Raw genomic sequence first — 56,338 nt, forward strand, 5'->3', positions numbered from 1 at the left:
GGCCGAGGACGGCTACGGCATGCCCGGTAGCGACATGTTCCAGTCGTGGTCCCAGTGGCACGGCACGGTTGCAGCTGCCGGCTACGATCCCGAAGCCGCGAAGAAATACCTCGCTGAGGCCAAAGCCGACGGCTTCGACGGCAAGCTCACTTACGTCGGATCGAACAGTGCCGAGACCCAGCGAAATGCCCTCGCCTACCAGTCCATGTTGCAGGCCGTCGGGTTCACCGTCGAAATCTCTTACAGCCCAAGCATTACCGACCTGGTCAAGAGACTGTATGCCGACCACGACTTCGATGTCGCTCACGGGGGATTCAGTGTTCTCGAGGAGTCGCCGTTCGTGAGAATGTACGGCAATTTCCACAGCGAGTCCCCGTCGAACGTACTCGGCTACAAGAACGCGGAGATGGACCAGCTGCTCGCCCAACTGCAGACTGCGCCCAACGACGCCGACCGACTCGCCGTTCTCGAGAAGGTCCAAACCCTCGTCAACGACACGGCGCCCTTGGCCACTATCGGTGCCGGTAAGGTCCTCGTCACGTGGAGAAAGAACGTGCACGAGATCACGCCGAGCGCGGACGGAATCATGCTCTTCGGGAACGCCTGGCTCGCTGCCGATTCCGGGTCGTGAGCATGCCGCCACTTCACCCTTTACCCGCAGTCCGTCGGTTGCCCCCGGACAGGGAACGCCTGAAAGACACACCGCAAGAAATGAACTGGTTCCTGATTGGGATTATCCGAATAGGAACCTGAGCGGCAAGAGCTTGGACCCGGTGTTGCATCGGGTCCAAGCCTCTGGGGCGGTGCCTGAACCTGCTGGTGGCACATCGTCGACATGATTCTTCATGCCGTGTTCACAACGTGCGATATTCCGCAGCAGCAATTCTCGGGTCCGCCGAAGTCGACGGTGTGAGGGCGTCGTGTTTCGGGCGTGATCGGTTGTCGAGATACCGGAACGCCGCGCCGCCGATCGTGACGGCGAAAGTCGCGAGAGCTGCGCCGGCAACAACATCGGTGAGCCAGTGCACGCCCAGGTACAACCGAGTGAGCGCCACGACAAGAGTGACAACGACAGCCACGAGCATCAACAGCCGTTTGACTGAAGGTGTGTGCTGCATCGCAACAAGTAGAACAACGATGCCGATCAATGCCCCAGTGCCCGTTACATGTCCGGAGGGAAAGGAATGATCGGTCTCGAGGAGAACCTGAGAAGCTGTCGGGGGTCGCTCGCGAGCGACTACGGCCTTCATCACGGTGCTCGCCACCGCGGCCGAACCGACGGTGCCGACTACGACGATCCCGGGAATCACCGAGCGGGCCTGCCACGAAAGAACGGCGCCGGCTCCGATCCCGAGAATTGCTGTCGCAACTGGACTTCCGAGATCGGTCACGGCCACTGCAATCTGGTTGAGTCCGTGGCTTCGATGCGCGATCATCCATTCCGTCACAGGGCCGTCGAATCGGGACAACCACCCGTTGTGCATCACGGCAACGGAGAGGGTTACCAGAGCGACGATCAATCCGGTTGCGCGAATGACGCTCGATCGCAGCGTCGACGCCTGGTAGATCGAACCGAAAGCGAACAGAGCGGAAGCCAAGACGACAGCAGTCACAGCAATTTCTGCGCTGGAGCTTTCGGTCAGCACTTCGGTGACCGCGGTTCGCACGGCCGAGACAGTTGCAGGCATAGCCCGAAGTCTGCCGAGACGATGCTGAAGAAACGCTGAATGCACATTCGGTAACAGTGCGGGATCTGGTCTACTGGTTTCGGTATCGACGGAAATGGAGCCTGTGGTGCGAGTGCTGGTGGTCGAGGACGAGGTGCGCCTGGCTGAGACGATTCGGCGGGGGCTAGTGGCCGAAGGCTTTGTGACCACTGTCGAACACAATGGTGACGACGGGTTTGTCACTGCGTGTAGCAACGAGTTCGACGTGATAGTTCTCGACATCATGCTCCCCGGGAAACACGGTTACGACATTGTGCGTGACCTGCGCGCGCGTGCGGTCTGGACTCCGATCCTCATGTTGTCGGCGAAAGACGGGGAATACGACCTGGCCGACGCATTCGACCTCGGTGCCGACGACTACCTGGTCAAACCTTTTTCCTTTGTCGTGCTTCTCGCGCGCCTGCGCGCTCTGGTACGGCGCGGTGCTCCACAACGCCCGACGGTACTGACCGTTGGCGACCTTGCGCTCGATCCAGCTCGCCACCAAGTGAGCCGGGGTGCAACCGAATTGACGCTCACACCACGCGAGTACAGCGTTCTCGAATTCCTGATGCGGAACAGCGGAGTTGTCGTGACGAAGCGCGAGATCGTCAGATCCGTCTGGGATATCAATTACGAAGGCGACGAAAACATCGTCGAGGTCTACATCGGATACTTGCGTAAGAAGGTTGACGTACCGTTCGGGAAACACAGTATCGAGACGGTGCGAGGTGTCGGGTACCGATTTGTGAGCGAATCGGACTGAAGGTCAGTCTTCGGTCTTCGGGATCACAATCTCGAATCTACTTCCACCACCGAACCTTTCACTCATTGTGATAGTTCCACCATGCGCGGCGGTGATATCCGACGCGATGGCCAATCCCAGGCCGGTGCCGCCACCCTGCCGCGAGCGCGGGGAATCGAGCCTGACGAACCGGTCGAATATTCGCAGACGTTCGGCCTCGGGTATGCCCGGTCCGTCGTCCTCGATCACGATGTGTGCGCCGTCCTTGCTGTGGAAGCAGTGCAGCCACACCTGCGACCCAGCATGTCTGATGGCATTGTCGACGAGGTTGCGCACCAACCGGGTCAGCGAACGTGGGTCACCGCTGACTCGAACCGGCGCAATCTCCACTGTCACTGTGAGGCTCGAGATCCCGGCGATTCGGGTCTTTTCGGTGAGAAGGATGTCATCCAAATCGACATCGACTACGGCCCATGGGTGTTCGGCGTTGCTCTCGTCGGAACGGGCAAGTGTCAGAAGGTCGTCGATGAGTTGGCGCATTCGACGGGCCTCGGGCAGCAATGCATCTTCGATCAAGGCATCGTCGAGTAGTTCGGGGCGTCGATGTGCAAGTTCGAGAGCAGTTGTGATGGTGGACAACGGGCTTCGAAGTTCGTGGGAGGCGTCGCTGACAAACCGTTGCTGTGCTTGTGCGCCTTCGTCGAGGCGGGCCAACATGTCGTTCATTGTCCTTGCGAGGCGGGCAATCTCGTCGTTTCCCGACGGAACTGGCACTCGTTCGCCGCGGCTTCCGCTCGAGATCGACGCCACCCTGGATCGAATACGTTCCACGGGGGCAAGTGCTGAACCCACGAGGCGGTACGTCGCGAAAGCGGCCAACCCGAGAACAAACGGTCCCACCACCGCCAAAAGTATTGCCACAGCGGTCACTACGGATTCGACGGGTTCTCGGTCCGCCCCGACAAAGACGGTGACAGGCCCGGTAGGTGTCGCGACGCCGCGGCCGATAAGCCAGTAGTCGCCGTTGTCGTCCACTTCGACGCGACCGAGCGACGCAGCGTCTCCGGGTTCGAGCGTCTTTTGGGAAAGTAGTTGGTTTCCGGTACCGGGGGACTGCACCAGAACTCGATGATCCGGACCGACGATCTGAACGATCCCGACCTGGCTGTCCGTCGAGAGCAAGGACGGATCGAGATCGGCTGCGCTTTCCGCTGTGAGTTCCTGTACGAGTTGAGTGGCGCGAGTGTCCGCGGTGTCCTGCGCCGACAGTTGAAGCGAGTGTGCGAGAAGAAGTATGAGCGCGCACCCCGCTGCTACCAGGCAGAACGCTATGACCAGCGTCGACGCCACAGTCGAGCGGATACGAACACTCCACTGTGAGGGATGGAGAATCGACGACGCGAAGTTCATGCCGTCCAGTCTCGCCCAGGGAAGGAAGTATGCAAGATCCTTCTCAGCATCCTTTCAACTGAGGATCACTTATCGTGTGGTGTCGTTGGTGTCCGATAGTCGGGGGATTGCAATGGGAAACGTGCCAAGTGGTTCGCAAGACCTTCGTGTGGTCGGTGAGATTCAGGTGGACGAAGACGGCTTCTTCGCGTTGGTGAACGCTTCGACCTACGAGGGTTTTGTGGACGAGGACTGGAGCCTGCCGCAACTGTTGGAGCATTTTGCGGCCGCGCGTCGGCTCGCGTCGGCATTTGTTGTATTCGTGGGCCCGGAGGCCGATGGCACAGAGGTGAATGTCAGGCTCGGTCACCCGAAACGTGTTCCCGACGACGGCGCATCTGCCCGGATCGATGTTACCGATGGAGTGCTTTTTGTCCCGTCGTTCACGGATCTGACGATGGCGGCCCAGTTCGCGGACAGCGCCGTCGTCGAGCATCCGGAGCGCACCACTCAGGTACACGTTCCGGGTGGAACTTACGAGATCCTTGCTTGGCGAACTGGGGAGTCGTTGCATGTCTCGCTGGAGCGGGTGGGTGAGCAGCATCTTGCTGTACCGACAGATCAGTGGGATGGCACGGTTGCGTGGTTTTCCGCACAACTCGGAAATTAGCTTGATTGAATCGAAAAATGTTTTAGGAGAGAGTGATTCGTCGCTAGGTTTCGAGGTGGCGTAGGGAGCTGTCGAGCGTGCTCATGAGTTGGGCAAGCCTGTTCTTCCCTATCGGGGCAGTCGGGTATCGCCCGAGGACGTCGACCAGCACAGAGGTCGCGCGATCGCAGGTCGACTTTATGGACTGTGCTGCGGCGGCTTCATCGCCGCCCGCCTCGAGTTCGGCTACTCGGGCGGCACACGCCGCCGCTCGCAAGATGTGGCCGACTTGCGTCGCTCTCGCGATGGGGTGCAGGTAGGCAGCAGCTGCGGCGTCACCGCAGGCCCGTGCCGCGAGCTGCCCGGCCTCGCTCGTGATCTCCTGTGCAGCCCGGTGTGCATCGAGGGCGGCGACGCGCTGCAAGATCGTTCTCGGCGCTCCGTCGGCGAAAGCCCGTGCGGCGTCGAGTGCAGCTCGCGGGCGTGGGTCGTCGGGTGCTTCGGCCTCGAAATAGGGCAGTAGCTGCTGAGCGCTTTCGGCGGCGAAGCTTGCGACTGTGCGTAACTCGTCTGCCGTCAATGGGAAGTCGCTGTGTGCCTGTGTCATCGCTTCGATTCTCTCAGGTGGCTTTCCGGACCGTAATGCTACTGATCGAGAACCCGCTGACACCCGATTGCCTGTACCGACTACCGTCGAGGTGTGCGCTCAGAATCTCGTCGATCGAACATCCAGACTTTCCACGTCATGGACGTGTGGAAAGCCGCCACCGAACGTCAGCGGACTCATGGTGACGTCCTGACGTTGGCGGCCGGCCAGCCGTCGACGCCCGCGCCCACCCCGGTGCTGGCCGCAACGCGCGAGATCCTCGGCACAGAACTGTTGGGATACACCGAGACGTTCGGCATTCTTCCGCTTCGTGAGGCCATCGCCCGGTACCACGCGCAGAGTTCGGGAATCACCGTCGACGCCGATGACGTCGTTGTCACCACCGGATCTTCGGGTGCATTCACCTTGCTGTTCCTGGCGGCGTTCGACGAGGGCGATACCGTCGTCGTGGCGCGTCCAGGCTACCCGGCCTACCGCAATACGCTTGCGGCGCTGGGATGTAACGTCGTGGAACTCGATTGTGGCCCAGCTACCAGGTACCAGCCGACCGTCGAGATGCTCGACGCGCTGCCGACGCCGCCGGCCGGACTGATCGTTGCCAGCCCCGCCAACCCGACGGGTACCGTCATCGCACCCGAAGAGCTTGCCGCACTGGCGAAGTGGTGCGACAAGAACGGAACATTGCTGATTTCCGACGAGATCTATCACGGCATCGGCTACGGAGACCAGCAGACGTCGAGTGCCTGGGAAACGTCCCGCGAATCCGTGGTCATCGGCTCGGTGTCCAAGTACTTCTCCATGACCGGGTGGCGTCTCGGCTGGATGCTGGTGCCCACTTACCTGCGTCGCCCGCTACAGAGACTGGCGTCGAACATGACCGTGTGCCCGCCCGCAATTTCGCAGTACGCCGCAATCGAAGCGTTCTCGGCGGAAGCGAAGATCGAGCTGGACGGCCACGTCGAGCGGTACGCGCTCAACCGTGAACTTCTGCTGACAGGCCTGCCGAAACTCGGCATCACCGAACTTGCTCCTGCGGACGGCGCTTTCTACGTGTACGCCGATATCGGACATCTGTGCGGCGACGAGGGCGCAACTGCCTGGTGCTCGCGGTTGCTGACAGATACCGGAGTCGCGCTTGCGCCGGGAATCGACTTCGACACGGTGCACGGAGATCGGATGGTTCGCCTCTCGTTTGCCGGTGCCACTGCGGATATCGAAGAGGCGCTGCGACGCCTCGAAACGTGGCTCACGTAACAATCAACAGGACGTTCGGGCTGTTTTCCGGTGCCGACACTGCTGAAACTGGCACGATGGAAACGTGTCGGGAGCCGCAACACCCAAGGGAGCAAAACGCCGCCAAGCGTTGGTGGCGTCTGCTGCTGAACTTTTGCTGGAAGGTGGATTCGACGCGGTTCGTCATCGCGCGGTCGCTACCAGGGCCGGTCTTCCGCTGGCCTCGACAACCTATTACTTCGACTCGCTCGACGATCTCATTGCGTGTGCCGTCGAGTTGAACGGTAATGCCGACATGGATGCGGTTCGGGCCCGTGTTGCGGCGGTGACTCAGCGTCGCCGGGGCCCGGAGTCCACCGTCGACCTGCTGGTGGAGGTTCTGCTCGGCGAAGACGAGAAGCGGCCGGAGAGCCGAGAACGATTGATCGCGCGGTACGAGAGATTTGTGGCGTGCGCCCGCCACCCGGCACTGCGTGAAGTCCAGTTGCGATTGCGCGCGCAACTGGACGAGGCGCTCACCGAGGCGTTGGCACGGTCGGGTCGCACCAGCTCGGAAGGGCAGTTGCGACGCCTTGTTGCGATGGTCGACGGCGCCATGATCTCGGCCCTGGGGGAGTACGACCCCGATCCACGTGGATTGGCGCGCGGAATGCTCCTCGAATCCATCGACGTGATGGCCCCACCTGCGTAGGGGTAACAGCACTGTTCACGCACCGTTAGACTGAGGCCTCGTGAGCCGCATCCCGAATGTCCTTGCCAACCGTTACGCCAGCCCGGAGCTTGCAGCTCTGTGGTCTCCCGAGCACAAGATTGTGCTCGAACGACAGTTGTGGGTGGCGGTGTTGCGGGCACAGGCTGAGCTGGGCATCGACATTCCGGCCGACGCTATTGCCGATTACGAGCGAGTCATCGACAACGTCGATCTTGCGTCCATCGCGGATCGTGAGCGCGTCACCCGCCACGACGTGAAGGCACGTATCGAGGAGTTCAACGCTCTTGCCGGTCACGAGCAGGTTCACAAGGGCATGACCAGCCGCGACCTCACCGAGAACGTCGAGCAGTTGCAGATCGTCCGCTCACTCGAGCATGTCTACAGCCACGGCATCGCCGTCGCCGCCCGTCTGGGTGAGCGCGCTGCCGAGTACTCGTCCATCGTGATGGCCGGACGCTCGCACAACGTCGCAGCTCAGGCGACGACATTGGGCAAGCGTTTTGCTTCCGCAGCCGACGAACTGCTGGTCGGTTTGACCCGTCTGCGTGAGCTGATCGACCGTTACCCGCTGCGCGGAATCAAGGGCCCGATGGGTACGGCTCAGGACATGCTCGACCTTCTGGACGGTGATGCGGCGAAGCTCGAGCAGCTCGAGACGAAGGTTGCCGAGCACCTCGGGTTCACCAACGTTCTCACCAGCGTCGGCCAGATCTACCCGCGCTCGCTCGATCACGACGTCATCTCCGCGCTCGTTCAGGTGGGCGCAGCGCCGTCGTCGTTCGCTCACACCATCCGTTTGATGGCCGGCCACGAACTGGTGACTGAAGGCTTCCAGCCGGGCCAGGTCGGCAGCTCCGCGATGCCGCACAAGATGAACACCCGCTCGTGCGAGCGCGTCAACGGCCTACAGGTCATCCTGCGCGGCTACGGGTCCATGGCTGCCGAGATGGCGGGCGCTCAGTGGAACGAAGGCGACGTCTTCTGCTCCGTCATTCGCCGAGTCGCATTGCCTGACGCATTCTTTGCGATCGACGGCATGTTCGAGACGTTCCTGACCGTGCTCGCCGAAATGGGCGCGTACCCGGCCGTCATCGAGAAGGAACTGACCCGCTACCTGCCGTTCCTCGCAACGACGCGTGTACTCATGGCAGCAGTTCGCGCCGGTGTCGGACGTGAGACCGCGCACGAAGCCATCAAGGAAAATGCTGTCGCCGTGGCACTCGCGATGCGTGAAGAGGGCAAGGAACCCGATCTGCTCGATCGCCTGGCTGCGGACGACCGACTTCCCCTGGATCGCGCTGCCCTCGACGAGGCACTCGCGGACAAGGCGGCCTTCATCGGTGCCGCGTCGGCTCAGGTCGACGCCGTAGTGGCCGAGGTACAGAAGCTTGTCGACGCCAATCCTGAAGCTGCGGCATACGCGCCGTCGCCGATTCTGTAGGGGCTACCCCCCGTGCGCCTTTCTGGTAGTGGCCACTGCCGAAAAGGCGCACAGGGTCGAAGACCATGAACTGCATCTTCTGCTCCATCATCGCCGGCGAAGCCGAGGCAAGTGTTGTCTACGACGACGCGAATGTACTTGCCTTCATGGATATTCGGCCGTTCACGTCGGGGCATCTGCTGGTGGTGCCGAAGCGTCATGCCAGCGGATTGTCGACCCTCGATTTCGACGAAGGTGCCAGGATATTTGCAGTCGCGCAAAAGATCGCCACAGCGATGCGTACCGGACATCTGCCCGTCGACGGGGTGAACCTGCATCTCTCTGACGGAGCCGTTGCAGGGCAGGAAGTTTTCCATGTTCATCTGCACGTCATTCCGCGCAATCGGGGCGACGGTTTCGGGCTTCGTGCAATTCCGCGCACACCCACCAGGTCAGTTCTCGACAGTACGGCTGCTGTCATCCGAGACGCCCTGATCCAGTAGTTCACCCGACGTGGGTGCTTCGGGGACTTTGGTTATCGAGCTACCGTGGGGCCGACTGCTGGTGGTATCGCCGTTGATGCACATCATGGTTCTCGTATTTCCGCTTCTACGGTCCGCTGGAACCCTATTTCGATCGAAGTCGGAAACTGGGAGATATCACTCTGGTCCGGTGAGGCCGAAATATACCGCGGTTATCGAACGTAAACGGGCAATCCGGCAAATCGGTGTAACTGTGCGTCTGCCATCATCGAGATCGATAACGTGGATTAAATACCACGCCGAGCTGGAGGATGATCGCGTGATTACAGTACTCATCGCCGACGATCAGCAAGTTGTCCGTCAAGGGTTCGAGCTTTTCCTCACCGATCACCCTCGCATCGAGGTCGTCGGCCATGCGGCATCGGGATTCGAAGCACTTCAGCAAGTCCGATTGCTTCAACCGGACGTGGTTCTCATGGATATCCGCATGCCGCACGGTGACGGGCTGACTGCGACTTTCGAGGTTCTGAAGGAATTCCCGAAAACTCGGATTATCGTCGTAACGACGTTCGACCTCGACGAGTACGTTTTTGGTGCGCTCGACCTAGGCGCGGTCGGGTTCCTGCTCAAAGACACCGACCCGGACGATTTGGTGGACGCGGTCATTGCCGCTGCAGACGGTGGCTCGGTATTGTCGCCGAAGCTCACCCGCAGAATGGTCGCCGAATTCGCGCGTCGTAAACCGTCTGCCCCAGTCGAATTTCCCGACCACGGATTGAGCGTTCGGGAAATGGAAGTGGTCCAGCTACTTTCGAGTGGGTTGGGTAACGGTGAGGTGGCCGACGCGATGAAACTCGAACTGAGCACGGTGAAATCGCATATCGGCAATATCTGCCGGAAACTCGATGTCCGCACGCGGGTGCAGATTGTCATCTGGGCGTATCGGAACAATATGGTGAGAGATTCACGGGTTCGATAAGAGCACGTGGTGCCCGCCTCCGCAAAGCGGCGACGAACACCACGTGAGAGTGCACTTATCCGAGCAGCTTTGCCTTCAGCGTTGCGATAGTCGACCGACTGAGCCCGAGGCCCTCGGTCAGGTAGCGATCGATGGTTCCGTACGAGGATTCCACTTGATCGAGTCCGGCTTCGATGTAACCGGCCTCGACTCCGAGGAGAGGCTCCATATTGGTTGCCACTGCCGGACCAGCCACGCTGGAGATGTACGCGAGTGTTGCCTTGATGCTTTCGGTCGAGTACTCGTTGGTCAGCATGTAATCACTCATGATCGTGGCGCGGTCGACGCCGGCGATGCTCAGAAGCAACATCGAGGCCCAGCCGGTGCGGTCCTTACCGGCGGTGCAGTGAAAGACCTGTGGCCCATCGGTTTCCGCGAGCGACGTGAGCAGTTGAGTGAATCCGGCCCGTTCTGCGGTGCCCGTGACAAACGCGCGGTTTGCATCCTGCATCAACGACCGGGCTTCTTCGGGCGACTTGATCTGGAATGCCATCTGGTAGATGTCGCCGGCCAGGACCGGGATGTTCTCGTAAGCGACCCCGGCAGGCAGAACATCCGGCTTGTCGGCGATTTCGGCTGCGGTGCGCAGGTCGTAGACCTTGGTCAATCCGAGTGACTCCAAGGCAGCCATGTCGGCGCCCTTCGGTGTGATGGCATTGGCCCGGTAGAAAACACCCTTGTTGACGTGTTGGCCGAAGGAGCCCGAGTACCCGGATCCGGTCCCGGCGACGTCGCGGAAGTTGTCGATACCCACCAGGCGCGGAGCATCGGCAACCTGCTGTGAGCTGCCGAAATCCAAAGAGCCGAAGTCGAGCGAGCCGACGGGCGGCTGGGGAGCAGCCTGGGCAAGTGCAGCGCCGCCGATCAGGAGACTGCTCGAGATCGCCAGTGCTGCGACGGCACGGACGCCGGTGTTGCGTGAAGTTCGTGACATGTGAAAGTCCTTCGTGGAGAGGGAATCTGAATTCGCGAGAGGCTCTGAATCGAGTGTGGACCCGCGAAACCCGCAAATTCGATGGGCCTCCCACCCAATGGGAGATCTGCTTCGGCGGGGTTGTCTGCAAACTGGCAGTTCATCAACTGTGACGGCGGCCTCTCGCGCACCGGGCCTGGCTAGCTGCATTATCCGGTTAAGCAGGGCAGACGGCTCCCCGGACGGGGAGTCTCTGTACCCGTCCTGGCTACCAGGGTTCTGTACGAACTGCGAACGCCCGATAGGGTGATAAGCGTGCGTCCTACACTTGATTCCTACACTCATCTGGCCGGTGGCAAGGTCCGTGACCTTTACACGATCGACGACGAGCACTTGCTGCTGGTCGCGAGTGATCGGATCTCGGCCTACGATCACGTGCTCAGCACGCCGATTCCGGACAAAGGCCGCGTCCTCACCGCGATGAGCGTGTTCTTCTTCAACGTCCTCGGCGGCAACAATCACCTCGCAGGTGAGCCGGACGACGACCGCATCCCCGAAGAGGTTCTCGGGCGTGCGCTGGTTGTGCGCTCGCTCGACATGATTCCCGTCGAATGTGTGGTCCGAGGATTCCTCACGGGTTCCGGTCTGGTCGATTACCAGAAGACCGGCGCGGTGTGCGGCGTCAACCTTCCGGAGGGCCTCGTGGAAGCGTCACGCTTGCCCGATCCGATCTTCACCCCGGCGTCCAAGGCTGCTCTCGGAGATCACGACGAGAACATCAGCTTTGATCAGGTAGTGGAGAAGGTCGGTCAGACGCTCGCGATTCAGCTTCGTGAGGACACCCTCGACGTGTATGCGCGAGCATCCAATTTTGCCGCTGATCGCGGAATCATCCTCGCCGACACCAAGCTCGAGTTCGGTCTCGACGGGGGCGGCAATCTCGTGCTGGCCGACGAGGTGCTGACACCTGATTCCTCGCGGTACTGGCCACTCGAAGGCTACGAGCCTGGCAAGGTTCAGCCGAGCTTCGACAAGCAGTTCGTTCGCGACTGGCTGACCGGCCCCGAATCCGGATGGGATCGGGCGTCCGATACCCCGCCGCCGGCTTTGCCCCAGGAGATTGTCGACGCGACCCGTGCGCGCTACATCGAAGCGTACGAACGTATTTCCGGATTGTCCTTCGCAGATTGGGTCGGTCCCAGCGCATGAGCCTCGTCCCGCCGGTCGCGAAGAAGGTTCCCACCGAACGCACCCATCACGGACACACGTTCGTCGACGAGTACGAGTGGCTGCGGGACAAGGACAACGCCGAGGTAGTGGCGTATCTCGAAGCCGAGAATGCGTATACCGAAGAGCAGACGGCGCATCTGGAGCCGTTGCGCGAGAAGATCTTCCAGGAGATCAAATCGCGCACCCAGGAAACGGATATGTCGGTACCCACCCGCATGGGTAAGTGGTGGTACTACGCCCGTAGCGTCGAAGGTAAGTCGTACAACGTTCACTGCCGTTGCCCGATCGCCGACGACGGTGACTGGACGCCGCCCAACTTGACCCCCGGGGTTGAACTGGACGGCGAACAGATCCTCATGGACGGCAACCTCGAGGCAGAAGGGCACGACTTCTTCTCTCTCGGCGCGTTTTCCATCAGCGAGGACGGCACCCTGCTGGCGTACTCCGTGGACGTCGTCGGTGACGAGCGGTACACGCTGCGGTTCAAGAACCTCGAGACCGGGGAAATCCTCGGTGACGAGATTCCCGACACCGCTCCCGGCGCAACCTGGGCACTTGATCACAGCCATGTCTTCTACATGACTGTCGACGAATCCTGGCGTCCGGACACCGTGTGGCGCCACAAGCTGGGAACGCCGCAGAGCCAAGATGTTTCGGTGTTCCACGAACCGGATGAGCGGTACTGGGTGTCGGTCGGTTCGACGCGCAGCGAGAAGTACCTGGTGATCTGGGTCGGTTCCAAGGTGACCAGCGAGGGCTGGATCCTCGAATCGGCCAACCCGGAAGGTGACTTCCGTGTGATCATTCCGCGTCGTGAAGGCGTCGAATACGGCGCGGAGCATGCCGTGATCGGGGGAGAAGACCGCTTCCTCATCCTCCACAACGACGTAGTGGACGGTGTGAAGGCCGAGAACTTCGTGCTGGTGGAGGCTCCGGTATCGGATCCGACGAACATGACGACGTTGATCGCGCACAGCGACGACGTGCGGCTGGAAGAAGCCGAGGCTTTTGCCGGCCACATCGTGCTGAGTTACCGCCGCGAGGCGTTGACCCGAGTTGCCGTGTGGCCGTTGACAGCCGACGGCTACGGCGAGCGTCACGAGATCGATTTCGACGAAGAGCTCTTCAGTATCGGAATGGGATCGAATCCGGAATGGGCGCAGCCCACCATCCGGTTGGGCTTCACGTCTTTCATCACTCCCGGTCAGGTGTACGACTACTACGTCGCCAGTGGTGAACTGGCGCTGCGGAAGTCGCAGCCCGTGCTCGGCGATTTCGACGCGAAGAACTACGTGCAGCGACGCGATTGGGCAGTGGCCGAGGACGGTACCCGCATTCCGCTCTCGATCGTTCGCAAGGCCGGCGCCCCCGAAGGTCCGGCGCCGTTGCTGTTGTACGGCTACGGTTCCTACGAGGCCAGCATCGACCCGTCGTTCTCGGTTGCGCGGTTGTCGCTACTCGATCGCGGTGTTGTGTTTGTTGTCGCGCATGTACGCGGCGGCGGTGAGATGGGCCGGCATTGGTACGAGAACGGCAAGACTCTCACCAAGAAGAACACGTTTACCGACTTCGTCTCCTGTGCACGGCATTTGATCGATACCGGCGTCACCGCCGCCGATCGTATGGTTGCCGACGGTGGTAGCGCGGGTGGCCTACTCATGGGTGCTGTAGCCAACCTCGCACCGGAACTCTTTGCCGGCATTCTTGCGAATGTGCCGTTTGTGGATCCGCTGACGTCCATCCTCGACCCGTCGCTGCCGCTGACGGTCATCGAGTGGGACGAGTGGGGAAATCCCTTGCACAACAAGGCCGTCTACGAGTACATGCACTCGTACAGTCCATACGAGAACGTGGAAGCCAAGGACTACCCGGCGATTCTGGCGATCACCAGTATCAACGACACCCGAGTGCTGTACGTCGAACCGGCAAAGTGGGTCGCGAAACTGCGTGCCACCAAGACCGGCGACGCTCCACTACTTCTCAAGACCGAGATGAGCGCAGGACACGGTGGTGTCAGCGGTCGTTACGAGAAGTGGAAGGAAGTTGCCTTCGAGTTCGCGTGGGTCCTCGACACTGTCGGGGCGGCGAACTAGCTTCTGCGGTAACGGACCTGGGGGCGCCCAGCACGTCCGTATTCGGTTTCCCGGGTGAGCAGACCGTCGTCTGCCAGTTTTTCGAGGTAGCGCCACGCTGTCACCCGGGATACGCCGACGGAAGCGGCAACTTCTGCTGCGGTGAGCGGAGTGTCGGTATCCCGAACGCACGCCGATACGAGTCCGAGCGTCTGGGAAGCAAAGCCCTTCGCCGACGCGGCCCGATCGTCGGAGGTGCGTAGTGCGGCCATCGCGCGATCGATGTCGTATTGACTCGCTGCGGATTCGCCGGCGGGCAGCGCTGCGCGGTACTCCACATACCGTTCGAGCTTGTCGCGGAATGCCGCAAAAGTGAACGGTTTGAGCAGGTAGAGAACAATTCCGCGGGCAACGGCGGTTCGCACCACATCGAGGTCGCGCGCGGAGGTCACCGCAATGATGTCGGGGCTCGGACGCAACCCACCGAGCGCCGATGCAACATCGAGTCCGCTTGCGTCCGGTAGGCCGATGTCGAGGAGCACCAGATCGATGGACTCACCGGCGGCGTGCGCTTCCGTGACCGCTCGCAGAGTGGCCTGACCGCTGTGAACCACACCGTGCACGACAAACCCCGGCACTCGCTCCACATAGGATCGGTGCGCCTGCGCGATCAGTGGTTCGTCGTCCACCACGAGTACCCGGATCACTGCTGTGCCTGCCGTAGCGGGATGCGCACGACCAGCATGGAACCCAGCCCAGGCTCGCTCACGAAGGTGCCGCCGTGGCGTTTCACGATCTGCGAAACCAACGCGAGGCCGATGCCGCGGGATCCGGATTTGGTGGAATATCCACGCTCCTTGGCCCTTTCGAGCGCATCGGGCGTCATGCCTGGCCCACTGTCGGCCACCGCAACCACCATTGTCGAATCCTCTTCCATGACCGTCACTTCCACCCACGGCTGCTCGCTGGTCCGCGAGGCGTCAATGGCATTGTCCACCAGATTGCCGACCAGTGTGACCAACTCACGGGACGTGAGCGGCGTGACCGCACCGAGTGCGGTGTCCTCGGTGACGGTCAACTCCACTCCGCGTTCGGTCGCCTCACTGAGTTTTCCGAGCAACAGAGCGGCCAGAGCCGGTTCCTGAACGGCATTGACGAGACGATCGATCAACTGCTGAGACAGCCGTAATTCGTTGGTGGCAAAGGAAACCGCCTCGTCGTATTTTCCGAGCTCCACCATCGTGATGATGGTGTGCAGGCGGTTGGCGCTCTCGTGGGCCTGCGAGCGCAGCGATTCTGCAAAATCGCGAACCGAATCGAGTTCGCCGAGAACATTCTGCAATTCGGTGTGATCGCGAATAGTCAGAACTGTGCCAATTCGCTTGCCCTCCCACTCAACCGGGTGCTGATTGACCACGAGTATTCGTTGATCGGTGAGATGGACCTGATCAGTGGCCGAACTTGCGTCCACATCCCGCAACGTGGCCGGAATCGAGGACAGATCGACTCGGCCTTCCGGTAGATCGAGAAGGCGACGCGCTTCGTCGTTGACTATGTCCACCTGAGCCGTCCCGCCCCGTCCCCGACCGATGACCACCAGTCCCTCACCGATGCTGTGGAGAACGGCGTCGTGATGCTCGTACATCGTGAGCAGTTCGTCGGGTGCCAGACCCAGGGTCTGACGTCTGATTCGCCGACTTACCAACAACGAACTCAAAACAGCTGCAATCAATCCCGCGGCAGCAATTGTCAGGATGGTCGGAATGCTCTGGGCGAATTGCTTGCTGATCTCCTCTCGGGTGACGCCGACAGCCACCAAACCGACAAGCGTCCCACTCGCGTCGTAGACCGGTGTGACCGCGCGAATCGACGGGCCCAACGAACCTGCGTACGTCTCGGTGAACGTCTCGCCTGCCAGCGCCCGGTCGATGTTGCCGGTGAACAATTCGCCGATCAGTTCGGGACTGGTATGGGTGTACCGGGTGCGATCGGGCGCCATCACCACGATGAAGTCGACGCCGGTGGCCATGCGAATTTTCTCGGTCTGCGGTTGCAGAATCGCGGTCGGGTCGTCGCTGGAGAGCGCCTGCGCGGTGGAGTCCGTCAAGGCCAGTGTCTCGGCGATCGAGCTCACCTGCCGACTAATGGCGTCGTCGCTGTCACCTCGCTCGTCCACTACGGCCAGTGCCGCTCCCGCACCGATGACCAGCGACAACAGCGCAAGCTGCAGCAGCAGGATCTGCCGGGCGACGCTCATGCGTCGGCGACTGCGTCGTTGGACCATCGGTTACTCCTGAACGTTATGAACACAAACTTCACGCCCTACACATTTCCAACAAGAATTCTCCACGAACTCGAGTGATCCCCATCACTTCACTGATTTCCATCAAAGGACATCCCCATGAGCGTCACGGCAACAGGGACAGTAAACGATTCACCCCAGCCGAAGGGCACTCCGGCAAAGCGCGACAAGACGCATTGGCTCTACATGAGCGTCATCGTCGCCGTCATCGGAGGCATTCTCGTCGGTTGGCTCGCGCCCGAATTCGGCAAGTCGGTCGCCGTGTTGGGCACATTGTTCGTCAGCTTGATCAAGATGATGATCAGCCCGGTCATTTTCTGCACCATTGTGCTCGGCATCGGCTCGGTGCGCGCAGCAGCCAAGGTGGGCAAGGTCGGCGGACTGGCGCTCGCCTACTTCATCGGTATGTCCACTGTTGCCCTGGCGATCGGCCTGGGTGTCGGTAATCTCCTCAACCCGGGCAGCGGCCTGAACATCGAGCCCAACCCGGCGTCCGTCGAGAAGCTCACCACGGCAGCGCACAGTGCCGGTGGAACGTGGGACTTCGTCGCGTCGATCATCCCGACGTCGTTGCTGTCGTCCCTGACCGCGGGCAGCGTGCTGCAGACACTGTTTGTCGCCCTGCTCGTCGGCTTCGCGATCCAGTCGCTCGGCAAGTCCGGTGAACCGATCCTCAAGGGCATCGGTCACCTGCAGAAGCTGGTCTTCAAGATCCTGACCATGATCCTGTGGCTCGCCCCGATCGGTGCCTTCGGTGCCATCGCCGGCGTGGTCGGCCAGACCGGACTGAACGCAGTGGTCCAGCTCGGAACACTGATGATCGGCTTCTACCTGACCTGCTTGATCTTCATCTTCGGTGTCCTCGGCACCCTGCTGCGCGCCGTCACCGGATTCAACATCTTCAAGCTGGTCAAGTACTTGGCCCGCGAATACCTGCTCATCTTCGCGACGTCGTCCTCCGAGTCGGCACTCCCGCGTTTGATCGCCAAGATGGAGCACGTGGGCGTCGAACGCTCCACCGTCGGCATCGTCGTCCCGACCGGCTACTCCTTCAACCTCGACGGCACCGCGATCTACCTGACCATGGCCTCCATCTTCATCGCCGACGCGATGGGTCAGCCACTCGCGTTCGGTGAGCAGCTCTCGCTGCTGGTGTTCATGATCATCGCGTCGAAGGGCGCAGCCGGAGTCAGTGGCGCCGGACTCGCGACCCTCGCAGGCGGCCTGCAAAGTCACCGTCCCGAACTACTCGACGGGGTCGGCCTGATTGTCGGTATCGACCGCTTCATGTCCGAGGCTCGCGCTCTCACCAACTTCTCGGGCAACGCAGTCGCCACGCTGCTCGTCGGCTCCTGGACGAAGACCATCGACAAGGAACGCGTCGTCGATGTTCTGGACGGCAAGATTCCGTTCAACGAGGCGACCATGCTGGACGACGAGGACGAAGCCGAACAGCACAAACTCGAAACCGCGCCAACTGGCACCCAGCAGTCCTTCGTGAGCCACCACTAGAGGTTTGACCCCTCCGCTGGAGCGGAACCCGTACTTCAGATCAGTGATCCTGGTCGGAGAATGACGAACGAGACCGTTGCACTCACCGTGCGGCGGTCTCGTTCCTCGTTCGTGGCAGGCTTTCCGTCATATCGATTCGCATTCCCGACATCGGTGGGTGCTTAGATCGCGATGCCGGAGCGGAGCACGGCTCATTCCCACAGGCCGCCGTCCAGAATCGAACGTTTCCGACCGGCGCTAATGGTGCGAGACGGCCTGACCTACCGTGGGGCCATGTGCCTTCACCTCGACGCAACCGCCGCGCTGTCGATCGCAGGCTGGGTTCGCGAAGAACCTACTCGATCGGCCTCTGCCCCAGTTCCGCAACCGCTGGTCGGCGCTTGTGATCAACTCATCGTGTGGGTGAGTTCGTTCTCCGTGCTTGCCAGTTCCGACGACCAGGTGTGGTTTCTCTCGGCGGAGAACTATGCCGGTGGGGTCGGCATCAGCGATGAGGCGTTTCCCTGGGATGCGTTCCGGCACGAGAGTCTGGCGGTTGCTTCCGGGCCGGCTGAGCGCGCGGCGATCAACGCCTTCTGGTCCACTCACCTCCCGGTCCTGCTGTCGACACGCTACGGGTACGAGTACCTGGCGATCGCACCGGACGGTCAGGTTGTCCGTGGGGGAGAGCCGGAGTTCGAGGAGGTCACCATCGTCGCCGCTGATTTCGACGCTCTGCTTCGGGGTGTAGCCGCAGGCGTCAGCACGGCAGACCCCCTCGCCGATGCACTGCTTGGAACAGTGGGTACTGCCCGGCCGGGCAGTGACCGGTAGCTCTGAGGGAGGCTGAGTTGATTGCTCGACTGTGTTCCTATCGAAGCCGCTGTGTCCGTCAACCGATCTTTTCTCGGACATTGATCGGTGAGAGAAGCCCGAACGGTAGTCCTCCACCCCTACGGAAGGGTTTGGAGGACAATGTTTTTGAGGGGTAGCCTGCACTGATGACGCGTGCACTGTCGGGAAGGTCAGCTGCCGAAGAACGAGTTCAGAGAGCCAAGGGATCCGGTGACGGGTGGTTCGCCCCAGTTCGGTCCGGGGATGACGTAGACGGTGAAGTAGCCATAACTGCCGCTGGAGGAAGTGGCGACGTCGCATTTCACGACCGTGAGCTCGGTGGGAAACTTTGTCCCGGAGGGATAGTCACAGGCGCCGAATTCCACTCCGGTGGGCATACTGGGAGTGGCCCATGTTACGTAGGCCCCGTCGTACGACCATCCGGCATCCATAACGTCCACAGTGATGTCGGCAGGCACTAGAGCTGAGCCGGTCAGGTTCAGGTCGGTCAGGTTCGCGCCGGTTAGGTTCGCGCCGGTTAGGTTCGCGCGGGTCAGGTTCGCTTCGGTGAGGTTCGCGCCGGTGAGGTCAGCGTCGGTGAGGTTCGCGCTGGTCAGGTCAGCGTCGGTGAGGTTCGCGTTGGCCAGGTTCGCGCCGGTCAGGTTCGCTTGACCCAGGTACGCGGAGTCCATGTTCGCGCCGGTCAGGGTTGCGTTGGCCAGGTTCGCGTCAGCCATGTAGGCGCCGTGCAGGTCAGTGCCGGTGAGGTCAGTGTCGGTGAGGTTCGCTTCGGTCAGGAACGCCCAGGACAGGTCCACGCCGGACAGGTCTACGCCGGACAGGTCCGCCCCATCACAATGGCTTCTGGCGGCCTCGTAGGGTTGGGGGTTGGCGATGTAATTTGCGCACCGACTGGCAAGGAATTCGGCGGCGGTTTCTGCTGACGCAGGTCCGACCGCGGTACCGAACGTCATGGAAGCGGCAAGCGTGATCCCGCCGACCAGGGCGGCGAGGCGGGCGCTACCAAGGCGAGTCCACCCAGAGCGAGAATCAAGAGTCGTCATCTATTTGGCCTTCACAATTTGGTCCCCGCACCGTGCGGCATGGCACCAGAAAGTAACCACTTCGCGAACATAACGGACATTTGGGCATCAAACACCCCGAAGCGGTGGCCCCTTTAGGTCACTCTTCGGCAATGGACTTACGTGGCCGGAAGTGCCCTGGTCGACATGTCGTACTGGATCACCGGCGTCGGATCGTTCGGTGGGCTCACCGTTCTGGACGACCTCGATCGAATTCTCGGAGCATCGACGTAGCGGTGGGCGAGATAGTCGCTAAGTTGGACATCATGACAACTCCAGTACAGAACATCGTGATCAACACACTCGGCGGTGTACCCACCTCGCTGGGCGAATACGGTGGGCGGGCCGTGCTCGTGGTCAACGTCGCGTCCAAGTGCGGTCTCACCCCGCAGTACGCGACGCTCGAGAAGCTGGCGAGTGAGTACGCAGATCGCGGCCTGACCGTGATCGGTATCCCATGCAACCAGTTCATGGGCCAAGAACCCGGCACCGCCGAAGAGATCGAATCCTTCTGCTCCACCACTTACGGAGTCACGTTCCCGATGATGGAGAAGATCGAGGTCAACGGCGAGAACCGTCACCCGCTGTACGCAGAACTCACCAAGACTCCCGATGCAGACGGCGAAGCCGGCGACATTCAGTGGAACTTCGAAAAGTTCCTCATCGCGCCGGACGGAACCGTCGTCAACCGTTTCCGTCCGCGCACCGAGCCGGACGCTCCCGAGGTCATTGCCGCCATCGAAGCGGTTCTGCCGCACAACTGACCACCACCTGCCGCCGGATGATCATCCGGCGGCAGTGTGTTGTTCACCCGGAGCTGCCACCATCAGAGGTATGTCTGCTGAACTGATCGTGTCAGTGTCCGGAATCAGAGACGAGACATGTTATCTCGCTGCGGGATTCGCAGACGAGATGGATGCAAGGGGAGTGCGGCTTTCCCTCCTCGTGGCACCCAGGCTCAAAGACAAATACCGACTCGCCGACGACGCCGTCACCGCTGCCTGGTTGCGTGAACGCCGCGAGCACGGGGATGCCGTCGTATTGCACGGTTACGATCAGGCGGCGACCAAGCGTCGACGCGCGGAGTTCGCGACGCTGTCCAGGCATGAGGCAAAACTCCGTCTGCTGGCAGCAGATCGAGTGTTGGAGCAGGCGGGATTGCGCACCAGAGTGTTCGCTCCGCCCCGCTGGGTGGCCTCCACCGGAGCGATGTCGGTGTTGCCGGAGGCCGGATTTCGCTCGATGGCCGGACTCGGCGCCGTGCACGACCTTGCGCGAGGAACATCGCAGCGTGGTCGTGTGCTCGGAATCGGTGAGGGTTTCAAAGTCGAACCGTGGTGGTGCCGGGCCCTGATCCTCGGGGCCGGCCGCAGCGCAAAGCGCGGCGGCCTTGTCCGACTGTCGATTTCGGCCAAGCAGTTGGGGAACGAAGGGCCGCGTCGGGCGATGCTCGACGCGATCGACCTTGCGCTCTTCCATGAAGCGACATCGAATGTGTACCGGTGGAACTCATCGGCGTCGGAACTGGGCGCAGCGTAGATTGCCTTCATGGCAACTATTGAGTAGCTGGATTGGTCAGTTGAGTTCTCGGCCGCGCGCCGGAATGTACGTTCAATACCTTTTATGTGATCAGCGACGGTATTTTCGGGCTCTCAACAATTTGCGGGCAAAGTGGACAATCATCCTCGGGGGTGTGGTCGACGCCTCAGTTCGGTGCTACGGTGCTTACAGTTAATTTACCGCTAGTAGATCGGGCTGGGATACAACCATGCGCGCACGAGTGTTCTCGAAGTCGACTAATCGACGTATTGTCGCGGCAGTGGGCGCACTCGCCTGCGCGGCACTGGTACCCACTGTGGCAACTGCGGCACCGGTCGACCTGGGTTCGCTGTCCACTGGCAGCCTGGATGGCGGATCGAGCGAATCGGGCCAGGGCGCCCTCGTTGCAACCGTCGATGATCAGGGCTCGTCCTTGACGTTGCGGTTGGACAAGGTAGATCTGCGCGGCAAGGATTTTCGTATGGCCGTGCAGAAATCCGGTGGCGCCCTTGTTGATTCGGAGTTGCCTGCACCACGTTCGTATCTCGGAAGCGTCGACGGTCATCCAGACGCAGTTGTTGCCGCCATCGTCGACTCCACCGGAACCCTTCGTGGACAGGTGATCTTCGATCGAGGCGCCTCTATCGATTTTGTCGGCTCGTCGGTAGTGGGCCGTACCTCCGCGCCGATCGACGCGGCCCCCACATGGCCAACCGCTGCTATCGCGCCCGCGTCGGCTGCATCAGTGGGAAAAACCATGAAGCAGTTCGACATCGGATTGGATTTGAGCGGGGAGTGGTACTCCGCGCACGGCAACGGCAGTCCTGCAGTTGCATTGGATCGCGTCGAGGAATCCATCGCGCGAACTGCGGTGATCTGGATGAGGGACGTGGGAATTCGGCCGGTCGTCGGTCAAGTCGTGCTGCGGGCCGATGCAGCCAGTGATCCGTACAAGACCTCCTGCGAAAACTTTGATGCTCTCGAGAGCGAGTGGTCCGACAAAGTCGGCACCACCGTGGATCAGGCGACAGTAGTGTGCAAGTCCGGTGGCGGAAACGCCTACTACTCCAAGTTCCTCATCGATCACAGCTACGCGCACGTCGGCGCGGAAGGCGACGGTAACTTCTCCCGGGTACTCCGTCACGAACTGGGACACAATTTTTACGCCGATGACTACCACGGAGGTAGCGCGGAGGGCCGCACGATCATGAACGGCAATGATCTGGCCCGCTTCGACGGAACAGAATTTGCTGCCATCGTCGATGCCGCCGAGGTCGCGTCGGCTCGACTCGATGACCTGGGCCGGTACACCGCGACCGCGTTGCCGCCTTACGCAGCACTCGACACCGCAGAAGTTCGATCCGGTGCTACGGCCACGATCGACGCAGTCGCGAATGATCATGACAGCAACGGAGATTCGATCTCCGTGACCGGTGTCGAGGCAACGTCACTGCTCGGTGGCACCGTGAAGCTCGAAAACGGCAAAGTGGTGTTCAAAGCCGGAACGAAGACGGGCACCGACAAGATTCTCTACACCCTTACAGACGCGAATGGTGGGACAAGCACCGGCTGGATCATCGTGAAGGTGAAGGCATAGAAGAAACTCGCCTCGGAATACTCCAGCTACGCAATCTCGACGTCGGACTCCTCGTCGAGCACCCGGAACTCGGTGCCGGCGGGGGCCATGTCGGAGTAACGACCGTAGAAGATGCCAGATGCCTCCTCGCGGAGTATGCCCTGATGAATAGGCACCGCGACACGAGGAGCTACCGCTCGGAGATAGTCGACGGCTTCCCAGATCTTCAACCACGGCGCAGCGGCAGGCAAAGCAAGAACATCAACGGACTGCTCGGGCACGACCAACGAGTCACCCGGGTGCATGAACTGTGCCGGATTGACGGCATCGCCGAGTAGGAAAGCAGTGTTGTCGATCATCGGCAGATCGGGATGAATGATCGCGTGCTCGCCGCCTGCGCCGGTCACCTGAACCTCACCGATGCTGAAGTGCTCACCCGCCCGAACGGCATTCCACCGGCCACCGAGCTTGGCCGCAGTTTGCGGATCGCTGTACAAAGCCGCGTCGGGATTCGCGTCGACGAGAGCGGGCAGACGCTCTGGATCCGCGTGATCCGGGTGCTGATGCGTTACGAGAATGGCGTCGAGGCCGGTCACGCCCTCGAAACCGTGCGAGAAATTGCCCGGATCGAAGAGGATTTTCGAACCGTTCAATTCGACAAGTACACAGGAATGGCCAAAATGTGTCAGTCGCATGATTTCGAGTATGCCTTTCACAGGTGGTGGGCGTCACCCCAGCTCTCACTCGATGCGAAGGTTCCAGACTGCGCCCGGTAAACTCGTCGATACCCGGTGTTTCACTCTGGGTTCGCGCACTAGTACCGAGGAGCAGCACGTGGCCCGTGTCGTCGTCGAAGTCATGCCCAAGGCCGAGATTCTCGACCCCCAGGGACAGGCCATTGTCGGGGCACTGTCTCGCCTGGGCTTTGCAGGAGTATCCGATGTCCGTCAGGGCAAGCGGTTCGAGTTGGAAATCGACGGCAGCGTCGAAGATGCCGAGCTCGAGAAGATCGCCGAAGGCCTGCTGGCCAACACGGTGATCGAGGATTGGACCGTCAGGCGAGTCGAGGCATGAGCGCACGAATCGGAGTCATCACCTTCCCGGGCACACTCGACGACGTCGACGCAGCTCGCGCGGTGAACTTGGCCGGAGGTGAAGCTGTGGCACTGTGGCACGGCGACGCCGACCTCAAGGGCGTCGACGCAGTCATCGTCCCCGGTGGATTCTCCTACGGCGATTACCTTCGCTGTGGCGCGATCGCACGGTTCGCTCCGGCCATGGGCAAGGTTGTCGAAGCAGCCAAGGGCGGCATGCCCGTCCTCGGCATCTGCAACGGCTTCCAGATCCTCTGCGAAGCTGGTTTGCTCCCCGGAGCCCTCACCCGCAACCAGGGTCTGCACTTCATCTGCCGCGACGAGTGGCTGACCGTCGAAGCCACCAACACGGCCTGGTCTTCACGTTACGAGGCCGGCGCGCAGATCCTCATCCCCCTCAAGTCGGGTGAAGGTCGCTTCCAGGCATCCGAGAACGTTCTCGACGAACTCGAAGGCGAAGGCCGCGTCGTATTCCGTTACTCGGAAGAGAACCCCAACGGCTCACAGCGTCGTATTGCGGGTATTTCCTCCGCCAACGGTCGCGTCGTCGGACTCATGCCGCACCCCGAGCACGCCACCGAGGCTCTCACCGGCCCCAGTGACGACGGACTCGGTTTGTTCTACTCGGCATTGGATTCCATCGTCAACGCCTGATACATCTTTTCGGCAGCGCCCGCCCACCAGTTCACCTGGTTGGCGGGCGCTGTTGCCTTGTGCGGGCTTCTATCTGGTGCCCGACTTGCCCCGTTTCGTACCACCCCAGTTTCGAATGAACGTATCGCTGCCCTTGTCAGACAGGGGCAGCGATACGTTCATTCGGGGAGGGGGAGGGGGAGTGCAGGCAGCTCGAGTTCGAGGATGGTGCCGCCGAGCGGATTCGGCCGAGCCGTCAACGAGCCGCCGTGGGCGCGTGCGAGACTCCGCGCAATGGTGAGCCCCAATCCGGAACCGTCGGAACTCTCGCCGCGATGAAACCTGTCGAACACAGACTCGAGTTGATCCTCCGGGATGCCCTCACCGGTGTCGCTGACAGCGACCGAAATGTGGTCGGGCGATTCTGTGACGGCTACGGCGACGCTTCCCCCGCCGGGCGTGTGCCGCAATGCATTCTCGAGAAGGTTGGACAGAATTTGTTCGATCCGCTGGCGATCGACGCGAACTCTCACCGGGTGCACAGGTGTTGCCGTGGACAGCGTCACGGCGCGTTCCTCGAACCGTGGTGCGACCGCAGTGGTTGTGCTGCAGACGATATCGCTGAGGTCGTCGGCTGCGAGAATGAGATCCAGGGCGTGCTCGTCGGCCGCCGAAACATCGGAGAGATCATGAGCGAGCCGTCGCAGTCGTTCCAGTTGATCGCGCATCACTGCCCATGACGCGGCGTCGGCCTCGAGCACACCATCTTCGAGGCCGTCCACGTACGCCGCCAAAGTTGATACCGGAGTGCGTAATTCGTGGGCCAGATCCGCCAACAGGCGCTTGCGGACGCGATCGGAATGATCAAGTCGCTCGGCCATGTCGGAGAACGCGCCTTCCAAGCGCGTGAAATCCGAGTCGACATCCGACTGCTCGATGTGGACGTCGTACTTGCCTTCGGCGACGCTCTTCGCCGCGACCGCGAGTCGACTGATAGGTGCGGTAATCCGCCGAACGACGTACACCGCAGCGATACTCGCGCCGACGAGTGCAACCGCTATGCCGCTCAACAGTGCCACGAATATTGTTTGGCTGAAGGCTTCTTCGGTGTGCAGGCGGACGTTGTCGTCTTCGATCCCGGCCATCGCGAGGTGATTGTGGAACAGAGGAGCTGCGATTGCGACAGCGACCGCAGCGATCGTCACGCAACACACCAGTAGAACGACAATCTGAGCGACCAGCAACCTGCCGCGCAGGCCGAGGCGGTTCATGACGACCTCAATGCATAACCCATACCGCGCACGGTCCGGATGAAACGGGGATCTGCTGCGTCGTCGCCGAGTTTGCGTCGGAGCGCGCGGATGTGGACGTCGACGATGTGTTGATCACCGAACCACGAGGAACCCCAGACTGCCGTGATGATGTCGCTTCGGCTCAGGGCGGCGTCGGGTCTTGTCGCCAGGACAGTGAGAAGTTCGAACTCGGTGGGGGTGAGTTCGACGGGCGCTCCGTCGACGCGCACGGTCCGCGCGATGAGGTCGATATCGAGGCCGTCCGGCGTCGGCAACGGTTCGGACATCAGGCTCGACGCCCGGGGTCTACGCAGAAGCGCTTTGACGCGCGCGACAAGTTCGCGCGGTCCGAAGGGTTTGACCACGTAGTCGTCCGCACCGGCTGCGAGTCCCGCGACCTTGTCGGACTCGTCGCCGCGGGCCGACAACATCAGAATGTAGGCGTCGGAGAAACTGCGGATTCGTCGGCAGACTTCCATGCCGTCGAATCCGGGAAGCATCAGATCCAGAACGACAAGCGAAGGTTCGAAATCATGGGCAGCCGCGACGGCGGTCGGACCGTCATGCGCGATGCGGACGTGAAAACCTTCGCGTGCAAGGTAATTGGCTACCACCTTGGCGAGTGCCGGTTCGTCCTCGACCACCAGGACGCGGTCGGCTCCCTCGGCGCGTGAGTGTCCGGATTCGGAGTTCATGTTGTCAGGTTAGCCCAGCAGCGAGGCGATATCGGCGCCTTCCGGTGGACTGTGAAGATTCGATGAAGGTACTCCGTTTCGATCGGTTATCACGGGCTTCGGCGCAGTCTCGTCGGTAGGGTGGTGGACGCACGCTTCGAAGGTTTCAATTTTCGAAGCCGTTGCACAGTAATAAGTTTCGCGTGAAGTCGGATTTTCAGGAGTGTTGTCGTGGTGTTCTCTCTCAAGAGTGGTTATGTGAAGTTTGTTCCCGTCTTGGCAGCAGGTGCGTTGGTGATCGCCGGTTGTTCGGACGGCGGTGATTCGGCGCCCACAACTGCAGCGGAGACATCGATATCCGCCTCCGAGTCCGCGATCCCGCAAGGAGTTAACGCAGCGGACATCGAGTTCTTGGAGGGGATGTACCCGCACCACGCCCAAGCGCTCGACATGGCAAAAATGGTTGAGGGGCGGACGGATAACGCTGAATTGATCGCGCTGGCAGCGCAGATCGAAGCTGCTCAGGACCCGGAAATGCAGCAGATGTCGGAAATGCTGACACAGTGGGGGCGCCCCGACCCGGCGTCCAACCCCACAGGCGGCATGGACCATTCCGGTCACGGAGTAGGAATGGCGGACATGCCGGGCATGATGTCGGATGACGACATGCAGGCGATGATGGATGCCCAGGGTATCGAGTTCGAGAAGATGTGGCTGACCATGATGATCGAACATCACACCGGCGCGATCACCATGTCGCAGACCGAACTCGACTCCGGGTTGGATCCAACTGCCGAGAAGCTGGCAGAAGAGATCATCGCTGCTCAGCAGGCCGAGATTGTGCAGATGCAAGCGATGCTGGCCGCCTTGTAGCGGTGCCCGCGATTGTCGAGGTGTTGATTCGGGCATACGTTCAGTTCTGAAGTCCGAGGTTTGACGACGAAGGCCGCGGCGCACCGGAAACCGTACGCATAGGGAGATGACCGCGCATGGACCACAGCGACATGGACCACAGCGACATGGACCACGGCCACGCAAACCACGGCCACGCGAACCACGGCGGACATGGTGACCATGTCGCGCAGTTCCGGAAACTGTTTGTGATCATGTTTGTCATTGCGTTTCCGGTCGTGGCGGCCGACGCGATGTTCGCGGATTTGGTTGGATATACGTTGCCGGACAACACCGTGGTGACGTGGACGTCTCCAATCCTGGGCACGGTGATGTACTTCTGGGGCGGAAAACCTTTCCTCGTCGGTGGATTGTCCGAGTTTCGTGCTCGGCAACCGGGGATGATGCTGCTGATCGCGCTGGCGATCACGGTGGCGTTCTTCGCGTCATGGGCGGCAAGTCTCCATTGGGTCGACCACACTCTCGACTTCTGGTGGGAGTTGGCACTTCTCATCGTCATCATGCTGCTCGGACATTGGATCGAGATGCGGTCACTGAGCCAGACGTCCAGCGCGTTGGACTCGTTGGCCGCGATGCTGCCGGACGAGGCGGAGCGGCTGGTCGGGGACGAAGTCGAAATGGTGCCGACGAGCTTGCTGGCGACCGGTGACCTGGTGATGGTTCGACCGGGCGCTCGGGTCCCCTCGGACGGGGCCGTCGTCGAAGGCAGCGCCGACATGGACGAGTCGATGATCACCGGTGAGTCGAAAACGGTGCGGCGCACAATCGGTGATCAGGTGGTTGCGGGCACTGTGGCCACGGATTCCGCTCTGCGCGTGCGTGTCACAGCGGTGGGAGAGGACACGGCTCTCGCTGGGATCAGGCGCCTGGTCGAGCAGGCGCAGAACTCGTCGAGTCGTGCTCAGATGGTGGCCGACAAGGCTGCGGCACTTCTGTTCTGGTACGCGCTGGGCGCCGCGGTGCTGACAGCTGCTGCGTGGACGGTCTGGGGAACTCCCGAGGAGGCAGTGACCCGCACCATCACCGTGCTGGTGATTGCATGTCCACACGCGCTGGGACTGGCAATCCCGTTGGTAGTGTCGATTGCCACGGAACGTGCTGCGCGAGCCGGGATTCTGATTACCGACCGCATGGCGCTCGAGAACATGCGCAAGGTCGACACGGTTCTCTTCGACAAAACCGGAACTCTCACGAAGGGGGAACCGGCAGTTGTCGGCGTGCGGGCAGCAGACGGATACACCGAAGATCAGGTTCTCCGTGATGCGGCGTCAGTGGAGTTCGACAGCGAACATCCGCTTGGCCGTGCAATAGTCGCAGCCGCGCGCGAGAGAAATCTGGTACTCGCTTCTGGATCGAATTTTCAGGCGCACAACGGAATTGGCGTTGTTGCGAACGTCGACGGGGCGAGTATCGGCGTCGGCGGGCCGGGAATGTTGAAAGCGGCAGGTAATGAGGTGATTTCAGGTAGCGATGACTGGTTGAGTGAAGGCTGGACGGTGCTGCATGTCTCGAGGGACGACGTCGTGATGGGGGCGTTGGCTCTGGCCGACGAAATCCGGCCGGAATCCAAGCCTGCCGTCGACGCACTCCATGCCCGAGGTGTCGGAGTTGCGATGGTGACCGGTGATGCCAGCGCAGTGGCGCATTCGGTTGCCGGGGCGCTCGGTATCGACGCGGTGTTCGCGGAGGTTCTCCCGCAGGACAAGGGGGCCGAGGTGTCGAAGCTTCAGGCAGCCCGTCGGCGGGTTGCGATGGTCGGAGACGGAGTGAACGATGCCCCCGCGTTGGCCAAGGCCGATGTCGGTATCGCCATTGGTGCCGGCACGGACGTGGCAATCGCGTCGGCGGGAGTTGTTCTGGCAAGCGATGATCCGCGAGCGGTAGCCTCGGTTATCGAGCTGTCGCACGCAACCTACCGGAAAATGGTTCAGAACTTGTGGTGGGCAGCGGGTTACAACGCGATTTCGGTTCCCTTGGCTGCTGGCGTGCTGGCGCCTGTCGGGTTTGTGCTGCCCATGGAAGTGGGGGCAATCCTGATGTCCGTATCGACCGTGGTGGTCGCGGTCAACGCTCAATTGCTTCGACGGTTGGATCTGCGGCAACCACCAGTCCCCGCTGGGCAGTCGAAAGTCCTCACGCCGCAGCTTTGAATGGATCGTGTTCCGCGATCAGTTTGTCGAGCCGGGCTTCATCCATACGAACCCGGACGGTGGAGGCTTCCTGCTGATCGCGAATCACCTTTGCCAAGGTGAATGTGCTGGTCACCAGAAACAGTAGAGACATGCCGAGGAATCCGCGCTGCCAGGCGTCGATCGGTAGGTAGGCGATGCCCACGAGGGTGCCTACGAAGCTCACGGCAAACGCTATCCCGGCCTGTGCAAAAAATGCGGCGGTGCTCTTCGAGGGTGTTGTCGGTGTGCTCATGACAAGAAGTCTGCAGGTCCGAGCGCCCTGGCTGGATGCGTAGTCCTACTCGAGTTCTCAGAAGTACTTACCCGGCAGGTACCCGGGCATAGTTGTATACATACCAACCGGTACTTTGTTGTATGTGGATAGTTCACTACAAAAGAAGTTTTCGGGCGAATGTAACAAAACACTTGCCGTTTCTTTACAGATCTAGGTAACCTGTAACGGTAAGCCTGGTGGACAGGCCGAATGTCTACGGCATCCGATGGCGTATGGATGACCGTTGTGACAAGACCGTTATTGCGAAATCGGTGGAGGTAGCATCATGGAAGGCGTTCCCATGTCTCGTCAGGCAATCAGTCTCGGAAGCTCGAATGGGTTGTCCGACAATGATAATCGGCAATACGGCGGCGGGGGTTTAGCCGATCGCCTTGGCGTCCTGTTCCAATCGGCGGCCGAATCGGGGACGGTGCTCACTCGTGGGCACCTTGCGGCAGTGTTGTCCTGCTCGGATGCTCAGTGGGAGATGGCTGGTGGAGTGCTGGCGGACGGTCGCGCACTCTTGGGACAAGACCCCCGGAAGATCGTCCTGGAATGGTTGGGCGAGATGGGTGGCAGCAACGAGGTCGAGGTATCGGACGTCTGGGCGCTGCGATTCATGCGTGTCGCGGAGGGGTTGTCCAGTGAGTCACTTGCACTGTTGGTGCAGGCGTGTGCCCACTTGGCGCAGTCGGAACGCAGCGAGAACCACACTGCTGTTTAGGTAGTAGCAGCTAGACCGGTTGGGCCGTGAGTTCGTCGACAAGTGCCTGTACATGGGCCTTGATCTTGTCCCGGATAGGTCGGACGGCGTCGATGCCCGCTCCAGCCGGATCATCGAGAACCCAGTCTCGGTAGCTTGTACCCGGGAAGACCGGGCAGGTATCACCGCAGCCCATCGTGATGACAACGTCCGAATTCTGCACTGCATCGGCGGTGAGAATCTTCGGAGTTTGGTTGGAGATATCGATACCTAGCTCCGCCATCGCTTCGACCGCAGCGGAATTGACGCTCTCGGCCGGCGCGGATCCGGCTGAGCGAACCTCGATGGCATCGGCGGCGAGATGATTCAGGAATCCGGCCGCCATCTGTGACCGGCCGGCATTGTGGACGCACACGAACAGAACACTGGGCTTGTCGGACATGAGTTTCGGGTTCCTTTCACGAAGCAGCTCTAGGACGATGCGTTTGTAGAGTCGGCAGATGCGAGTGAAATATCCTGGGTGGCAAAGCGTTTACGTAGAGCGAGTGAGACGTAGACCAAGCCGACCAGCACCGGTACCTCGATCAGTGGGCCGACAACACCGGCGAGTGCTTGGCCGGACGTGGCGCCGTACGTGGCGATGGCAACGGCGATTGCCAATTCGAAGTTGTTGCCGGCTGCGGTGAACGCGAGTGTTGTGGTGCGTTTGTATCCCAATCCCATTGTGGCACCGAGGATGTAGCCACCGCCCCACATCAGGGCGAAGTAAGCCAGGAGGGGAAGCGCTATGCGGACGACGTCCCACGGCTGCGAAGTGATCTGCTCGCCTTGCAGCGAAAACAGGACAACGATAGTGAACAGTAGACCGTACAGCGCCCACGGGCTGATCTTGGGAATGAACGTGTTGTCGTACCAGTCTCGGCCTTTCGACCGCTCGCCGAAAAAGCGGGACAGGAAGCCGGCGAGCAACGGGATGCCGAGAAAGATCAGCACGGATTTGGCGATCTGCCACGGGGACGTGTCGATCGTTGTCTGCTCGAGGCCGAGCCACCCGGGCAGAACCGAGAGGTAGAACCAGCCGAGCACGGCGAACATGACTACCTGGAACACCGAGTTGATGGCTACCAATACCGCGGCGGCTTCGCGGTCTCCGCAGGCCAGGTCGTTCCAGATGATGACCATTGCGATACAGCGGGCCAGGCCGACAATGATCAGACCCGTCCGGTATTCGGGGAGGTCGGGCAGGAAAAGCCAGGCAAGGGCGAACATCAGTGCCGGTCCGAGGATCCAGTTCAGGAACAGCGATCCGGCAAGGAGTTTCTTGTCGCCGGTGACGGTGTCGAGGCGGTCGTATCGGACTTTCGCGAGTACGGGATACATCATGATCAGCAAGCCCAGCGCGATCGGCAGCGAGATACCGTCGATCTGCACCTTTTCGATTGCTGTGTTCAAGTCTGGAACCCAACGGCCCAGGAGCAGTCCGGCAACCATCGCGACACCGATCCACGCCGGAAGAAATCGGTCGAGAGTGGAGAGTTTGCCGACAACGGTTGGATTCTCGGTTGTGGCAGCGTTGCTCATGCCGTGACCTCGGCGCATTCGTCTGCGGCGGATCCTTCGACCAGGAGGACCGATGAAAGCTGTTGTAATGCAGCCGGAATGACCCAGTAGTACACCCAGGTGCCACGTCGTTCGCAGTCGAGCAGTCCGGCCTGGCGCAGCACCTTGAGGTGATGCGAGATTGTCGGCTGAGACAGATCGAACGTGTCGGAAATGTCGCAGACGCAGGCTTCTCCACCCTGGTGGCTGGCCACCAGGCTCAGCAGGCGCAGTCGCACGGGGTCGCCGAGTGCCTTGAACATCCGGGCCAAGTCACCGGCCCAGTCCTCGGTCAACGGTTCGCGGACTAGTGGGGTGCAGCACGCGTCGGATTCCGGCACGTCTTGATTCGACATTTGTCAATATTGACAGATATCGAAATAGCGTGCAACTGGTGACCTGTCGAGGAGGCTAGGTGGATTCTGCCGCTCGGCGTTCGAGGAGAACGGTGTCGCGCCAGATGCCGTCGAGTTGAGCGATCTTCTCGCGGATGCCGATGGTTCGGAAACCGGCGGAGTGATGCAGTGAGATCGAAGCGCGGTTTTCGGGGAAGATCGAGGTCTGCAAGGTCCAGAAGCCGTCATCGTCGGCGGACATAACCTGCTTGCGCAGTAGTGCTTTTCCGACGCCTCGGCCACGCATCCCGTCGGCTACATAGACGGAATTCTCGGCAACCCCGCGGTAGCAGTCTCTCCCGGAGGCTTGGCTCAGAGTCGCCCATCCCACGACGACATCGTCGATGGTTGCGACCCAGCGGTGTTTTGGCAGCCACTGCACATCGAGTTGCTCGCGGGTAGGAACCTCGACGGCGAAGGTGGCGTTGCGGGTGTCGATCCCTTCGCCGTAGATCCGTAGGACCGCGTCCCAGTCTTTGTCGGCCATCGCCCGCACGGTGACGTCGTCGGGCAGATCGGTCGGGCAGCAGGGCCGCGGCGCGAGAACTCCCATGACGATGTCGGCCGGCTGTGGCAAGGCAACGCAGCACGTCGGACTCATCGCAACAACGGTGCTGGTTCCATCCTTGCGCAGATCTACGAATCCCACGTCGGCGAGCTTGCGTAGATGGTGGGAGACGGTTGGTTGTCCGATTCCCAGAGCTTCTGCGAGTGCGCCGACGGTAATCCCGCCGGTAGCGCTCGCGACCCGGTGCAGGAGTCGGACCCGCATCGGCTCGGCCAGGCAAGCGAACCACTGTGCATACGTGTCGGCGTCACTCTGTTCGATCAGGTTCGAACCGATCTGGCCCTGGGCCGAATCGCCGATGCGAACGGCCGGAGTCTGCAGCGATGTCATATTCACACTATATCGATATCAATCGATGGTTGCCTTCATCGATGTTCGTCAATATAGTTGGATTAAATATTGATGACTGTCGATGAAGGAGTGTTGGTGATGGATGAACTACCTGTTGTGGTGATCGGAGCCGGACCGATCGGTCTCGCTGCCGCTGCGCAGCTGCGCGAGCGCAGCCTCGCACCGCTGGTGTTCGAGCGCGGCGATGTGGCGGGCGCAGCGATATCCGAATGGAATCACGTGCGTCTGTTTTCGCGTTGGTCCGAACTTGTCGACCCGGCGGCTCGGCGCCTGCTCGAGCAGAAGGGATGGACCTCGCCCGACGCCGATACTTACCCGACTGGTCAACAATGGCGACGGCTCTACCTCGAGCCGCTCGCCAAAGCCCTCGGCGATGTGGTCCAGTTCGGCACCGAGGTGATCGGCGTTGCCCGACGCGGCCGCGACCTGGTCGTTGACGACGGCCGGGACACCGAACCTCTCTCGATTCATATTCGTCGTACCGACGGGACCGAGGATCGAGTTTTCGCTCAGGGTATTGTCGATGCCTCGGGAACCTGGGGAGAACCCAATCCTCTTGGCGGGGAAGGTTTGCCGGCGCTCGGGGAGAATGCGGCCGGGGATGTGATCACGTATCGTGTCCCCGATCTCGACGACGAGGCCGTGCGCGCACGTTTCGCAGGAAAGCACACCGTCATCGCGGGCAGCGGTCATTCGGCGCTGACGGCGATGGTCGCTCTGGCCGCACTCGAGGCGGAGGGCACCCGAATCACCTGGGTGGTCCGGCGGGGGAATGTCGGTTCCGCGTTCGGCGGCGGCGAGTCTGACGAGCTGCCCGCTCGCGGTGCGCTCGGACTGCGCGCGAAGAAGGCCGTCGACGACGGGCTCCTCACTGTGGTCGCCGGATTCCGCACCGCAAGTGTCGAATCCGCGGGGGACGGCCAGGTGTCGCTGATCTCCGATGGCGGTCACCGGGTCGAGAACGTCGACAATGTCGTCGCATTGACCGGCTTCCGTCCTGATTTGTCCTGGCTCTCGGAAATCCGCCTCGGTCTCGACCCCGTATTGCAGGCACCGACAGAGCTCGCGCCGCTGATCGACCCGAACGTCCACTCCTGCGGCACGGTGTATCCCCATGGCGCGAAGGAACTTCGACACCCCGAACCGGGTGTGTACCTGGCGGGGATGAAGAGCTACGGCCGCGCGCCGACGTTCTTGGCCATGACCGGATACGAGCAGGTTCGCAGCATCGCCGCCGAACTTGCCGGTGATCACGAAGCTGCTGCCCGGGTGGAGTTGATTCTCCCGGAAACCGGAGTCTGCGGTGGGGCAGGAGTTTTCGACGAACCCGATACCGCGGAAAGTGAAGGTGGTTGCTGCGCTACACCGGCTCCGCAACTGATTTCACTCTCCGGCCGCGCCGGTAGTGCCAACTCCTGCGGATAGAACCAAACCGATGACCACCGTCGAGGATCCGTCCGTTGCCCTCGCTCCTTCGGGCCTGCGGCGGGTCCTGGCGGCGTTGTGCCTGACAGAAATTACCAGTTGGGGAATCCTGTACTACGCGTTTCCTGTTCTGTCGGTGTCGATCTCACGCGACACCGGATGGTCGATCACGGTGATCGTGGCTGCGTTCTCCGTCAGTCAGCTGATTGCTGCCGCAGTCGGGATTCCGGTCGGGCGGGTCCTTGACCGACACGGGCCCCGCTGGGTCATGACCACGGGTTCGGTGCTTGCGGTCCCTGCGGTTGTCGCCATTGCGACAGCACCTACGATCCCTGTCTTTTTTGCCGGGTGGGTACTCGCAGGAGTCGCTATGGGGGCGGTGCTGTATCCACCGGCATTCGCCGCGTTGACCCGTTGGTACGGTGACGGCCACGTCAAAGCGCTGATGATCCTCACACTTGCCGCCGGTTTGGCCAGCACGGTATTCGCGCCGATTTCCGCTGCTCTTGACGATCGATTCGATTGGCGCACAACGTACTTGGTTCTCGCGCTCATTTTGGCTGCAGTTACTGTCCCCGGGCATATCTGGGGTTTGCGAGGTTCGTGGCCCGAACCGGTTCGCCTTGCCGGGGCGCACCCAGGCGATTTCCGAAACGCCGTCCGCAGTCCTGCCTTTCTGGCACTCGGCATTGCTCTCGCAGCCGGGGCGTTTGCCGCGTCGGCGGGAGTGTTCAATCTTGTGCTGCTGTTGATCGAACGAGGTTTCAGTCCCGGTCTTGCCGCTCTGACGCTCGGGTTGGGCGGCGCCGGCCAGGTTGTCGGCCGACTCTTCTATCTGCCGTTTGCGGCACGAACGACCGTTCGTATGCGCACCGTATCCGTTATTGCAGTCGCCGGACTGAGCACCGCCGGGCTAGGTCTCACTGGCGTCGCCACCGTATTGATCGGTCTGGCAATCGGCGCGGGATTGGTCCGCGGAATCTTCACCCTCATCCAGGCCACTGCGATTACCGATCGATGGGGAAGAGAGCACTACGGCCGTCTGAGCGGAATCATGTCGGCGCCGATCGTCATTGCCATGGCGCTCGGGCCGTGGGCCGGCAGCGTGCTCTCGATGTGGTCCGGGAGTTATGCCCACGCCTACCTGATTCTCGGGGCGGTCGCCGTCGTTGCCGCCGTGATAGGTGCCGCAAGCATTCCCGCTGCAGTCTCTCCCGAGTGAGAGAATTTTCCTCAATTGTCGGTGCCTTCCTTTACCGTTGGCCCATGACACTGACTCTGGGAATGATCACATTCGACAGCCTTGATCCAGGTCCGCTCGCGCGATGGTGGGCTGAGCAGTTGGGCGGCAGCGTCACACAGGAGAACGACGGATGGTTCTACGTCGTCGAGGTCCCCGGCGCCTCCACCAATTTTGCCTTCCAGAAAGTCCCGGATCCCACGGCCGGAAAGAACCGAATCCACCTCGATCTGTCCAGCGAGGATCTCGACGCTGAAGTGTCGCGGCTGATCGAGGCCGGCGCTTCTGAGCATCACCGCGAGAACATGGACGGATTCCGCTGGGTGACACTGACAGACCCAGACGGCAACCAGTTCTGTGTGTCCGGCGCCCACAGCTGAGTGGTGGCTAGTCGGGCATGATGAAGGACATGACTTCCCACCCTTCTCTGACCGGGGCCGACGCTACTGGCCTGTGTAGTTTCGTTGATTCGTCGCCGTCACCGTTCCACGTGTGTGCAACAGTGGCGTCGCAGCTCACAGCCAGCGGATTTGTGGAACTGCAGGAGACCCAGGCGTGGCCGTCGGAGCCGGGACGGTATTTCCTGGTGCGGGGCGGTTCACTGATCGCGTGGAGTACCGACGGAGTCAGCGATTCCGCGCCGTTCCGCATCGTCGGTGGTCATACCGACAGCCCGAACTTGCGGGTGAAGCAGCATCCGGATCTGACGTCGGCGGGCTGGCAGATGGTAGGCCTCGAGCCGTATGGCGGAGCTTTGCTGAACTCGTGGCTTGACCGCGATCTCGGTATTTCCGGCCGTGTGAGTATCCGGGTGGGAAACACTGTGGAGCAGAAGCTGGTTCGCATCGACGACCCGATTCTTCGCGTCCCGCAGTTGGCGATCCATCTGTCCGAGGACCGCAAGGGCGTCACACTGGATCCGCAGCGGCATGTCAACGGAATCTGGGGTGTGGGCACCAAGCCCAAGTCATTCATCGGATTTGTCGCCGATCGGGCCGGAGTGGCTGAATCATCCGTTCTGGGTTGGGAGTTGATGACTCACGACCTGGCGCCGAGCGCTGTGGTTGGCCTGGGCAAAGAGCTCGTCAGTGCGCCGCGGCTCGACAACCAGGGCACGTGTTATGCCGGGACACAAGCACTTCTAGCCGCCGCCGAATCTCCGGGGAGCCATGTGCCCGTGCTTGCGCTCTTCGATCACGAAGAGGTGGGCAGCATGTCGGATCGCGGTGCGTTCTCGGATCTGCTCAACACGGTCCTCGAACGAATAGTGTTGGGCCGCGGCGGTGGGCGCGGCGAATTCCTACAGGCGATGGCAGGTTCGGTGTGCGCATCCGGCGACATGGCGCACGCGACGCATCCCAACTACCCAGAACGTCACGAACCCGCGCACCGCATCGAGATCAACGGTGGGCCGGTACTCAAGGTCAACCAGAATCTGCGATACGCGACGGATGCTGCCGGTGCCGGTGAGTTCGCACTTGCCTGCGACCAAGCGGGAGTTCCGTTGCAGCGCTACGTGCATCGGGCTGATCTTCCCTGCGGTTCTACCATCGGACCGATCACTGCATCGCGTACCGGGCTGTCCACCGTGGACGTCGGGGCGCCTCAGCTCGCAATGCACTCGGCTCGCGAGTTGATGGGCGCCGCCGACATCACGATGTATGCGGACGCTCTCGGCGCGTTTCTTACACCGAGGAGTTAGAGGCCATAGCGGGGAGTTTCTCGAAGAATTCCGTCGTCGGGGTGAAGAACATCGAACCCGTCACGGCTGTCGAGAAGTCGAGAAGGCGGTCGTAGTTACCGCGCGGTGAGCCGAGGAACATGTTCTCCAACATGCGCTCGGTGATGGCGGGAGTGGCGCAGTACCCGATGAAGAATGTGCCGATCTCGTCATCACCGAGGCGTCCGTAAGGCATGTTGGCGCGCAGAATTTCGAGGGAGTTGCCGTCGTCGTCCTTGATCGCGTTGAGCGCGACGTGTGAGTTGGCCGGCATGACGTCCTTGGACATCTCGATGTCCTCGAGTTTGGTGCGGCCGATGACGCGTTCCTGTTCGTCGACTGTGATCGCTTCCCACTCACGCATGTTGTGGATGTATCGCTGGATATGGACGTAACTGCCGCCCGAGAAATCAGGATCTTCGTCGCCGACGGTCACGGCAGCGATCGCGGCGCGGCCCGACGGGTTCTCGGTTCCGTCCACGAAGCCGATGAGGTCGCGGTTCTCGAAATACTGGAAACCGTGAATCTCGTCGACGACAGTTGCCGCGCCGTGCAGGCGCTTCGTGATCTGACGAGCTACCTCGAAGCACGCGTCCATGCTCATCGCACGAATGTGGAAGAGCAGATCTCCGGGCGTCGACGGCGCGTGATGGACGTCTCCCTGCAGAGCCGTGAACGGTCGTAGCAAGGCGGGCCGTGGACCGGCGAACAAACGATCCCAGACGTCCGAACCGATGCTGGTCACCACGTCCAAACCGGAACCGGGAACGCGCAGACCCACCGACCGCTGCAGGCCGGCCACATCGGCGAGCAATGCGCGCGTTGTGTCCTCGCCGCCAGGATTCACCGTCGCAACCAGGAAAATCGCCGCGGGAGTCAGCGGGGTCGTCACCGACTGGGATTGAGCCGTGACGTCCGACTGACGCACATCCTGTGGCATGGGGAAACCTTCCGTTCGAGTACCAAGCGACACCGGACCGAAAATAAAAACCGACCGGTTACCGAAACCGTAAACGAGTGTGACGGGGACGACTTCGAAGACCCGCTGCTCGCGTCGGTGCCGCCGTCTGCGGAAGTCGTCGGCCCACCCCGATAGACTGTCTCCCGGCACGTTCTTTCGTTGGGCACATTTGTGGTGTCCCGCTCCGCGCCGGCTCGCTCTTGACTCCCGTAGGGAAGGGACCCCTCTCCAGTGTCTGCTCATCAGGTCGATACCGTCACGCACGCATCGGCTGATCCCGATGCCGCTCAGCCGTTCAAGGAGCTAGGTCTCAAGGACGACGAATATGCCCGCATCAAGGAGATCCTGGGTCGCCGTCCCACGGACGCCGAACTGGCGATGTACTCGGTGATGTGGAGCGAGCACTGCTCGTACAAGTCCTCCAAGGTCCACCTCGGCTACTTCGGCAAGACCACCACCGACGAGATGCGCGCCAACATGCTGGCCGGTATCGGTGAGAACGCCGGCGTCGTCGACATCGGCGACGGTTGGGCAGTCACGTTCAAGGTCGAGAGCCACAACCACCCGTCCTACGTCGAGCCATACCAGGGTGCGGCAACCGGCGTCGGCGGCATCGTCCGCGACATCATGGCAATGGGCGCCCGGCCGATCGCCGTCATGGATCAGCTGCGTTTCGGCGCTGCTGACGCCCCGGATACCCGTCGAGTCGTCGACGGTGTCGTGCGCGGCGTCGGTGGATACGGCAACTCCCTCGGCCTCCCCAACATCGGCGGCGAGACCGTCTTCGACGAGTCCTATGCCGGCAACCCGCTGGTCAACGCCCTCGCTGCCGGCGTCATGCGCGTCGAGGATCTGCACCTTGCCTTTGCTTCGGGTGCAGGCAACAAGATCATCCTGTTCGGCGCTCGTACCGGTCTCGACGGCATCGGCGGCGTCTCGGTTCTCGCGTCGGCAACGTTCGACGGTGACGGTGGCGGTCGTAAGAAGCTCCCTGCGGTTCAGGTGGGCGACCCCTTCACCGAGAAGGTGCTCATCGAGTGCTGCCTCGACCTTTACAAGGCCGGACTCGTAGTCGGTATCCAGGACCTCGGCGGCGCCGGACTGTCCTGCGCCACCTCCGAGCTGGCTGCAGCCGGTGACGGCGGTATGCACATCAACCTCGAAAAGGTTCCGATGCGTGCCACCGGAATGACCCCGGCCGAGGTTCTCTCCAGCGAATCGCAGGAGCGCATGTGCGCCGTGGTGACGCCCGAGAACGTCGACGCGTTCATGGAGGTCTGCAAGAAGTGGGACGTCCTGGCCACCGACATCGGCGAGGTCACCGACGGTGAGCACCTCACCATCTCCTGGCACGGCGAGACCGTCGTCGACGTCCCCCCGCGCACCGTCGCTCACGAGGGCCCGGTCTACCACCGTCCCGTCGAGCGTCCGGCCACCCAGGACGCGTTGATCGCGAACACCACCGCAGGACTCAAGCGCCCCGAGACGGATGAAGAACTCGAAGCCACCCTGCTGAAGATGATTGCTTCGCCTGCCCTGTGCAGTCGCAAGTGGATCACCGAGCAGTACGACCGCTACGTCCGCGGCAACACCGTTCTGGCCGAGAACGCCGACGGCGGCGTCATCCGCATCGACGAGAAGACCGGCCGCGGAATCGCGCTGTCCACCGACGCCTCGGGCCGCTACACCGCGCTCGACCCGTACACCGGTGCGCAGCTCGCTCTCGCAGAGGCATTCCGCAACGTGGCAGTCACGGGCGCAACGCCCAAGGCCGTCTCCAACTGCCTCAACTTCGGTTCCCCCGAAGACCCGGGCGTCATGTGGCAGTTCCAGCAGGCCGTTCGCGGCCTCGCAGATGGTTGCGCCACACTCGGAATCCCGGTAACCGGCGGCAACGTCAGCTTCTACAACCAGACCGGCACCACGCCGATCCTGCCGACACCGGTGGTTGCCGTCCTCGGTGTGATCGACGACGTTCACCGCCGTATCCCGACGGGCCTCGGACTCGAGCCCGGCGAGACGCTGATCCTGCTCGGCGACACCCACGACGAGTTCGACGGTTCCATCTGGTCGCAGGTCGAGCACGGCCATCTCGGTGGCGTGCCGCCGAAGGTCGACCTCGCCCGTGAGCAGCTTCTCGCCGACATCCTGCTCGCGTCGTCGCGTGACGGCCTCGTCACTGCAGCCCACGACCTGTCCGAAGGTGGACTGGCGCAGGCAGTAATCGAAGCCGCACTGGCCGGCGAAACCGGCTGCCGCATCCTGCTTCCCGAAGATGCCGACCCGTTCGTGGCACTCTTCTCCGAGTCCTCGGGTCGCGTCCTGGTGGCGGTTCCGCGCACCGAGGAAACGCGCTTCACCGGAATGTGCACCGCTCGCGGCTTGCCGTGGACGCGTATCGGCGTCGTCGACGAGGGCAGCGACTCCGTGGAGATCCAGGGACACTTCTCCGTCACGATGGCCAAGCTCCGTGAGGCCTTCGAGGGAACGCTGCCTGCCCTGTTCGGGTGATAGATGGTCGATTCCGGAGAACTGACTTCTTCTGACAGCCAGCCGCAGGAACACCACCTGCGGCTGGCTGTTCCCGCATCTCTCGAGAGGCTCGACAATCCCTTCACCGAGTGGGCGTGGGGGCTCCTCAAACTCGACTTCACCGGCATTGCGTTTGCCGCGTTCTTCTTCTGCTGGTCGCTGACTCCTTCGCTGTTGCCGCGTGATTGGCTGTTCCAAGGTTTGATCGGCGGTATCAACTCGGCCATCGGTTACGGTGTCGGAACGGCAATCGGGTGGGCCGTGGAGCGGTATTTGCTCAGTGGCCGTCGCTGGTGGCCTCTTCCCGAACCGGTGCCGAGCGCGATCAAGATCTTTGTTCCGGTCGCGTCGATCGTTGCCTCGATCATCATGCTCGTCTACGCCGCGGGGTGGCAGCGCGAAATCGCCGCGCTGACCGACGCGGAAGGCACCACCACCAGCGGATACATTCGCACTCTCGGCCTGAGCGTGCTCATCGGTGGTTCACTGATCGCGTTGTGGCGGTTGCTTCACGATCTGGTGAAACTCATTGCGCGCGTGCTGATGCGACGCTTCCGCTGGTCGCGGTCGGTTGCCAACGGCGTCGGCGTTGTGGTTGTGACGGTTCTGTTCTTCATGTTGGTCGACGGCGTACTGGTGCGCGGAATCTACGCCGCGACCAACTCGATTTTCAGTCTGCAGAACTCCACCACGCGCGACGGCGTCGTAGAACCACAGGATCCGATGAAATCGGGCAGCCCCGAATCTGCCGCGCCCTGGGACACATTGGGGTTCGAGGGACGGAACTTCGTCTCACGCGGTTTGAACGCACAGGAACTCGAAGCGGCCAACGGCAAGCCCGCGACGGACCCCATCCGCGTGTATGCGGGCTTGGAAAGTGCCGAAGATCCGGATGAGCGCATGGATCTGGTCATCAAGGAACTCGAGCGGACCGGCGCTTTCCAGCGCAAGGTGCTCGTTGTCATTCCGACGACCGGTACCGGTTGGGTGAATCCCACCGCCGCGCAAGCGATCGAGTTGGTCGGAAACGGCGATACGGCGCTGGTCGCCAGCCAGTACTCGTATCTGCCGAGCTGGATCTCTTTCCTCGCAGATCAGGAAAAGGCGCAAGCTGCCGGACGCCTCTTGATCGAGCGGGTTCACGAAAGATGGCTCCAGGAACCGGAAGCCACCAGACCCAAGTTCATGGTCTACGGCGAAAGCCTCGGCGTCATGGCCGGCGCTGGAGCTTTCGACACTCTTCAAGCCGCCCGCGAGACCGCTGACGGAATCTTGTGGGTGGGCCCGCCAAATGCCACGTCGCTGTGGCGTTCGATTGTGCAACGACGCGACCCCGGCACAACCGAAGTGGCTCCCGTCTACGCTGACGGTCTGGCTGGGGTCCGGTTTGCGGATCGAGCCGAAGACATTCCGACCGCCGCAATGGTGTGGCCGGACCCCCATGTGCTGTTCATCCAGCACCCATCGGATCCGGTGGTGTGGTGGTCGCCCGACCTCATGTTCAACCGGCCACCGTGGTTGAAGGAGATTCCTGGATTCGACCGGTCACCGTCGATGAAATGGTTCCCGATCGTCACGTTCTGGCAGGTCTCTGCAGATCTCGGTAATGCTGCGGGTGTTCCGGACGGGCACGGCCACAACTACGGAACCACCGTGCTCGACGGCTGGGTCAGCGTCGCTCAACCAGAAGGCTGGACGGCGGCAGACACCGAGCGAGTGCGGGCGTCACTGGTTGCCGCGTTGCAGTCTCAAGGCCCGGAGAAATGAGGGGAGTAGCGTCGATTGCGCTCTCGGTAGCTGCGATCACGTGGAGCAATGCGGTGCTCCCGGCGTTCGGACTTTCACCCCGCGCGCGGGCAGTGGTCAACACCGTGGTGGGGTGCTCGGCCATCGGAGTCCTTCGGGCGCGCGGTTACAGCCGTGAGGAATTGGGTTTGGCCCACACCGGTATTCGTGGCGGTGCGCAGTTCGGGGGAGCTGCGGCCGGGGCAGTCCTTACCGGTTACAGCGTTGCCTTGGCCGTTCCGTCGTTGCGCGCGACCCTCGCTGCCGACGAGCGCGCGGACGGTCGCGAAGACTTCCTCGAATGGATCATCCTGCATATCCCGTTCGGTACGGTGTTGTCCGAAGAATTGTTGTTCCGCAGCGCTATGTCCGCAGTCTGGAATCGTGAACTGAACCGCCCAACAGCGCAGGCCGTGCATGCTCTCACCTTCGGGTTGTGGCACGTCGCGCCGGCGCGCGGTGCCGGCGACAATGTCCCTGCCGCAGTGGCCTTTACGGGCGCGTCGGCGTTGCTGTTCGAGTGGCTGCACCGCCGAGGTGGCAGCGTCCTCGCGCCGGCGTTACTGCATCTGGCGACCAATGCCGGTGGAGCACTTGCCGTTCGAATCGCCACCAATGGACAGGGAGTGAACTGATGCCACCGCGCCGCGCGGTCGACCCCGCAGAATTTCGTGCCGCGATTCTTGCTGTCGGACCTTGGCTTCGAGATCCGGAGCTTCCGAAGCCTTCTCGTGCTGAACTCGGTGCGGCAGTGAAGATGAGTGCGCGCACTCTCGAACAGATTGCTCCTGGATCGAGCGTCGAGGTGCGGGTCCCACCCTTTGTCGCGGTGCAATGCATCGAAGGTCCGCGTCACACTCGCGGAACCCCACCCAACGTCGTCGAAACAGATACTCGTACATGGTTGTTGATGGTGACCGGCCTGCTCGAGTTCGGTGAAGCTGCCGCTGACGGCCGGGTTGATGCATCCGGCAGTCGGGCTCCCGAAATTGCGCACTGGTTGCCGCTACTGCGATTGTGACATCAAGCTACGAACGGTTAGCTGACGAAACACTCAGTAGGGGGTTGACGTCGTAGTGGGGTCCGAATCTCTCGCGAGCGACTGATGCAGCCCTGACATGGTGCAGGTGGATCGACCGGGCGATCACGACGCTCAATTCGAGAATGAGAACGGTCGGCTCATCAGTGGAGATCCTTCCAGGCGATATCTTTTTCGGCGAATACGGAGTAGTCGGTTGCGGGGCTCCGAACTGAGTGGCGCGCCGTGAGCCATCGCTGAAATTCGCCGCGGCGACTGCAGAGACTGATCGGTCCGATTCAAGGCAAGGTTGCCCTGGGCAAGGCACGAGGAGAATTGGCCGTAGACTGTGTATGCCCCCCAACCCCTGCCCACAAAGGGAGCGCCACGTGACTCGTGCCGATCTGTCGGTCAACAGTCCAAATCTCCTCGCTACGAACCCGTCCGACGAGGACGAGAACGAGCCCCGCGAAGAATGCGGTGTATTCGGCGTCTGGGCGCCGGGAGAGGATGTGGCGAAGCTCACGTATTACGGACTGTATGCGCTACAACACCGTGGTCAGGAAGCTGCCGGCATTGCGGTGGCCGACGGCTCCCAGGTGCTGGTGTTCAAGGATCTCGGCCTGGTCAGCCAGGTGTTCGACGAGCAGACCCTCGCAGCGATGCCAGGTCACGTCGCCGTCGGACATTGCCGCTACTCCACGACCGGGTCCACGACGTGGGAGAACGCGCAGCCCATCTTCCGCACCACGACGGCAGGCACGGGCATCGCCCTCGGCCACAACGGCAACCTGGTGAACACCGCTGAACTCGCGAGCCGCACTCGCGCAGCCGGCCTGGTCAACGACAAGCGCCCAAACGCTGCGACTTCCGACTCCGACCTGATCGGTGGTCTGCTGGCACACGCTGCCGGCGACAGCACCATCGAGCAGGCCGCCATGGAACTGCTTCCCACTCTGGAAGGCGCGTTCTGCCTCACCTTCATGGACGAGCACACGCTCTACGCAGCGCGTGATCCGCACGGAATTCGTCCGCTCTGCCTCGGTCGCCTGGATCGCGGTTGGGTGGTTGCCAGCGAGACCGCAGCCCTCGACATCGTGGGCGCGTCGTTCGTCCGCGACATCGAACCCGGTGAGCTGCTCGCGATCGACGCCGACGGCGTCCGCTCCTCCCGTTTCGCGAACCCGACGCCCAAGGGTTGCGTCTTCGAATACGTCTACCTCGCCCGTCCCGACAGCGTGATCGGTGGCCGTTCGGTCCACTCGACCCGCGTCGAAATCGGTCGCCTGCTCGCCAGCGAGCATCCTGCCGAGGGTGACTTGGTCATTCCGGTTCCCGAGTCCGGCACTCCCGCAGCAGTCGGGTACGCACAGGGTTCAGGCATTCCCTACGGCCAGGGACTGATGAAGAACGCCTACGTCGGCCGTACCTTCATCCAGCCGTCGCAGACCATTCGTCAGCTCGGCATCAGGCTCAAGCTCAACCCGCTCAAGGAAGTTATCCGCGGCAAACGGCTTGTTGTGGTGGATGATTCGATCGTCCGCGGCAACACGCAGCGTGCGCTCATCCGGATGCTCCGCGAAGCCGGCGCCCTCGAAATTCACGTCCGCATCGCCTCGCCGCCGGTCAAGTGGCCATGCTTCTACGGCATCGACTTCGCCTCACCGGCCGAATTGATCGCCAACGGAGCAGGCGGACAGGATGCCACGTTCGAGGAGATGCTCGACGGTGTGCGTCGTTCCATCGGAGCGGACAGCCTCGGCTACATCTCCACCGAAGGCATGATCGCGGCTACCGAGCAGCCCGCAAGCCGTCTCTGTGCTGCCTGCTTCGACGGCACCTACCCGATTGCGCTCCCGAAGGAGACGTCGATGGGTAAGAACGTCCTCGAAGGCATGCTCGAGAGTGCGGCCGGTTCGGCTGCCACGCGCGACAACGACAACGCGAGCGCACTCAGCCGCCCGTAATCCGCCGAAACGGATAATTTGCCGCCCCGATTGTCGGGGCGGCAAATTTTTTTATGTTTCCGGTCACGTCAAGTGTCGCGGCTATCTGGCATAGTGCCCTCGTGGCGCAACTGAGAATGGATGGGCATCGAGTCCTGGTCGCGGACTTGATGGGGGACACCATCAAAGCGATCAGCGGATCTATGGTGGCGTACGAGGGTGCGGTCACCTTCAAGAACGCCGGAATGGGCGGAGGCGGTGGAATCCGCGCTGCGCTCAAACAGAAGGCAGCCGGAGAGTCGCTGTCCTTGATGGAAGTCAGTGGTCAAGGCACCGTTTACTTCGCCGTGGACGCCCAGGACATCACGATCATCGAACTCAACAACGACGCTCTCCACGTAGAAGCATCACAGCTGTTGGCAATCGTGGGACAGCTACGCACCGACGTGAAATTTGCCGGCCTCCGCGGCGCCGGCTCCGGCCAGGGATTGTTCACGACAGTTGTCAGCGGCACCGGTCTGGTGGCCGTGCTGTCGAAGGGCGGGCCGATCATCGCCCTCGAAGTCAGCCCGCAGTACCCGCTTGTTGCCGACCCCGACGCCTTTGTCGCCCACCGCGGACAACTGAATCAGAGCTTCGTCACCGACGTCACCTGGCGGTCCGCGATCGGCGGTGGCAGCGGTGAGGCGTTCTCGCTGCGCTTCGACGGATCCGGCGTCGTCTACATCCAGCCCGAGGAGCGCTGAACCATGCCGTTGGAAAAGGTGAACAGCAAGGTCGTCAAGTCGACTCTCGTTCCAGGGCAGAACGTGCTGGCCCGAACCGGATCGATGCTCTACTACACCGGCGACGTCAGATTCGTCCCGCACAGCATGGGCGGCGGTCCTGGTGCGATGCCGAATATGGGTGGCATCGCGGGCATGGCCGGCCGGATGATGTCGGGCGAACATGCACGCATGATGGCGGCAGAAGGACAGGGCGAGGTCCACTACGGTCACGCCGGACTGTACGTCGACGTGATCCATCTGGACGGCTCGTCCATGCTCACCGTGGAAGCAGATCGTCTTCTAGCGCATGACGCCTACCTGCAAAGTTCGATCGTGGCCTTGACGTCGCAAGGTGGTGTTCGCGGCGCCGTCCGCGGTGCGATGACAGGGCAAGGACTGTTCACGACACAACTGCACGGGCAGGGAAGCGTCGCGGTGCTCTCGCACGGCGGGGCAATTCCTCTGCAGGTCGGTCCGAACAATCCCCAAGTTGTGGTGGACCCGCAGGCGTACGTGTGCCACCTCGGGCAGATCACCGTCGACATCTCCGCCAACGTCGGCTGGCGTGAAGCCGTCGGCAAGGGCTCGGGGGAGTCCATTCAGCTGAAGATGACCGGTATGGGCACCGTCTGGGTTCAGGCGTCCGAGCAGAAGTTCTGAGGGAGAAATCGAATGAGTATCGAAATTCACACTCCGGCATCTCTGCCTGCGAACGACAACGTCCCGGGGAATGACTACGCCTTCTGCATCGAGCTGACCGGGCAGCCCTGGTTCACGTCCAAAGGCGCAATGATCGCGTACTACGGCATGGTCAATTTCGAGCCGCTCGGACGCACGAGCATGTCGGCGATGGTGGCGGCCAGATTCTCGTCGCCGCTGTACGCGGACGACTGGGTAATCGCCCAGGGCCAAGGCAAGCTGATTCTGGGCGACCGGGGCTTCAACATCAATTCCTACGATCTCGACGACGGCAACCTCACGATCCGCGCTGCCAACCTGCTTGCCTTCGAGAACGGGCTCGAACTCAAACAGTCAATCGTGCCAGGCTTTTTGACGTTGCTCGGTACCGGGAAGTTTCTGGCGTCGTCCAACGGTCCGGTCATGTTTGCCGAACCTCCGTTGCGGATCGATCCACAGGCTCTCGTCGGCTGGGCTGACTGCCCGTCGCCGTCCCACCACTTCGACGCCGACTGGATGCAGAGCTTCCTCGGTTCGGTGCGGGGAACCATGTTCGGTGCGAATACGGGTGAAGAGAAACAGTTCGATTTCACCGGCGCCGGAACGGTGCTGATCCAGTCGAGCGAGAAGGTTCTCAACGACGGACACCTCCTGCGGCACATCCAGTCGGAGACTGTTGCACTCGGGCAGAACAGTCTGCGGGCGCTGCACACCTCGATCGGTTCGCAGCTCCAGAACTGAGCGCGAACGGTACGCGAGGTCTCGTCAGCTGCCTGTGTCCGGTAGCGTAAGGGCGTAATCGTCGGTATTTGTGTGCGCTGAGGGTCTTGTTCGCTCGAGTCGACCGCCTCGGCACGTCGCGAGGATTACACAACACATACCTGTGCACGGAGAAAACGTGCGCGAGAAATACTAGGGCTGGAGTAGTAATCCGATGACCGAGGACAGTCACCGCACAGCAGGCGCCTCCTACGCAGCAGCAGGAGTCGATATCGCCGCCGGCGACCGGGCGGTGGAACTCTTCGCCCCCATGGCCAAGAAGGCCAGCCGCCCCGAGGTCATGGGCGGCCTCGGCGGATTCGCCGGATTGTTCTCGCTCAAGGGTGACTACAAGGAGCCTGTCCTCGCTGCTTCCACCGACGGCGTCGGAACCAAGCTGGCCGTCGCTCAGGCGATGGACAAGCACGACACCGTCGGCCTCGACCTCGTCGCGATGGTTGTCGACGACCTCGTCGTCTGTGGCGCCGAGCCGCTCTTCCTTCAGGACTACATCGCCGTCGGACGCGTGATCCCCGAGCGAGTTGCCGAGATCGTGGGCGGCATCGCCGAGGGCTGCATCCAGGCCGGCTGCGCGCTGCTGGGCGGCGAGACCGCCGAGCACCCCGGCATCATGGCCGATGGTGACTACGACCTCTCCGCCACCGGCGTAGGCGTCGTCGAAGCGGAGAAGCTGCTCGGACCGGACCGCGTCCGTCCCGGCGACGTTGTCATCGCCATGGGATCCTCGGGTCTGCACTCCAACGGTTACTCACTGGCCCGCAAGGTGCTTCTCGAGATCGACCGCATGAACCTGAACGCACACGTCGACGAGTTCGGCCGCACCCTCGGTGAGGAGCTCCTCGAGCCCACCAAGATCTACGCCAAGGACTGCCTGGCCCTCGCTGCCGAGACCGACGTCCGCACCTTCTGCCACGTCACCGGTGGCGGCCTCGCGAACAACCTCGGACGCGTCATGCCCAAGGGACTCGTTGCCGAACTCGATCGTGGAACGTGGAGCCCCGCCGCAGTCTTCGCGATGATCGCGCAGCGCGGACGCGTCGAGCGCGCCGAGATGGAGCAGACCTTCAACATGGGTGTCGGCATGGTTGCCGTCGTCGCTCCTGAGGACGTCGATCGTGCGCTGGCCGTGCTCACCGCACGCCACATCGACTGCTGGACGCTGGGAAGCATCAAGAAGGCCTCGGACGCCGCAGCAGAGCGTGCGTTCCTGGCCGGAGACCACCCGCGCTTCTAAGCCGGTAAGACCACAAAGCTGCCCCACCGATTCAGTTCGGTGGGGCAGCTTTTTTGTGCGGATCGAGCACCTGGAAGAAGCACGCAAAAATGAGGAAGAGCGATCAGCTCTTCCTCATTTCACAGTCTGCGCAGATGGCAGTGCGCGGTCAACGCCGCCAGTCGTCGTAGTCGTCCTCTCGCGAATGCCCTTCCCTATCGGAAGTCTGGTCCGATCGGACACTGCTCCGATGCGAGTTGGTCGATCCACCTGCGAGCTCTCGTTGCAGGCTATCGAAATCCGTGGTCGGTACGCTGTACTTCAATTCGCGTGCAACCTTGGTCTGCTTTGCCTTAGCCCGGCCGCGGCCCATGGCTGACCCCCTCGCGCTTTCGCGGGGCGGCCTGGGGAATTTGGCGGCCCCGTTTGAGTGTGTAAGTTTCCTGACACACACTCTAGCCTGGAAAAGTCGCTTCCGCTTCCACGTGGCCCTCGTCGCCGTGTCTGTTTGCTCTCACTATGGCCGCGAGCTGCCAGGATGCTGTCAGAACTGCTCAGAACTTTGTTAGAACTGCGCAAAAGTTTTCCCGGAACTACTCAGAAGTTCCCCGGAATCGCTCGAATCGTGCCTACGCGGGCATCCCCGCCGAACACCGGAGCCGACGCCAGAGCGGCCAATTCTTCGGTCCATTCGGTATTCATCCGCTTGAGTAGTGCGGCGGCCAACGGAAGCAGCGCCCGCTCGTGTCCGTCGTCGATCTTGAGAGCAAACGCCGAACCGTCGGGGAGGGCTCCCGCGTAGATACCGTCGTATCCGGTCTTGGTGAACAGGCCGCGCACCGCGGACATCAGACGCTGATCGTTGCGCCCGGTTCCGGAGACGAGGAACGGGTTGGCTCGCACGGCGTCGGCGACAGCGCGTTCCGGGGAATCAGGCGTCGCCGACGGCAGTCGACCGAAAGCTCGAGCCAGATTCGAGAGCGAGAGTGGCACGATCGGCAGGCCGCAGCCGTCGATTCCCAACTCCTGCTCCTCCTCGCCGCTGAGATCGAAGATCGTCTCCGCGATGGCGAGTTGCAGGGGATGTGTCGGTTCCATGTACGTCTCGAGCGGCCAGTCGTTCACCACGCACGTGGCGAGCATCGCGGAGTGCTTGCCCGAGCAGGTCATGTAGATCGGGCTGGGGAGCTGGCCTGCGGCAATCAGCTCGGCGCGGGCAAGCTCGTTGCCTGGCAGATCTGCAGGGCACTGCAATTGATCTACGCGGAGGTCGTAACGATCGAGTAGGCCCTCGACGAGTTCGATGTGGTCGGCCTCACCGGCATGCGACGACGCCGCGACGGCCAGTTCTTCCGGGCTGCTTGGTTCGAAGCCGTTGCGGAGCGCTGCGACGGCCTGCAGCGGCTTGTTTGCCGAGCGGGGATAGATGGGTGTGTGGATTTCGCCAACCCCCACAACCAGGTCGCCGTTGGCGTCGAGGATGACGGCCGATCCGCGGTGTACACACTCGCGGAATCCGGAGCGGACAACTTCGACCAGTTCAATGCTCACGAATGCACCTGTGTTTCCGCTCGTTCGACGAATGTGCTGATCCGCTCGAGGACGTTCGGCGCAAGATCGTGGTGACCGTTCAACAGTTGCCGCAGATGTTCGGGATCTGCGCCTGTGAATACTTGTCGAACCGTGACGCCGTGATCGGGGACGTGCACTCGCGTGACCGTATCGCCGGCTGCGAGTGTGCCCGTTCGGTTCACTCGCAGATACGCGCCGACATCGGCTCGCTGGGTGAACCGCTTGACCCAGCCCTTCTCGCCCGACCAGAGTCCGAAGGTGCCACACGGCACGCGGGGCCCGGTGACTTCGAGTTCCACCACATCGGACGAGTCCGCTCCGGTGATGTGCCAACGTTCGCCGATGACGGCGTCGGTCACGGCGATACCGCTGAGGCGAAGGTTCTCACCGAACCAACCGGGATGGAGAGGTCGGCCCAACTCCGTCGACCAACGCTGCGCTTCGGCATGGTCGTACGCGTAGACGGCTTGATACGCGCCGCCGTGGAATTCGGTGTCGCAGACATAGTCGCCGCCGAGGCCGAGTCGGCCCAAGGGGACCCGGCCGTCGACGGATCGTTTGTCGATTGCGGTTCGAGTCACGCGTTTGACGCCGCTGTCGCGTTCGGCATGTACGACGCACACGGCGTCCACGATGCCGGTCACTTCCCGCGCAATCGGTTGACGGCTTCACGTCCGGCCTGAGGTGCGTTGTCGTCGACTATCGAGTCCGGATCGATCGACGCGGCGCTGGGACCGGCAACTAATTCGGTCCCAGCGGGGACGTTGCGCTTGACCAGTGCAAGCGCGATAGGCCCGAGCTCGTGATGATTGACGACGGTTCCGACGCGGCCCACTGCGCGGCCACCGGCTGTGACGGGGTCGCCCGGTTCGGGGAGGGCTTCGGCGCTTCCGTCGAGGTGCAGGAGAACGAGGTGACGCGGCGGCTTGCCGAGGTTGTGCACGCGCGCGACGGTTTCCTGACCGCGGTAGCAGCCCTTCTCGAGGTGGACCGCGCCGTGTTCGTCTGGGCCGCCGATCCACCGAACCTCGTGCGGGATGGTCTTCTCGTCGGTGTCGAGCCCGATTCGGGGGCGGACGGCTTCCACACGAAGGGCCTCGAAGGCCCAGGTTCCGGCGGGTGTGGCGCCGGCGTCGGTGAGCTTGGTCCACCAGGCTGCCAAGTGCTCGCGGGGTACGAGGAGATCGAAGGAGTCTTCGGTCGGCCACGGCATCCGACGGACGAAGCCGCCGCCTGGCAGGGCATGCGCGTCGTACACGTCGACGGGCGCACTCGTGCCGACAGCGTCGAGGACCGAGGCGGCTTTCGGCCCGAGAAGGCTGAGAACGGCAAGTTCGTTGCCGTCGCGGGGTTCGGCCTTGGACCAGAACACCATCTTCTTCAGGAAGGCGAGGAGTGCGGGGCCTCGATCGGCCTCGGTGTCGATCCAGGTGACGCCGCCGAGGTCCGTCTGGACAAAGTGGTGCTCGACGCGGCCGTTGATGTCGAGGCTGAGATTCTCGGCGCTCTTCCCGTCGGGGAGCGCGGCAACGTGCTGGCTCGAAATGGTGTGCAGCCAGGTGAGTCGCTCGTCGCCGGGAATGGCGATGACAAATCGGTGGCTGCGATCGACGACGATCGCGTCGCGCTGCGCAGTCCGTTGCTCACCGAGTGGATCGCCGTGATGCCACGCGACACCGATGTCGACCGATCCGTCCGGGGCTGCGACCGCACCGGGGGCAGTCATGAGTGGGCTGTTGGGCACAAGAGCGTTGTCGACCACGTCACCAGTCTAGGAGTGTGGTCCGCGCGTTGGTCGAGTGCGGGGCGTGAGCGGTGTTTTCCGTCGCTAGTGTTGAGGGTATGGCTGATCGCGTATTGGTAACTCTCGACCATGAGGTGCTCGATGCTGACGCACCCTTTCTCCATGCTGACGACTTGGCTGTCGTGCGGGGCGACGGGGTATTCGAGACGTTGTTGGTTCGGGGTGGCCGAGCGCGGGTAGTCGAAGCTCACCTGAGCCGACTGGTTCTCAGCGCCGAGGCATTGGGTTTGCCTGCCCCGATACTGGACGACTGGCGTCTGGCGATCGAGATGGCCGTCGAGGAGTGGGGCAGCGAGAAGGAAGGCGCGTTGCGTCTCGTCCTGACGCGCGGGCGCGAGAGTGGGGACAAGCCGACGGCTTTCGTGATGGTCGGACCGGTGGCGGATCGGGTGCGGCAGGTGCGAGAAGCGGGTTTGTCGGTGATCACGCTCGAACGCGGATTCTCGGTGGATTTGTCGGCACGCGCGCCGTGGCAGTTGCTGGGAGCGAAGACGTTGTCCTACGCAACCAACATGGCTGCACTGCGCTACGCCGGCACTTTGGGGGCCGATGATGTGATCTTCGTCAGTTCGGAGGGCAATGTGTTGGAAGGGCCGCGTTCGACGGTGGTGGTCGTGCGGGACAGGACTTTGATCACACCGCCGCCCGCTCAGGGCATTTTGATGGGCACAACACAGCGTGCTCTGTTCGACGTCGCCAAGGGAGCTGGCTTCGACAGTCGTTACGAAACCCTGCGACCTGCGGACTTGATCGCAGCGGACGGTGTGTGGATGGTTTCGAGCGTCACGCTGGCGGCGCGCGTCACTACACTGGACGGCTTTGCTTTACCAGAGCCTAAAGTCGCTGCCGAATTCACGAAGTTGGTCGAACGGGCCGTCGACTAGAGAGCGGGGCCGAAATGGGCGAATAGGAATCCTCGACGGTCTCTACTACCTTGAGTAGTAGCAAAGTCCTGCGGTCCAAACCGGACAGCAGTACCGTGTCCGCAGGGGCCGAGCGAACGCCCGCGTCTCGAACCCCGAAGCCTGTCCCAGGGCCCTACTCTCGGAGTAGCCAATGGATACTTTGGACGTCTCCAGGTGGCAGTTCGGTATAACTACCGTCTACCACTTCATCTTTGTTCCGCTGACCATCGGATTGGCTCCGATGATCGCGATCATGCAAACCATGTGGGTCGTGACCAAAAAAGATCATTGGTACCGACTCACCAAGTTCTTCGGCAAGCTGTTCCTCATCAACTTTGCCATCGGCGTAGCTACCGGCATCGTGCAGGAATTCCAGTTCGGTATGAACTGGAGTGAGTACTCACGATTTGTCGGCGACGTCTTCGGTGCACCGCTGGCTCTCGAAGGTCTTGTGGCCTTCTTCATGGAGTCCGTATTCATCGGGCTGTGGATTTTCGGTTGGGGCAGGCTACCCAAACTTGTTCACCTGGCATGTATTTGGCTCGTAGCGATCGGCGTCAACGCGTCGGCGTTCTTCATCATCGCAGCCAACTCGTTCATGCAGCACCCTGTCGGAGCGGTGTACAACCCGGAGACGGGTCGTGCTGAGCTCACCAGCATCTGGGAGTTGTTGACCAACAACACCGCGCTTGCCGCATTCCCGCACGCAGTAGCAGGTGCCTTCCTGACTGCGGGAACCTTTGTCGCCGGCATCTGTGGTTGGTGGATGGTGCGAAACATGCGCCGCACCAAGACCGTCGGCCCAGCGGAGGCGACAAAGCTCGAAACCGATGCCAGGACGATGTACCGTCCCGGTGCCCGATTCGCGTTGCTGGTGATCATCATTGCCGGCATCGGCGTCATCTACACCGGCGACGTCCAAGGCAAGCTCATGTTCCAACAACAACCCATGAAGATGGCGTCGGCAGAGTCGCTGTGTGAGACCGAGATGGATCCGGATTTCTCACTCTTGACCATCGGAACTCACAACAACTGCGATAGCGTGACTCACGTAATCAAGGTGCCGTTCGTTCTTCCGTGGCTGGCCGAGGGCAAGTTCACCGGTGTCGAGCTTCAAGGCGTCAACCAGCTGCAGGAGCAGGCCGAGCAGGACTTCGGCCCCGGCAACTACCGTCCGAATCTCTTTGTCACGTACTGGTCATTCCGCGCGATGATCGGCCTCGCCGCCGGTTCCGCAGCCTTGGCACTTGCCGGTCTGTGGGTAACCCGCCGGGGTCGGGTACCGGACCAGAAGTGGTTCGGAATCCTGAGCCTCGTCGCGATTCCCATGCCGTTCCTCGCCAACAGTGCGGGCTGGATCTTCACCGAGATGGGCCGCCAGCCCTGGGTGGTGCATCCCAACCCGACCGGCGTGGACATGATCAGACTCACTGTCGACCAAGGTGTTTCGGACCACGCGTCGGCAACGGTCTGGGTCTCGTTGATCACCTTCACCCTCCTGTACGGCGCTTTGGGTGTCGTCTGGTTCAAGCTGATCGTGCGATACGCGAAGGAAGGCCCGTTGGAGCACGACATGCATCCGCCGGGAGATATCGACCACGAAGAGCCGGAAGATCCGGACAAGCCCAAACAACTGTCGTTCGCGTACTAGGAGGCGATCATGGGACTTCAAGAAGTATGGTTCGTGCTCGTCGCAGTACTGTTCGTCGGCTACTTCGTCCTCGAAGGCTTCGATTTCGGTGTAGGAATGCTCATGCCGATTGTCGGCAGAGGCAGTGGCCTACCGGCAGATACGCGTAGACGCGTTGCGCTCAACACCATCGGCCCGGTCTGGGACGGCAACGAAGTGTGGCTCATCACGGCCGGTGGTGCGCTGTTCGCCGCGTTCCCCGAGTGGTACGCGACGTTGTTCTCCGGCTTCTACCTACCGCTGCTGATCATCCTGGTGGCCTTGATCGTTCGCATCGTTGCCATCGAATGGCGAAGCAAGATCGACGACGACAAATGGCGTCAGCGTTGCGACTGGGGCATTATTTTCGGCTCCTGGGTTCCCGCAGTTCTGTGGGGCGTGGCATTCGCGAACATCGTTCGGGGCGTGGAGATCAATGCCGACAAGCAGGTCGTTTCAGGATTCTTCGATCTGCTCAACCCGTACGCATTGCTCGGCGGCCTGACCACTGCTCTGGTGTTCGCGCTGCACGGCGCAGTGTTCCTGGCACTCAAGAGCGCCGACGAGGTTCGCGAAGATGCGGTGAAAATTGCTGCCCGACTCGCGATTCCGGCGGTTCCGGTGGCCGGCGCATTTGTACTGTGGACCCAGCTTGCA

General features: G+C 61.9%; 56 protein-coding genes (2 of these 56 running past the window's edge). 36 read left to right on the forward strand and 20 right to left on the reverse strand.

Annotation, left to right across the window (positions count from 1 at the left end; all coding sequences use genetic code 11):
- Positions 1-631, forward strand: the 3' portion of a protein-coding gene (locus CJ178_RS25410) for an ABC transporter substrate-binding protein (protein ID WP_095888290.1). Its footprint begins 980 nt before the window's first position; only the last 631 of its 1,611 coding nucleotides appear in the window; its start codon lies off the left edge, out of view; it ends in the stop codon at positions 629-631.
- A 223-nt stretch (positions 632-854) separates the two neighbouring features.
- Here the strand turns inward: CJ178_RS25410 and CJ178_RS25415 are convergent, their stop codons facing one another.
- A complete protein-coding gene (locus tag CJ178_RS25415; RefSeq protein ID WP_072782646.1) occupies positions 855-1,688 on the reverse strand; it encodes a phosphatase PAP2 family protein in 834 nt (277 codons plus the stop codon).
- A gap of 106 nt (positions 1,689-1,794) precedes the next feature.
- Between CJ178_RS25415 and CJ178_RS25420 the strand changes: the two genes are divergently transcribed.
- Positions 1,795-2,472, forward strand: coding sequence for a response regulator transcription factor (locus CJ178_RS25420; protein ID WP_033234324.1), 678 nt, complete (start codon positions 1,795-1,797; stop codon positions 2,470-2,472).
- Positions 2,473-2,475: 3 nt separating this feature from the next.
- Here CJ178_RS25420 and CJ178_RS25425 read toward each other — a convergent pair whose 3' ends face one another.
- A complete protein-coding gene (locus CJ178_RS25425) occupies positions 2,476-3,861 on the reverse strand; it encodes a sensor histidine kinase (protein WP_033233915.1) in 1,386 nt (461 codons plus the stop codon).
- A gap of 121 nt (positions 3,862-3,982) precedes the next feature.
- Here CJ178_RS25425 and CJ178_RS25430 point away from each other — a divergent pair, with 121 nt between their 5' ends.
- On the forward strand, positions 3,983-4,510 hold the full coding sequence (locus tag CJ178_RS25430; protein WP_162487755.1) for a hypothetical protein: 528 nt from the start codon (positions 3,983-3,985) through the stop codon (positions 4,508-4,510).
- A 43-nt stretch (positions 4,511-4,553) separates the two neighbouring features.
- Here the strand turns inward: CJ178_RS25430 and CJ178_RS25435 are convergent, their stop codons facing one another.
- Entirely contained in the window at positions 4,554-5,096 is a 543-nt protein-coding gene (locus tag CJ178_RS25435) for a putative immunity protein (protein WP_095888291.1), read from the reverse strand.
- Positions 5,097-5,189: 93 nt separating this feature from the next.
- Between CJ178_RS25435 and CJ178_RS25440 the strand changes: the two genes are divergently transcribed.
- The 5 genes from CJ178_RS25440 (at position 5,190) to CJ178_RS25460 (ending at position 9,922) form a co-directional block, all read left to right on the forward strand.
- Positions 5,190-6,350, forward strand: coding sequence for a pyridoxal phosphate-dependent aminotransferase (locus tag CJ178_RS25440; RefSeq protein WP_033233918.1), 1,161 nt, complete (start codon positions 5,190-5,192; stop codon positions 6,348-6,350).
- Between the two features lie 64 nt (positions 6,351-6,414).
- Positions 6,415-7,020, forward strand: a complete 606-nt coding sequence (locus CJ178_RS25445) for a TetR/AcrR family transcriptional regulator (RefSeq protein ID WP_033233919.1) — start codon at positions 6,415-6,417, stop codon at positions 7,018-7,020.
- A 40-nt stretch (positions 7,021-7,060) separates the two neighbouring features.
- A complete protein-coding gene (gene purB, locus CJ178_RS25450; RefSeq protein WP_033233920.1) occupies positions 7,061-8,482 on the forward strand; it encodes an adenylosuccinate lyase in 1,422 nt (473 codons plus the stop codon).
- 65 nt (positions 8,483-8,547) lie between these two features.
- On the forward strand, positions 8,548-8,964 hold the full coding sequence (locus tag CJ178_RS25455) for an HIT family protein (RefSeq protein WP_033233921.1): 417 nt from the start codon (positions 8,548-8,550) through the stop codon (positions 8,962-8,964).
- Positions 8,965-9,262: 298 nt separating this feature from the next.
- Positions 9,263-9,922: a response regulator transcription factor gene (locus tag CJ178_RS25460; protein ID WP_033233922.1), complete on the forward strand. Its 660-nt coding sequence runs from the start codon at positions 9,263-9,265 to the stop codon at positions 9,920-9,922.
- 55 nt (positions 9,923-9,977) lie between these two features.
- On the opposite strand, the gene CJ178_RS25465 is transcribed toward CJ178_RS25460, so the two are convergent.
- On the reverse strand, positions 9,978-10,895 hold the full coding sequence (locus CJ178_RS25465; RefSeq protein ID WP_092806376.1) for a tyrosine-protein phosphatase: 918 nt from the start codon (positions 10,893-10,895) through the stop codon (positions 9,978-9,980).
- Between the two features lie 294 nt (positions 10,896-11,189).
- On the opposite strand from CJ178_RS25465, the gene CJ178_RS25470 reads away from it, so the two are divergent.
- The gene (locus CJ178_RS25470; RefSeq protein ID WP_045068766.1) at positions 11,190-12,083 is read left to right on the forward strand and encodes a phosphoribosylaminoimidazolesuccinocarboxamide synthase; all 894 of its coding nucleotides are present in this window, start codon (positions 11,190-11,192) and stop codon (positions 12,081-12,083) included.
- Entirely contained in the window at positions 12,080-14,197 is a 2,118-nt protein-coding gene (locus tag CJ178_RS25475) for a S9 family peptidase (protein ID WP_033233925.1), read from the forward strand. The genes CJ178_RS25470 and CJ178_RS25475 overlap by 4 nt, the downstream gene beginning before the upstream one ends.
- On the opposite strand, the gene CJ178_RS25480 is transcribed toward CJ178_RS25475, so the two are convergent.
- Both CJ178_RS25480 and CJ178_RS25485 read right to left on the reverse strand, forming a co-directional pair.
- The gene (locus CJ178_RS25480; RefSeq protein ID WP_033233926.1) at positions 14,194-14,883 is read right to left on the reverse strand and encodes a response regulator; all 690 of its coding nucleotides are present in this window, start codon (positions 14,881-14,883) and stop codon (positions 14,194-14,196) included. The genes CJ178_RS25475 and CJ178_RS25480 overlap by 4 nt on opposite strands.
- The gene (locus CJ178_RS25485; RefSeq protein ID WP_095888292.1) at positions 14,880-16,460 is read right to left on the reverse strand and encodes an ATP-binding protein; all 1,581 of its coding nucleotides are present in this window, start codon (positions 16,458-16,460) and stop codon (positions 14,880-14,882) included. Before CJ178_RS25485 ends, CJ178_RS25480 begins: the two co-directional genes overlap by 4 nt.
- Positions 16,461-16,577: 117 nt before the next feature.
- Here CJ178_RS25485 and CJ178_RS25490 point away from each other — a divergent pair, with 117 nt between their 5' ends.
- Together CJ178_RS25490 and CJ178_RS25495 are read left to right on the forward strand one after the other, a co-directional pair.
- On the forward strand, positions 16,578-17,990 hold the full coding sequence (locus tag CJ178_RS25490) for a cation:dicarboxylate symporter family transporter (RefSeq protein ID WP_033233928.1): 1,413 nt from the start codon (positions 16,578-16,580) through the stop codon (positions 17,988-17,990).
- Positions 17,991-18,263: 273 nt separating this feature from the next.
- Positions 18,264-18,803 carry a hypothetical protein gene (locus CJ178_RS25495; protein ID WP_257013433.1) on the forward strand — a complete coding sequence of 180 codons (540 nt, stop codon included), beginning with the start codon at positions 18,264-18,266 and terminating at the stop codon, positions 18,801-18,803.
- Between the two features lie 191 nt (positions 18,804-18,994).
- Here the strand turns inward: CJ178_RS25495 and CJ178_RS25500 are convergent, their stop codons facing one another.
- Complete coding sequence (locus CJ178_RS25500) at positions 18,995-19,867, reverse strand: pentapeptide repeat-containing protein (protein WP_095888293.1); 873 nt, start codon at positions 19,865-19,867, stop codon at positions 18,995-18,997.
- Positions 19,868-20,151: 284 nt separating this feature from the next.
- Here CJ178_RS25500 and CJ178_RS25505 point away from each other — a divergent pair, with 284 nt between their 5' ends.
- The 3 genes from CJ178_RS25505 (at position 20,152) to CJ178_RS25515 (ending at position 23,021) form a co-directional block, all read left to right on the forward strand.
- On the forward strand, positions 20,152-20,649 hold the full coding sequence (locus CJ178_RS25505) for a glutathione peroxidase (RefSeq protein WP_033234327.1): 498 nt from the start codon (positions 20,152-20,154) through the stop codon (positions 20,647-20,649).
- A gap of 70 nt (positions 20,650-20,719) precedes the next feature.
- Positions 20,720-21,424, forward strand: a complete 705-nt coding sequence (locus CJ178_RS25510; RefSeq protein WP_033233929.1) for a DUF2334 domain-containing protein — start codon at positions 20,720-20,722, stop codon at positions 21,422-21,424.
- A 229-nt stretch (positions 21,425-21,653) separates the two neighbouring features.
- Positions 21,654-23,021 (forward strand): Ig-like domain-containing protein, encoded by a 1,368-nt coding sequence (locus CJ178_RS25515; RefSeq protein ID WP_095888294.1) that lies wholly within the window; start codon positions 21,654-21,656, stop codon positions 23,019-23,021.
- 26 nt (positions 23,022-23,047) lie between these two features.
- Here the strand turns inward: CJ178_RS25515 and CJ178_RS25520 are convergent, their stop codons facing one another.
- A complete protein-coding gene (locus CJ178_RS25520) occupies positions 23,048-23,695 on the reverse strand; it encodes an MBL fold metallo-hydrolase (RefSeq protein WP_033233931.1) in 648 nt (215 codons plus the stop codon).
- A gap of 139 nt (positions 23,696-23,834) precedes the next feature.
- On the opposite strand from CJ178_RS25520, the gene purS reads away from it, so the two are divergent.
- On the forward strand, positions 23,835-24,074 hold the full coding sequence (gene purS, locus CJ178_RS25525; RefSeq protein WP_003945817.1) for a phosphoribosylformylglycinamidine synthase subunit PurS: 240 nt from the start codon (positions 23,835-23,837) through the stop codon (positions 24,072-24,074).
- Positions 24,071-24,748, forward strand: a complete 678-nt coding sequence (gene purQ, locus CJ178_RS25530; protein WP_033233932.1) for a phosphoribosylformylglycinamidine synthase subunit PurQ — start codon at positions 24,071-24,073, stop codon at positions 24,746-24,748. The genes purS and purQ overlap by 4 nt, the downstream gene beginning before the upstream one ends.
- A gap of 158 nt (positions 24,749-24,906) precedes the next feature.
- On the opposite strand, the gene CJ178_RS25535 is transcribed toward purQ, so the two are convergent.
- The gene (locus CJ178_RS25535) at positions 24,907-25,998 is read right to left on the reverse strand and encodes a sensor histidine kinase (RefSeq protein WP_095888295.1); all 1,092 of its coding nucleotides are present in this window, start codon (positions 25,996-25,998) and stop codon (positions 24,907-24,909) included.
- Positions 25,995-26,714, reverse strand: coding sequence for a response regulator transcription factor (locus tag CJ178_RS25540; RefSeq protein WP_095888296.1), 720 nt, complete (start codon positions 26,712-26,714; stop codon positions 25,995-25,997). The genes CJ178_RS25535 and CJ178_RS25540 overlap by 4 nt, the downstream gene beginning before the upstream one ends.
- A 210-nt stretch (positions 26,715-26,924) precedes the next feature.
- Here CJ178_RS25540 and CJ178_RS25545 point away from each other — a divergent pair, with 210 nt between their 5' ends.
- A complete protein-coding gene (locus CJ178_RS25545) occupies positions 26,925-27,566 on the forward strand; it encodes a DUF305 domain-containing protein (protein ID WP_095888297.1) in 642 nt (213 codons plus the stop codon).
- Between the two features lie 116 nt (positions 27,567-27,682).
- Entirely contained in the window at positions 27,683-29,755 is a 2,073-nt protein-coding gene (locus CJ178_RS25550) for a heavy metal translocating P-type ATPase (protein ID WP_095888298.1), read from the forward strand.
- Here CJ178_RS25550 and CJ178_RS25555 read toward each other — a convergent pair.
- Positions 29,739-30,029 carry a YiaA/YiaB family inner membrane protein gene (locus CJ178_RS25555; RefSeq protein WP_033233936.1) on the reverse strand — a complete coding sequence of 97 codons (291 nt, stop codon included), beginning with the start codon at positions 30,027-30,029 and terminating at the stop codon, positions 29,739-29,741. The genes CJ178_RS25550 and CJ178_RS25555 overlap by 17 nt on opposite strands.
- 322 nt (positions 30,030-30,351) lie before the next feature.
- Between CJ178_RS25555 and CJ178_RS25560 the strand changes: the two genes are divergently transcribed.
- On the forward strand, positions 30,352-30,774 hold the full coding sequence (locus CJ178_RS25560) for a hypothetical protein (RefSeq protein ID WP_179300841.1): 423 nt from the start codon (positions 30,352-30,354) through the stop codon (positions 30,772-30,774).
- A gap of 10 nt (positions 30,775-30,784) precedes the next feature.
- On the opposite strand, the gene CJ178_RS25565 is transcribed toward CJ178_RS25560, so the two are convergent.
- From CJ178_RS25565 to CJ178_RS25580, 4 genes are read right to left on the reverse strand one after another with little or no spacing between them, the layout of a single operon-like run.
- The gene (locus tag CJ178_RS25565) at positions 30,785-31,195 is read right to left on the reverse strand and encodes an arsenate reductase ArsC (protein ID WP_095888299.1); all 411 of its coding nucleotides are present in this window, start codon (positions 31,193-31,195) and stop codon (positions 30,785-30,787) included.
- A gap of 29 nt (positions 31,196-31,224) precedes the next feature.
- Positions 31,225-32,334 carry an ACR3 family arsenite efflux transporter gene (gene arsB, locus CJ178_RS25570; protein WP_095888680.1) on the reverse strand — a complete coding sequence of 370 codons (1,110 nt, stop codon included), beginning with the start codon at positions 32,332-32,334 and terminating at the stop codon, positions 31,225-31,227.
- The gene (locus CJ178_RS25575) at positions 32,331-32,708 is read right to left on the reverse strand and encodes an ArsR/SmtB family transcription factor (protein WP_092806398.1); all 378 of its coding nucleotides are present in this window, start codon (positions 32,706-32,708) and stop codon (positions 32,331-32,333) included. The genes arsB and CJ178_RS25575 overlap by 4 nt, the downstream gene beginning before the upstream one ends.
- 55 nt (positions 32,709-32,763) lie before the next feature.
- Complete coding sequence (locus CJ178_RS25580) at positions 32,764-33,645, reverse strand: helix-turn-helix domain-containing GNAT family N-acetyltransferase (RefSeq protein ID WP_095888300.1); 882 nt, start codon at positions 33,643-33,645, stop codon at positions 32,764-32,766.
- A gap of 99 nt (positions 33,646-33,744) precedes the next feature.
- On the opposite strand from CJ178_RS25580, the gene CJ178_RS25585 reads away from it, so the two are divergent.
- Genes CJ178_RS25585 through CJ178_RS25600 form a run of 4 tightly spaced genes read left to right on the forward strand, consistent with a single transcriptional unit; the run spans position 33,745 to position 38,033 of the window.
- On the forward strand, positions 33,745-35,091 hold the full coding sequence (locus CJ178_RS25585; RefSeq protein WP_095888681.1) for an NAD(P)-binding domain-containing protein: 1,347 nt from the start codon (positions 33,745-33,747) through the stop codon (positions 35,089-35,091).
- Positions 35,092-35,101: 10 nt separating this feature from the next.
- Positions 35,102-36,313 carry an MFS transporter gene (locus CJ178_RS25590; RefSeq protein ID WP_095888301.1) on the forward strand — a complete coding sequence of 404 codons (1,212 nt, stop codon included), beginning with the start codon at positions 35,102-35,104 and terminating at the stop codon, positions 36,311-36,313.
- Between the two features lie 44 nt (positions 36,314-36,357).
- Positions 36,358-36,711: a VOC family protein gene (locus tag CJ178_RS25595; RefSeq protein WP_092806403.1), complete on the forward strand. Its 354-nt coding sequence runs from the start codon at positions 36,358-36,360 to the stop codon at positions 36,709-36,711.
- 29 nt (positions 36,712-36,740) lie between these two features.
- Positions 36,741-38,033 (forward strand): M18 family aminopeptidase, encoded by a 1,293-nt coding sequence (locus CJ178_RS25600; protein ID WP_095888682.1) that lies wholly within the window; start codon positions 36,741-36,743, stop codon positions 38,031-38,033.
- Here CJ178_RS25600 and CJ178_RS25605 read toward each other — a convergent pair.
- Entirely contained in the window at positions 38,017-38,991 is a 975-nt protein-coding gene (locus CJ178_RS25605) for a Dyp-type peroxidase (protein ID WP_095888302.1), read from the reverse strand. The two genes, CJ178_RS25600 and CJ178_RS25605, sit on opposite strands and share 17 nt — an antisense overlap.
- Before the next feature lie 252 nt (positions 38,992-39,243).
- Here CJ178_RS25605 and purL point away from each other — a divergent pair, with 252 nt between their 5' ends.
- The 9 genes from purL to purM all read left to right on the forward strand — a co-directional run bounded on the left by purL (position 39,244) and on the right by purM (position 49,752).
- The gene (gene purL, locus CJ178_RS25610; protein ID WP_033233942.1) at positions 39,244-41,523 is read left to right on the forward strand and encodes a phosphoribosylformylglycinamidine synthase subunit PurL; all 2,280 of its coding nucleotides are present in this window, start codon (positions 39,244-39,246) and stop codon (positions 41,521-41,523) included.
- 3 nt (positions 41,524-41,526) lie between these two features.
- On the forward strand, positions 41,527-43,311 hold the full coding sequence (locus CJ178_RS25615) for an alpha/beta hydrolase (protein ID WP_095888303.1): 1,785 nt from the start codon (positions 41,527-41,529) through the stop codon (positions 43,309-43,311).
- Complete coding sequence (locus CJ178_RS25620; RefSeq protein ID WP_033233944.1) at positions 43,308-43,964, forward strand: CPBP family intramembrane glutamic endopeptidase; 657 nt, start codon at positions 43,308-43,310, stop codon at positions 43,962-43,964. The genes CJ178_RS25615 and CJ178_RS25620 overlap by 4 nt, the downstream gene beginning before the upstream one ends.
- Positions 43,964-44,350, forward strand: a complete 387-nt coding sequence (locus CJ178_RS25625) for a sterol carrier family protein (protein ID WP_045068792.1) — start codon at positions 43,964-43,966, stop codon at positions 44,348-44,350. Before CJ178_RS25620 ends, CJ178_RS25625 begins: the two co-directional genes overlap by 1 nt.
- A 386-nt stretch (positions 44,351-44,736) precedes the next feature.
- Positions 44,737-46,314, forward strand: a complete 1,578-nt coding sequence (gene purF / locus CJ178_RS25630) for an amidophosphoribosyltransferase (protein ID WP_033233946.1) — start codon at positions 44,737-44,739, stop codon at positions 46,312-46,314.
- A gap of 116 nt (positions 46,315-46,430) precedes the next feature.
- Positions 46,431-47,039, forward strand: a complete 609-nt coding sequence (locus tag CJ178_RS25635; protein WP_033234334.1) for an AIM24 family protein — start codon at positions 46,431-46,433, stop codon at positions 47,037-47,039.
- Between the two features lie 3 nt (positions 47,040-47,042).
- Positions 47,043-47,720 (forward strand): AIM24 family protein, encoded by a 678-nt coding sequence (locus CJ178_RS25640; protein WP_033233947.1) that lies wholly within the window; start codon positions 47,043-47,045, stop codon positions 47,718-47,720.
- 12 nt (positions 47,721-47,732) lie between these two features.
- Entirely contained in the window at positions 47,733-48,479 is a 747-nt protein-coding gene (locus tag CJ178_RS25645) for an AIM24 family protein (RefSeq protein WP_033233948.1), read from the forward strand.
- A gap of 193 nt (positions 48,480-48,672) precedes the next feature.
- Entirely contained in the window at positions 48,673-49,752 is a 1,080-nt protein-coding gene (gene purM / locus CJ178_RS25650) for a phosphoribosylformylglycinamidine cyclo-ligase (RefSeq protein ID WP_033233949.1), read from the forward strand.
- A 148-nt stretch (positions 49,753-49,900) separates the two neighbouring features.
- Here the strand turns inward: purM and CJ178_RS25655 are convergent, their stop codons facing one another.
- The 4 genes from CJ178_RS25655 to ygfZ form a co-directional block, all read right to left on the reverse strand.
- Positions 49,901-50,104 (reverse strand): DUF3073 domain-containing protein, encoded by a 204-nt coding sequence (locus CJ178_RS25655; protein ID WP_033233950.1) that lies wholly within the window; start codon positions 50,102-50,104, stop codon positions 49,901-49,903.
- A gap of 224 nt (positions 50,105-50,328) precedes the next feature.
- Entirely contained in the window at positions 50,329-51,282 is a 954-nt protein-coding gene (locus CJ178_RS25660) for an asparaginase (protein ID WP_092806411.1), read from the reverse strand.
- On the reverse strand, positions 51,279-51,947 hold the full coding sequence (locus CJ178_RS25665; RefSeq protein ID WP_045068795.1) for an MOSC domain-containing protein: 669 nt from the start codon (positions 51,945-51,947) through the stop codon (positions 51,279-51,281). Before CJ178_RS25665 ends, CJ178_RS25660 begins: the two co-directional genes overlap by 4 nt.
- Positions 51,944-53,029 (reverse strand): CAF17-like 4Fe-4S cluster assembly/insertion protein YgfZ, encoded by a 1,086-nt coding sequence (gene ygfZ, locus CJ178_RS25670; protein WP_095888683.1) that lies wholly within the window; start codon positions 53,027-53,029, stop codon positions 51,944-51,946. Before ygfZ ends, CJ178_RS25665 begins: the two co-directional genes overlap by 4 nt.
- Before the next feature lie 116 nt (positions 53,030-53,145).
- Here ygfZ and CJ178_RS25675 point away from each other — a divergent pair, with 116 nt between their 5' ends.
- From CJ178_RS25675 to cydB, 3 genes are all read left to right on the forward strand, one after another.
- Positions 53,146-53,991: an aminodeoxychorismate lyase gene (locus CJ178_RS25675; protein ID WP_045068801.1), complete on the forward strand. Its 846-nt coding sequence runs from the start codon at positions 53,146-53,148 to the stop codon at positions 53,989-53,991.
- Positions 53,992-54,163: 172 nt separating this feature from the next.
- On the forward strand, positions 54,164-55,663 hold the full coding sequence (locus tag CJ178_RS25680; protein ID WP_095888304.1) for a cytochrome ubiquinol oxidase subunit I: 1,500 nt from the start codon (positions 54,164-54,166) through the stop codon (positions 55,661-55,663).
- A gap of 9 nt (positions 55,664-55,672) precedes the next feature.
- Positions 55,673-56,338: the 5' portion of a cytochrome d ubiquinol oxidase subunit II gene (cydB, locus tag CJ178_RS25685; protein ID WP_033233956.1), read on the forward strand. The gene runs 378 nt beyond the window's last position; 666 of the gene's 1,044 nt are visible here — the first part of the coding sequence; it begins with the start codon at positions 55,673-55,675; the stop codon falls past the right edge of the window.

Origin of the sequence: Rhodococcus sp. ACPA4 (assembly GCF_002300185.1) — a bacterium.
Lineage (GTDB): Bacteria > Actinomycetota > Actinomycetes > Mycobacteriales > Mycobacteriaceae > Rhodococcus_F > Rhodococcus_F globerula.

Bases quoted from the DNA above. Each gene is read 5' to 3' on its own strand.
- CJ178_RS25680 (WP_095888304.1), top strand. From the start codon at position 54,164: ATGGATACTTTGGACGTCTCCAGGTGGCAGTTCGGTATAACTACCGTC.
- CJ178_RS25675 (WP_045068801.1), top strand. From the start codon at position 53,146: ATGGCTGATCGCGTATTGGTAACTCTCGACCATGAGGTGCTCGATGCT.
- CJ178_RS25425 (WP_033233915.1), bottom strand. From the start codon at position 3,861: ATGAACTTCGCGTCGTCGATTCTCCATCCCTCACAGTGGAGTGTTCGT.
- CJ178_RS25580 (WP_095888300.1), bottom strand. From the start codon at position 33,645: ATGACATCGCTGCAGACTCCGGCCGTTCGCATCGGCGATTCGGCCCAG.
- arsB (WP_095888680.1), bottom strand. From the start codon at position 32,334: ATGAGCAACGCTGCCACAACCGAGAATCCAACCGTTGTCGGCAAACTC.
- CJ178_RS25615 (WP_095888303.1), top strand. From the start codon at position 41,527: ATGGTCGATTCCGGAGAACTGACTTCTTCTGACAGCCAGCCGCAGGAA.
- CJ178_RS25510 (WP_033233929.1), top strand. From the start codon at position 20,720: ATGTCTGCTGAACTGATCGTGTCAGTGTCCGGAATCAGAGACGAGACA.
- CJ178_RS25490 (WP_033233928.1), top strand. From the start codon at position 16,578: ATGAGCGTCACGGCAACAGGGACAGTAAACGATTCACCCCAGCCGAAG.
- CJ178_RS25500 (WP_095888293.1), bottom strand. From the start codon at position 19,867: ATGACGACTCTTGATTCTCGCTCTGGGTGGACTCGCCTTGGTAGCGCC.
- CJ178_RS25655 (WP_033233950.1), bottom strand. From the start codon at position 50,104: ATGGGCCGCGGCCGGGCTAAGGCAAAGCAGACCAAGGTTGCACGCGAA.
- CJ178_RS25415 (WP_072782646.1), bottom strand. From the start codon at position 1,688: ATGCCTGCAACTGTCTCGGCCGTGCGAACCGCGGTCACCGAAGTGCTG.
- ygfZ (WP_095888683.1), bottom strand. From the start codon at position 53,029: ATGACTGCCCCCGGTGCGGTCGCAGCCCCGGACGGATCGGTCGACATC.
- purM (WP_033233949.1), top strand. From the start codon at position 48,673: ATGACCGAGGACAGTCACCGCACAGCAGGCGCCTCCTACGCAGCAGCA.
- CJ178_RS25625 (WP_045068792.1), top strand. From the start codon at position 43,964: ATGCCACCGCGCCGCGCGGTCGACCCCGCAGAATTTCGTGCCGCGATT.
- CJ178_RS25535 (WP_095888295.1), bottom strand. From the start codon at position 25,998: ATGAACCGCCTCGGCCTGCGCGGCAGGTTGCTGGTCGCTCAGATTGTC.
- CJ178_RS25595 (WP_092806403.1), top strand. From the start codon at position 36,358: ATGACACTGACTCTGGGAATGATCACATTCGACAGCCTTGATCCAGGT.
- CJ178_RS25555 (WP_033233936.1), bottom strand. From the start codon at position 30,029: ATGAGCACACCGACAACACCCTCGAAGAGCACCGCCGCATTTTTTGCA.
- CJ178_RS25455 (WP_033233921.1), top strand. From the start codon at position 8,548: ATGAACTGCATCTTCTGCTCCATCATCGCCGGCGAAGCCGAGGCAAGT.
- CJ178_RS25550 (WP_095888298.1), top strand. From the start codon at position 27,683: ATGGACCACAGCGACATGGACCACAGCGACATGGACCACGGCCACGCA.
- CJ178_RS25540 (WP_095888296.1), bottom strand. From the start codon at position 26,714: ATGAACTCCGAATCCGGACACTCACGCGCCGAGGGAGCCGACCGCGTC.
- CJ178_RS25520 (WP_033233931.1), bottom strand. From the start codon at position 23,695: ATGCGACTGACACATTTTGGCCATTCCTGTGTACTTGTCGAATTGAAC.
- CJ178_RS25495 (WP_257013433.1), top strand. From the start codon at position 18,264: ATGTGCCTTCACCTCGACGCAACCGCCGCGCTGTCGATCGCAGGCTGG.
- CJ178_RS25475 (WP_033233925.1), top strand. From the start codon at position 12,080: ATGAGCCTCGTCCCGCCGGTCGCGAAGAAGGTTCCCACCGAACGCACC.
- CJ178_RS25565 (WP_095888299.1), bottom strand. From the start codon at position 31,195: ATGTCCGACAAGCCCAGTGTTCTGTTCGTGTGCGTCCACAATGCCGGC.
- CJ178_RS25485 (WP_095888292.1), bottom strand. From the start codon at position 16,460: ATGGTCCAACGACGCAGTCGCCGACGCATGAGCGTCGCCCGGCAGATC.
- CJ178_RS25620 (WP_033233944.1), top strand. From the start codon at position 43,308: ATGAGGGGAGTAGCGTCGATTGCGCTCTCGGTAGCTGCGATCACGTGG.
- CJ178_RS25640 (WP_033233947.1), top strand. From the start codon at position 47,043: ATGCCGTTGGAAAAGGTGAACAGCAAGGTCGTCAAGTCGACTCTCGTT.
- CJ178_RS25435 (WP_095888291.1), bottom strand. From the start codon at position 5,096: ATGACACAGGCACACAGCGACTTCCCATTGACGGCAGACGAGTTACGC.
- CJ178_RS25605 (WP_095888302.1), bottom strand. From the start codon at position 38,991: ATGCCACAGGATGTGCGTCAGTCGGACGTCACGGCTCAATCCCAGTCG.
- CJ178_RS25585 (WP_095888681.1), top strand. From the start codon at position 33,745: ATGGATGAACTACCTGTTGTGGTGATCGGAGCCGGACCGATCGGTCTC.
- CJ178_RS25635 (WP_033234334.1), top strand. From the start codon at position 46,431: ATGGATGGGCATCGAGTCCTGGTCGCGGACTTGATGGGGGACACCATC.
- CJ178_RS25600 (WP_095888682.1), top strand. From the start codon at position 36,741: ATGACTTCCCACCCTTCTCTGACCGGGGCCGACGCTACTGGCCTGTGT.
- CJ178_RS25590 (WP_095888301.1), top strand. From the start codon at position 35,102: ATGACCACCGTCGAGGATCCGTCCGTTGCCCTCGCTCCTTCGGGCCTG.
- CJ178_RS25465 (WP_092806376.1), bottom strand. From the start codon at position 10,895: ATGTCACGAACTTCACGCAACACCGGCGTCCGTGCCGTCGCAGCACTG.
- CJ178_RS25505 (WP_033234327.1), top strand. From the start codon at position 20,152: ATGACAACTCCAGTACAGAACATCGTGATCAACACACTCGGCGGTGTA.
- CJ178_RS25575 (WP_092806398.1), bottom strand. From the start codon at position 32,708: ATGTCGAATCAAGACGTGCCGGAATCCGACGCGTGCTGCACCCCACTA.
- CJ178_RS25560 (WP_179300841.1), top strand. From the start codon at position 30,352: ATGTCTCGTCAGGCAATCAGTCTCGGAAGCTCGAATGGGTTGTCCGAC.
- CJ178_RS25515 (WP_095888294.1), top strand. From the start codon at position 21,654: ATGCGCGCACGAGTGTTCTCGAAGTCGACTAATCGACGTATTGTCGCG.
- CJ178_RS25645 (WP_033233948.1), top strand. From the start codon at position 47,733: ATGAGTATCGAAATTCACACTCCGGCATCTCTGCCTGCGAACGACAAC.
- purQ (WP_033233932.1), top strand. From the start codon at position 24,071: ATGAGCGCACGAATCGGAGTCATCACCTTCCCGGGCACACTCGACGAC.